Source organism: Clostridium sp. CM036, assembly GCF_055081135.1.
The window spans coordinates 3288356-3346026 of sequence record NZ_CM143652.1 but is presented as its reverse complement, the minus strand read 5'-3'; the positions used below and the strand labels follow the sequence as shown (position 1 = coordinate 3346026).

The following is a 57671-nucleotide window of genomic DNA, read 5'->3' as shown; positions in this document are numbered from 1 at the left end:
TATCACCATCTTTAAGTTTAAAGCTTTCACCTAACATGTCATCGCCTTCTTCAAGGCTTTCTTCTGCTACAATATCAGAAATTCTTGTATTAGTTTGTATTTTAAGTGTCTCTTCATATTCATCCAGTGGATGACCAGATAAATATATCCCCGTCATTTCTTTTTCCATAGCTAAAAGGTGTTTCTTTTTAAATTCTTTAATATTAGGATACTCTATTTCAAAATTATTATAAGTATTTTCAAAATCTAAAAATAAATTTATTTGCCCCTCAATATTTCTCTTCCTATCATTATTTACTCCATCTAATACTTTTTCATAGATTGCTAGTAGTTGTGACCTGTGAATTTTGAAATCATCAAATGCTCCTGCCTTTATAAGACTTTCTACTGCTCTCTTACTTACACAGGAAGTATCTATTTTATTACAAAAATCCATAAAACCGGTGAAATCACCTTTTTCTTCTCTGTTTCGTACAATGCTATCTATCACATTTACCCCTACATTTTTTAAAGCTGTAAGACCAAATCTTATAGTATCACCTTTTACAGTAAACCCCGCAAAGCTTTCATTTATACTAGGAGGCAGCACTCCAATGTTAATTTGCACTGCATATCTAGTATAGAAGGCTATTTTCTCACTACTACCCTTTACACTATTCAGCATAGCAGCTATAAATTCTGTTGGATAATAACACATTAAATATGCTGTTTCATATCCCACAACTGCATAGGCTGCCGCATGAGATTTATTAAAAGCGTATGACGCAAAATCCATCATTTGATCAAATATGCGGTTTGCTGCCAACTCTGTAATACCATTTCGAAGACAACCTTCAACTTCTATATTGCCAGCCTCGTCCACTATGCCATGGATGAAATTATATCTTTCCTCTTCCATAACTTTATGCTTCTTTTTAGACATTGCACGACGGACAAGATCAGATCTTCCCATTGAATACCCAGCAAGCTTTCTAACAATTTCCATAACTTGTTCTTGATATACCATTACGCCATATGTAACGCCTAAAATTTCTTCGAGTTGTGGAGTTTCATATTCAACCTTATCCATGCTATTTTTATTTCTTATATAACGTGGAATCTCAGCCATTGGGCCCGGCCTGTACAAACTTATACCTGCAATAATATCTTCTAAATTATCTGGCTTTAGTTCCTTCATAAAGCTAGTCATTCCTGCAGATTCAAGTTGAAATATCCCTACAGTCTTTCCTTCTCCGATCATCTTGTAGACCTTGTGGTCCTCAATGTCTAAATTGTCTATATCTATAGATACATTCCTATTTTCTTTAACGAAGTCTACACAATCCCTCATAACTGTAAGTGTACGAAGTCCTAGAAAATCCATTTTTAAAAGACCAAGTTCCTCAAGGGTTCCCATAGGAAATTGTGTTACTATCATTTCATCATTTTTCTGAAGAGGAACATAACTTACTAGAGGTTTTGACGCAATAACTACTCCTGCTGCGTGAGTGGAACTATGTCTTGGAAGTCCCTCTAATGCTTTTGCTACATCTATAAGCGCTTCAACTCGATTATCATCTTCATATAATACTCTGAGCTCTGCATTCATTTCAATAGCCTTATTTATAGTTATACCAATTACAGTTGGTATCATCTTAGCAATTCTATCTACCTCTGCATAGGAATAGCTCATAGCCCTTCCTACATCTCTTATGCATGCTCTAGGAGCCATTGTTCCAAATGTTATAATTTGTGATACGTTATCTGATCCATATTTTTGCACAACATAATCAATTACTGCTTGGCGTCCCTCATAACAGAAATCAGAATCTATATCTGGCATTGAAACTCTTTCAGGATTTAAAAATCTTTCAAAAATAAGACTATATTTAATAGGGTCTATCTTGGTTATGTCCAAGGTAAAAGCAACTATTGAACCTGCCGCAGAGCCCCTGCCAGGACCTGTCGGAATATCATGCTCTACTGCAAACTTTATAAAATCCCATACTATAAGAAAATAATCTACGTACCCCATTTGTTTTATTATATTGAGTTCATATTCAAGTCTATCTACGTACAACTTAGCGAATACATTTCCATCCGCTATTTCATTTATATATTCTATAGAAAAACCATTAATCATTACGTCACTAAATACATCATACCGCGTTACCATACCTTTGTAGCAGTTTTCTCTTAGGTATTCGTATGGTTCTACCCCAGGAGGTAATGGAAATTTTGGAAGCTTTGACACATGAAATTCATAATCAAAGTTACACTGCTCTGCAATTTTGACTGTATTGCTAAGCGCTTCTGGGACATATGCAAAGTTCTTTTTCATTTCCCCTGGAGCTTTTAAATAAAATTGATCTGAAGGGTATCTCATTCTGTTTTCTTCATCAACAGTTTTCGCTGTTTGGATGCAGAGTAGCACATCATGAGCCTTAGAATCCTCTTGCTCAATATAGTGAGTATCATTAGTACAAATTAATGGAATCCCTGTGTCTTTTGACAACTTAACTAAAAGCTCATTTACCTTAAACTGTTCCTGCATACCATGATATTGTAATTCTAAGTAGAAACCATCTTTGAATATTTCACTATATTTTAACGCTATAACCTTTGCTTTTTCATAATTATCTTTTAGAAGAAGGCTCTGAATCTCACCACCAAGACAAGCGCTACTTGCAATTAACCCTTCACTATGCTTTGATAAAAATTCAAAATCAACTCTTGGTTTATAATAAAAACCCTTAATTGATGCAGCCGATACTATCTGCATCAAATTCTCATACCCCAATAAATTCTTGACTAAAAGCACTAAATGATGAGTACTATTATCCCTATCAGCTTCTTTTATATTCATAGATTTAGCCGCTACATATATTTCGCAACCAATAATAGGCTTAATTCCCTGCTCTTTTGCCTGCTTATAAAATTCCACACATCCATACATTACTCCATGGTCTGTTATAGCGATACTCTTCATGCCAAGCTTCTTGGTTTTAGAAATAAGATCTTTAATCTTTCCCGAACCATCCAGCAGGCTATACTCTGTATGCACATGAAGATGCACGAAACTTCCTAAGTCCTCTTTTTCTTTTATAGCTAGTTCTTGGTTCACATTTTCACTTCCCTTCAACTTTAGAATTATTTACAAAATACCCTTGCAGAAATCATAGCCTTTGCCACAGGTTCCTTAAATGCATTGTACATACTAATTTCAACCTTAGAAAAGTGTCTTCCTTTATCCACAATTTGTGCATATATATCAATATCACTACCCATTTGTACAGGCTTCATAAAGTATGCCATAATACTATCTACTGAAATATTAATATTATTATTCTGTCTTAATGCCATTATACCCATTGTTGATAATAGCATATTAAGTGAACTCCAAGAAGCAGTACCAAAATGGTCTAGCATTTGAGGAATAATCTGGCCATTAAAGTGTAAATCATCGCCCTCATGTAAACATATGAAATTTCTTAAAATAAGATCTTCTATAGTTTCCGCAACTTGTGGCTGCCTTAATGCAAACTCCATCGCCTTTATAACATCTTCTATACTTAGAACTCCTACTAGTTTTTTCTTATTAAGTACAGGACAAATCTTTATACCATCCCACCCCATAATATGAGCAGCATAAGCTACAGTTGTTTTCGGTGTTACACTTATAGTATTTTTATTCATAACCTTATGTATTAGTTCATTTTCATCATCATGCCCTTGCAAATCTCTTAAAGTAACTATGCCAATAAGCTTCATATTCTCGTCCACCACGGGATATCTCTCATGATTAGTTTCAAACATTAATTTTCTCCAAGTAGCAATAGTATCGGTCCCTTTTAAATACTTAACATTAACTTCCATTACATCTTCAGCTAAGATAATTTCCTTCTTAATCATACTCTCATAAATAGCTTTATTTATCATACTTGCTACTGTAAAGGTATCATATGTTGAAGATAATACAGGAATACCTTTTTTATTTGCCAAGGCCTTTACTTTTTCACTACAATCAAACCCTCCAGTAATTAGCACCGCTGCCTCATTTTCAAGGGCAAGCTGTTGTGCTTCTTCGCGGTTTCCAACAATAAGTAAGTAACCTGGTCTTATATATTTGCTTATTGATTCAACATCCATTGCCCCTATTATAAATTTATTTAAGCTTCTATTTATTCCTTCTTTTCCGCCTAAAATCGTTGCATCAAGGATGCTTATAACTTCAGCATAAGTCAACGTTTCAATATTTTTTTTATTTACCTTTTCAACTCTTACGGTTCCAACCCTTGGCACGGTATTAACAATGCCTAAGTTTTCAGCTTCTTTTATAGCTCTATAAGCTGTACCCTCGCTAAGCCCTAATATACAACCGAGACCCCTTACTGAGATTTTAGTTCCAATAGAAAGGGAAAGAATATAGTTAATAACTTCTTCATGCTTTGACATTATATAATTTACCTTCCTTCTTTCCTTAGTTCTTCAGCAATTTTCTCTATTCTTCTTAATCTATGATTAATCCCAGATTTACCTACTGGCGGCTCAAGTATTGCGCCAAGTTCCTTTAGTGATTCATCTGGGTATTCTAGTCTTAACTCAGCAATTTCCCTTAAATTTTTAGGTAATCTTTGAAGCCCTATTTCCATTTGTATTAATTTAATACTTTCCACTTGTCTTACTGACGCATTTACTGTTTTACTAAGATTTGCCGTTTCGCAGTTCACAAGCCTATTTACATTATTTCTCATTTCCTTCATTATTCTTACATTTTCTAGAAATAATAATGAGTTATGTGCACCAATTATATTGAGGAGGTCTACAATCTGCTCACCCTCTTTAATATAAATTACGTAACTGCTTTTTCTTTGTATTATTTTTGATAATAGTCCATAGCTATTAATAAGAGTGCATAGTTCCTCTGCATAGTCATTATCATGCGTAACAAACTCTACATGGTAGTTTTTCTCTGGATTACTAATACTTCCACCACCTAGAAAAGCTCCTCTTATATATTTACGCTTGCACTCTTCAGCATCAATTAGTCTTTCAGGTATAGTATAATCTATTGAAAAAAAGTTCTCATCCTCGAGGACTGCCACTTGCTTTAATAAATCTTTAACACCCATTTCTTCAGTAATTATAACCACATAAACATTCTTTTTCTTAAGTGAATTACTTCTCTTAACTAGTAATCTAGGATGAATATTAAAATGTTCCTTTAATAATTTAAATATAAGTCTTGCTATTGCAGGATTCTCAGTAGTTATTTGGAAATTAACTTGTTTATTTGAACCAAGTCCAATAGTTCCACTAACCTTCATTATAGCAGCCAGCTCAGACACCGCTTCTTTCTTACTCATTTCTGTAAATCTACAAATTTCATTTTTAACCTTAGACGAAAATGACATTATACTACCCCTTACTGCGTTTATTTTCTTTAAGCCTTTGTGATAAATAAACATACTCTACTATTTTCTTTTTATCATTAAATAGCTTTTTCTCCATAATTGTTTCTACCAAAATGGTTGCAAGCTTATCTTCATCATGCCTTATATACCCTTTTCCAATTTTAACAAAATCACTCTTAATTACCTCTATGCCTTGCTTTGTAATTTCATCTTCATTTATCTTAACCATATTGGAATTATCGTTAAGATATTTTTGTTCTAAATCACTACCTATTTTCCCTATATTTACTAAAACGCAATCAATAACCTTGCATTTAGCATGTTGATGTATAGCATTTATATGGTCTTTCACACCAAAGTTATCACTTTCCCCTGGCTGAGTCATGATATTTGCCACATAAATTCTTAAGGCTCTCGTTTTATCTAATGCATTTCTTATTTCCCCTACTAACAGATTGGGAATAATGCTAGTATATAGGCTTCCCGGTCCGAGTATTACAGCATCCGCCTCATTTATAGCAACTAATGCTTCTTTAATTGCTTTCGCGTCTTTAGGTTCTATAAAAACCTCTTCAATAGCACTATTATTTTCAAGAACGCCTTTTGGTATATTTGATTCTCCATCAATTATCATTCCGTTCTTAAGTTTTGCTTTTAAAATCATATTGTCTAAAGTAACTGGGATAACCCTTCCAGTTACAGCCAGGACTGAACTCATTTTCTGCACAGCTTCTTCGAAATTATTTGAAATTCCATCCATCGCTGCTAAAAATAAATTACCAAAGTTTTGGTCCTTTAATCTTCCATCTTTAAATCTATAGCGCAATAATTCGTCCATTAGTGGTTCCGTATCTGCTAATGCTAATATACAATTCCTAATATCCCCCGGGGGAAGAATCCCTAAATCTTCTCTTAAAACCCCTGATCCCCCACCATCATCTGCTACTGTAACTATTGCAGTTATATTATTGGTATATTTCTTTAATCCTCGGAGCATAGTTGATAAACCAGTACCTCCTCCGATTACTACAATTTTAGGTCCTTTTATAAGTACCCTCTTTTCAAATATTAAATCCCCTAAGCCTTTTGAACTTATAGCTACATCTAACTTTCCTGTATTTACTAGTATAATAAAATATTTAACAATTTGTATTATAGCTACATATATCATCAACGACCCAATCACTATGAAAAGCATCGGAAAACTTATACTTCCCACAGAAGAATGTCCTTCATTTATAAGTTCAACAACACCAAAAACTAATAACAAGACACCCATAATCCCTAGAAAAATCCATCTTTTTAAGTTGATTCCAGGCTTCAGAAAATCACTCAACATCATAGCTTGTTGCCGCCTCTACTCACGTCTTCATTTATATCCCTGTGATCTATATTAGCGTTATAACCATCTTGTTCTAACATTTCATGGATTTTATTTGCTATAGCTACCGATCTGTGTCTTCCCCCAGTGCATCCTATAGACACTATGAGTTGTCTTTTTCCCTCTTTTTTATAATTTGGAATAAGAAATTGTAGCATATCTTGAAGCTTCTCTATAAATACTTTAGTCCCCTCGCACTGTAATACATAATCTCTAACAGGTTGGTCATTCCCTGAATACTGCTTAAGTTCTGGAATATAATATGGATTTGGCAAAAACCTAACATCAAATACTAAATCTGAATCCACAGGTATTCCATATTTAAATCCAAAAGAAAGCACAGTTATAATAATTTTAGTTTCTATCTGACCTTCCTCTGCATAAATATTATTTATTTCTTCTGTAAGCTCTCTTGCTGAAATTTTCGTAGTATTGATTATATGGTCAGCACGCTCACGTATATCCTTAAGTGTTTTCCGCTCAGAAGCAATTCCATTTAAAACCCTTCCCTCTGGTGCTAGCGGATGCTTTCTCCTTGTCTCTTTATATCTTTTAACAAGTACTTCATCTGTTGCTTCTAAAAACAAAATTTCATATTTATAATCTTGTTCTTTTAAAAAGGTTAAGCTTTCAAATAAATCATCAAAAAACTTTCCACCTCGAATATCTATAACTAAAGCAATTCTATCTATATTCCCGTTAGATTGATAACACGCCTCCGCAAATTTCGGAATCAATATAGGTGGCAAATTATCCACACAAAAAAATCCTAAATCCTCAAGATTTCGTATTGTTTGTGTTTTTCCAGCGCCTGATAACCCTGTCAATATAACAAATCTCATTTAAAAACCCCCCTATATAAAAAAAGTAATAACTACTACAATTGTTAATATTTTAATATTAATAATAAATTCGCTTTAAAGGCTCATTTACTGCATTGTACTAGCATAGTTTCACTTTTTATTATAACACATGGAGCGTTTATAGAAAGGTAAACATAAAAAAGAAAAAAAGTATATATTACTATTAGTGCATTCACTTCAATGCATTATACGTAATATATACTTTTTTTTGCGCATAAAAATATTTGTTATCTATTTATAAAATTTCTTTTAAAGCTTTTATAAATAACTCATTTTGTTTTAGTGTACCAATTGTAACCCTAAGCCATCGGGGCATACCTAATAAATGTCCTGGTCTTACAATAATACCTTTTAAAAGTAACTTATCAAAAACTTCCTTATCATCAATTTTTGTATCCACCATAAGAAAATTAGTGTTCGTTTCTATGTACTGCAGATTCATTAACTCAAATTGCTTATATAAATACTTTTTTCCAGCTATATTTGTTTCAGATACTAGTTTTAAAAACTCTTCATCCCTAAGTGCTGCCACCGCTGCTTTTTGTGCATATAAATTAACATCAAAAGGCCCAATAACTCTATTAAGATATGAGCATAATTCCTCGCTAGCTATTCCATATCCACATCTTAGAGATGCCAATCCGTAATATTTAGAAAAGGTTCTTAGAATAATCATATTAGGGTAATCATTTAAATATTCTAAAGAATTCGGGAATTCTTCTGAAGTTACATATTCATTGTAGGCCTCATCCATAATTATTAATACATGGTCTGGTATTTTGTTTATTACTCTCGCAAATTGTGCTTTAGTAAATATAGTTCCTGTAGGATTATTAGGGTTACAAAACCATATGATTCTTGTTTTCTCAGTTATTGCATCTACCATTTTTTCTATATGTATTGCATTATTATCCATAGGTATTACGATACTAGTAGCTCCCATAAGTTTTGTTGAATCCTCATACCTAGAGAATGTAACCGCCGCCGTTATAGATTCATCTCCTGGCTCTAAAAAAGTGTTTGCAATTACTCTGATCAATGAATCGGAGCCTGTACTGCACACAATCTGTTGGGGATTTACCCCTAGTTTTGCGCTTATTACATCCTTCAATTCGTGATTTGATGCATCTGGGTACATATGAGTTTCCTCTACTAATTCTCTTAATGCTTTTTTTACCTTTGGCGAACATCCTAATGCATTCTCATTGGACGCAAGCTTTACAACCTCCGCAAGCCCCAATTCTCTCTTAACTTCACTTATAGGCTTGCCTGCCTTATAACTCCTTAAACCCAAAATTTCTTTACGTACCATGTATTCCATAATTTCCCCCTATATGATTGTACTTACTCCTCCTTGGAAGCTCGTTCGTCTTCTCCCCATATCTTTACTTCAGTAGTAAGCTTTACCTCAAATTTCTCATAAACTACATGCTGCACAAGCTTTATCAAATCCAAAATATCCTTAGCACTAGCATCTTTTTTATTAATAATAAAACCAGAATGTTTCTCAGACACTTGAGCATCCCCAACGCAAGTACCCTTTAAATCGCAATCTTGTATAAGAACACTTGCATAATGACCCTCTGGTCTTTTAAATGTACTCCCCGCTGATGGGTATTCTAAAGGTTGTTTATCACTTCTTTTTTTCGCAAGGTCGTCCATCCTTGCTTTTATAATCTCCTTATCTCCTTCTTGGAGACTAAGGGTAACACTTATTACCGTATATCCGTGTTTTAGAATAGCGCTACTCCTATAAGAAAGCTCCATTTCGCCTTTTGCTAAAGTTAATAATTCTCCATTATTATCAAGGGCTAATATACTCTCCATAACCATAGACATTTCACCATTATATGCTCCTGCATTCATAGCTGCCGCACCACCAATGCTACCTGGAATTCCATTTGCAAATTCCATACCTTTAAGTCCTTCACCCAGTGCCACCATGGTAACATCATATAAACTTGCTCCACTTTGAGCGATTACTTTATTTCCTTTTACCTCAATTTTATTAAACTTACATAGCTTTATAACTACTCCACGAATTCCACCATCACGTACAAGTAAATTAGAACCATTTCCTATTAAATAATAATTCACATTATTATCTTTACAAATTCTTATTATTGACTGAGCTTCCATCACATCTTCCGGAGTCACTAAAATATCAGCTGGTCCCCCTACTTTAAAAGAAGTATGATTTTTCATAGGCTCATCTATCTTTATGTTTGATCCTCTAGTAACTTTATCTATTTGTTTAATTAGTTCCTCATATTTTTTCATATTCTACTCCTTGAAAATATTAATATATTTACATAATTCCAGAGCATAAAGCATATAATATATGCTTTATACCCTGGAATTATATAGTGCTTTTATTTTACCCTTTTTACTAAGATATTTCAACAATTTAACTAATCATTATTAATTATTAATTTTTCTGACATATTTGATTATTATTTCAATATTCTCTATTTACTCTTTTTAAAATATTCTAAAACACATTCCGAGGCCTTACTGTCCATAGAGGGAGTCTCCATTAGTTCCTTAACACTTGCACTTTTTATCTTATCGATGCTACCAAATTTCTTTAGTAGCTCGCGTCTTCTCTTTTCCCCTATATTAGGTATATTATCTAATATAGAATACAGAGTTCTTTTATCTCTTAAAGTTCTGTGATAAGTAATAGCGAATCTATGGACTTCATCTTGTATTCTAGTAATCAAGTGCATGCTTTGAGAATTGCCTCTCATAACTCGCTCTACATTATTATATATTAACCCTCTAGTTTTGTGCTTGTCATCCTTAACCATTCCACATACAGGTATATTAATATTAAGACTATTCAAAACCTCAAGGGCCACATTAACCTGCCCTTTTCCACCATCCATAAGAATTAAATCAGGAAATATACAGAACTTTCCTTTACTTAATTCTAAATTTCTTTCTTTTATTTTTTCCACTTCATCTAGTCCACGAGTAAACCTTCTCTCTAGTATTTCTCGCATGCTATCATAATCGTTAGCTCCTATTACTGATTTTATTTTAAACCTTCTATAATCACTGCTTTTAGGCTTTCCATCTTCAAAAACCACCATACTACCTACAGAATCCACGCCCATTATATTTGAGATATCATAGGATTCAATTCTTTCAGGTATTTCATCCAGTTCCAATAAGCCTGTAAGCTCCTCCAGTGCAATTTTGTGAATTTCCTTATCCTGCATATCCTTTAATTTAAATTGTTCAAGGGTTATCTTAGCATTATTTTCTACCATCTCTAATGTCTTTTTCTTTTCTCCCTTTTGAGGAACCTTAATCATAACTTTTGATTCTTTTTTGGAGCTGAGCCACTGCTCTAGAATCTCACCCTCATTTATGAACGGCACATATATTGTTTTAGGAATAAAGGCTGCCCCTCCATAAAATCGCTTTATAAATTCTTCTATAAGCTCATGTGCTACCTGGTCCGCTTCATCATTTAAAATAAAATGTTCACGTCCTACTATCTTACCATCTCGAAGAAAAAATACCTGAAGGCAAACATCTTTTTCATCAACATATAGATTAATAAAGTCTTCATTCTCGCAATTTCCTATTATAATCTTTTGCTTCTCATTTATTTTATCTATGGCCATGATTTTATCGCGAAACACCACCGCTTTTTCAAATTCTAAATCTTCCGATGCATTTTCCATTTTTCGCTTTAGCTCATCTTTTATATTCCTGTCTTTTCCTGCAAGTAACTGCATTGTACCTTTTATGATTTCCCCATAATCTTCTTTACTAATAAGCCCTGCACAAGGGCCTTTGCACAGCCCAATATGATAGTTCAAGCAAGTCCTAGTAGGGGGCAGTCCCTCTTTAATAGTTCGTCTACACGTCCTAAGTGGGTATATTTGTTTTATAAGTTCAATAATGCTATATACAGCTGCTGAATCTGTATACGGCCCAAAATATTTTCCGCCATCATTTGCAATGTTTCTAGTTACAAAAACCCGTGGAAATTCCTCATTTATAGTTATCTTTATAAAGGGATAGTGTTTATCATCCTTAAGCAAAATATTATATCTTGGGCTATATCTTTTAATAAGATTACACTCTAAAATAAGTGCCTCCATTTCCGAATCCGTTACTATATATTCAAACTCAGATATATTTTTCACCATAGCCTTTACTTTTACAGAATGATTTTTTGAACCCTTAAAATATTGCCTTACTCTATTTTTTAATATTTTAGCCTTACCCACATATATTATTTCACCAAGATGATTACTCATAAGATACACTCCTGGTGCATCTGGAAGAATCTTTAGTTGATATTCAAAATCAAACACATTAGCACCCCTTTAAAAATGTCGTTAAATTTCCTGGGCAATATACTACAAATTGCTCCATATATCATGTAGCTATCTTATTTCTAATAAGAAAGCCAGATATTATTTCAATATCTGACTTTCTTTACTATTATATGCATATATTTTTATGCTTTATTTTAAATAACTTTCAATAAGATCTCTAGTTACTTGGGCAGCTTTTTTACCACCAACTCCACCCTCTTCTACAATTACCGATATGGCAATTTCAGGATTATCATAGGGTGCAAATCCAGTAAACCAGGAATGAGCACCTCTTTGTGCACTAACATCAGCTTTATGATCTGCAGTACCCGTTTTTCCACTAACCTCGATGCCTGACACAGCTGCATTAGTTCCTGTACCTTCAGTTACAACGCCTCTCATTAAATCCTTCATAGTACTAGCATTTTCCTTTGATATCACTTCTCCTAGTTGCTTCGGTTCTATTTTTTTTAAAGATTTACCTTTGCTATCCAATATTTCTTTAACAAGCATTGGTTGCATCATAATACCATCATTAGCAACAGCGCTTACAACTAATGCCATTTGCATAGGAGTAGCTAAAACCTCCGCCTGGCCTATAGCACTTTGAGCGATATTACCTTTCTCATAGCTTTTATAGCTTGGAAATCTACTATTCTCTATAGTTAACCCTTCAGATGGGATATTCTTGTTAAAATAAAACTTTTCCGCGGTTTCCTTTAGTGCTTTATTTCCTAAATCAATACCTAAAGACCCAAAAAACGCATTACTAGAATGTTCATAAGCAGATTTAAAATTTAAACTTCCTAAAACCTCGTCATCAAAGTTTTTCAACAGTTGTGTTCCATTGACAACTAATTTACCATTATCCTGGTATCCCTTATTATAAACATTAGTGATATTTTCTAAAGCGCTTATCGCCGGAATAGTTTTAAATACAGACCCTGGTGGATATAATCCAGATGTCGCCCTATTAAGTAGTGGTGTACCTTCTTTATCTGCATTTAAATCTTTCATATCTCTTTCTAAATTATTTGGGTCATAAGACGGATTAGATACCATAGCTAAAACTTCTCCAGTTCTAGGATTTATCGCTACTATCGCACCTTTACATCCTGTATCCTTTAAAAGCTCATAAGCTTTGTTTTGAAGCTTTGAATCAAGAGTAGTTCTTAATCCATTTCCAACTTTCTCTTCAGTATCTTTACTGAAGAAAACAAACTTTGGAATTGCTGTCTCTCCAGCCCCCATAAGTTCTTTATCGTATTTTTTTTCAAGACCAGCAAGATTATATACGGTATCCATATACCCTATAGCATGTGCAAACACTGGACCCTTTAAATATTCCAGCTTTTGAGTAGTTTCACTTGTTTTCGTACTTTTTGTTAAAGCTTTCATATCTTTATCGTAAATTGTTCCCCTTAATACCTTATTTCTCTCAGCCGAAGTTCTCCTATTATATGCACTATCTAAAGTCTTTTCGCTCCTAAACATATATGAATAAGTTATGTAGGAAATTAAAGCAATAAAAAATATTAAAAACACCAACATGACTTTTTTTATATTATCCACAAAATCATTCATAACTTTGACCGTCCTCCGAAATTTTTTGAAGTATACCTAGTGCAAAGAAAGTTATTAACATAGAACTACCACCGGAACTAACTAATGGTAGTGTTATACCTGTTAGTGGAATAGCTCCAACTACCCCTCCTACTATAACCAATACTTGGGCAGCTATCATTGTGCTATAACCCACCGCAAGTAGTCTTGTAAATTTATCTTTGCTATAAACAGGTACCCTCATGCATCTATAAAACAGTAAAAAATATAAAATAAGGATAGCAAAGCCAGTAAGAAGGCCCATCTCCTCAGCAATAGCGGAAAAAATAAAATCTGTAGTGACTACAGGAACCATTCCAGGGTGCCCAAGCCCAAAACCCGTTCCAAAAAGACCACCGGAAGCTATAGAAATTAAAGATTGTACCACCTGATGGCCTTCATTGCTACCATATTTCCATGGGTCATTCCAGATCATGACCCTTACACGAACATGTCCAAAAAGTTTATAGCTTATAAATCCGCCTATAATAAAAAGTCCTAAACATACTAGAACATATTTAGAATTTGAAGTAGCAATATATAACATGGTTACTGAAATAGCAAAAAATAAAAGTGCTGATCCTAAATCCGTTTGCTTTACCATGAAACCAAGGGATATCATAACTACAATTCCAGGCTCAATTAAGCCCTTAATTTTCATAAGCTCTGACTTTCCCTTAAGATTTTCTCCATAATTCTGTAATGATGCTGCTAAATATGCTACCAAAGATAATTTAGCAAATTCTGATGGTTGAAAAGTAAATCCACCAATAGATATCCAGTTTTTAGCTCCATAAAGCGACTTCCCAAATATACTTCCCAATGACATAAGTATAATAGTGCATACCAAATAAAAATATTTGTACTTTCCAAACTTAGATAAGCTAGGAAAAAGCACTACTACTAAGATGAATATGGCAATTCCAACTGCATAAAAAATAAGTTGTTTAAGTGCAAGAGATGAGTCTAACCTATATAACATGGCCATACCTATAACCGCTAAAACATTTGAAAACAGCAAAATATATTTGTCACCATCCGGGAAAAATCTTCTTATTATAAAATGAGAATACGCAAACATTAAGCATATTATTGCGCACATTATTATTGCGCCTTTGTCAAACTCATTTTTACCAATAAGAAACATATTAATAAATAAAACTATGCATAGAAGATAAGTATACCTTAGAAGCTTCCGCTCCTCTTTTATCTTTTCCATACTATCACCTCTCTCGCACTCATAATTTACCCTATAACTTTAAAAATTGAAGTTCCTATTTTAATTTCATCGCCCTTTTTTATGATTACCTTGTCCGTTACTTTTTTGTTGTTTTTAAGGGTTCCATTAGTACTTCTCAGGTCTTGCAAAATATAATCTGTGTTTTTAAGATATATTCTTGCATGCTGAGATGACACGTATTTGTCCCCCAAAATTAAAAGATTATCTCCCTTTCTGCCTATGGTAAGCACATCGTTTAGAGGAATAACCGCACCGATTCTTAAATTAAAATTTTCTCCTCTTTCTATAACCTCAAGCCCCATAGTTTTCTTAATAACTGGTTTCTTCTTTGCACCACCTTTTATGTCCTTATACATTATTCTCAAAGCAAATATTATTATAATGTAAATAATCGCTATAATTGCATATCTCAAAAACAAGCTTATATTAGCCATAACTCACTTTCTCCTCTTTAAATCATAATCAAAGACTAGCATTAAATCATCTCCTGCGTAACTGCACATTTTAGCAGTAGATAAATTGGCGACTTCAGAAGGAGATTTACCCCTTTGTAGACCTCTAAAGGGGATACCAATTATTAATCGCTATCCCCTCACTTATAAAAATTGGGGAGTTCCTTCTGAAATATCGTTAAATTAGTATGCTAGCTTATTATGAATTATAACATTTTTTTAAGATATTGTCCTGTATATGAATTCACATTTAAGGATATTTCTTTTGGAGTACCACTGCACAAAATGCTACCTCCCTTATCTCCACCCTCCGGACCTAAGTCTATAACATAGTCCGCGCACTTTATAACATCTAAATTATGCTCAATTACGACTACTGTATTCCCTGAATCTACAAGTCTTTGAAGTATTTTGATAAGTTTACTAACATCATCAATATGAAGTCCTGTAGTAGGCTCATCTAAAATATAAAAGGTCTTGCCAGTGCTTCTCTTAGATAATTCAGAAGCAAGTTTAATTCTTTGAGCCTCGCCACCAGACAATTGTGTTGATGGTTGACCTAGCCTTACATATCCGAGTCCAACATCCATCAGTATTTTAAATTTGCTAGAAATTCTAGGAATATTTTCAAAGAACTTTACAGCTTCCTCAACAGTCATATTTAAGATTTCATCAATATTTTTCCCTTTATACTTAACCTCTAAAGTTTCTCTATTATACCTTTTCCCTTTGCAAACCTCACAAGGCACATACACATCAGATAAAAATTGCATTTCTATTTTAATTATTCCATCACCCTTGCAAGCCTCACATCTTCCGCCCTTTACATTAAAGCTAAATCTACCTGGCTTATAACCCCGCATCTTAGCTTCTGGACTCATTGAGAAAACATCTCGAATGATATCAAATACTCCTGTATATGTAGCCGGATTAGATCTTGGAGTACGCCCTATAGGACCTTGGTCAATATTTATAATTTTATCTATATTCTCATATCCTAAAATATCTTTATGAAGTCCAGGATTCTTCTTAGATTTATTCACCTTTTTATTAAGACCTTTGTATAGAATTTCATTAACTAAAGTACTCTTTCCAGAACCTGAAACACCAGTGACTGCAGTGAATACACCTAGCGGAAAGTCCGCGCTAACATTTTTAAGATTATTTTGCCTTGCATTAAGTATTTTTATACTATTTCCATTAGATACTCTCGTCACCTTCGGAACATCTATCTTCTTTTTACCACTTAAATATTGACCCGTAATTGACCTTTCACAGTTTTTTATATCCTCAATTGTTCCGGTAGCCACAATTTCTCCACCATGTTCGCCAGCCGCTGGCCCAACATCTACAATAAAATCTGCTGCCTTCATGGTATCTTCATCATGTTCTACCACAATTAATGTATTACCTATATCTCTTAAATGCTTTAATGTCTTTATAAGTTTATCATTATCCCTTTGATGAAGACCAATACTAGGCTCATCTAAAATATATAAAACTCCCATAAGGCTTGATCCTATCTGAGTAGCTAGCCTTATTCTCTGCGCTTCTCCACCAGACAATGTACCTGCCGCTCTAGCTAAATTCAAATAATCAAGTCCTACATCCCTTAAAAAATTAAGTCTATCATTTATTTCCTTAAAAATTTGATTAGATATAATCTTATTTTTCTCTGATAATTTGATATCTTTTAAAAATATAACTTCATCTACAATAGACATTTGACAAAACTCGCTTATATTCTTATCCCCAACAGTTACGGCTAGTGCCTCTGGGCTTAACCTTGCTCCCTTGCACTTAGGGCATGCATTATCACCCATATATTGTTCAATTTCTCTTTTTATATAATCTGACGAGGTTTCAAAATATCGTCTTTTTAAATTGTTTATAATTCCTTCATAAGAATGATTAAAAGTACCTGATCTAAACTCCTTAACATACTCCACCTTAACTTTTTCTCCATTAGTTCCGTACAGTAATATTTTAAGAATTTCTGGTTCATAGTCTTCTATAGGCGTATCTAAGCTAAACTTATATTTTTCACTTATTGCCCGAAGCACCGAAAAAGTCCAGGAATCCTCCTTAAGACTACCTTCCCCAAAAGACATAATGGCGCCGCCTTTAATACTCTTACTTTTATCTGGTATTATTAAATCCTCTTCAATTTCCATAAGAGTACCAAGGCCGTCGCAAGTATCACATTTACCATATGGAGAATTAAACGAAAACATCCTCGGAGCCAATTCTCCAAGACTAATGCCGCAATCAATGCAGGCAAAATGCTCACTAAAAAGAATATCTTCACCACCAGAAATGCTAGCAATTGCAGTCCCCTCTGCTAGTTTTAATGCACTCTCTAAAGATTCAGAAAGCCTCCCTCGAACTTCTTCTTTTACAGAAATTCTGTCTATTACTATCTCTATATTATGTTTCTTAGTCTTTGCGAGTTTTATTTCCTCTTCCAGAAGCTCTACAGTAGTACCATCTATCCTAGCGCGAACGAAACCATTTTTTTTAATATTTTCTATTATCTTGACATGTTCACCTTTTTTTCCCCTTATCACAGGAGATAAAATTGAAATCTTAGTTTTCTCTGGCATATCCATTATTCTATCCACCATCTGGTCTACAGTTTGCTGAGAAATCTCCTTACCACATTTAGGACAATGAGGCGTCCCTACTTTAGCATAAAGAAGTCTCAAATAATCATAAATTTCAGTTACAGTACCCACTGTGGAACGTGGATTTCTGTTAGTAGTTTTCTGATCTATAGAAATAGCAGGAGATAACCCCTCTATGTACTCAACATCTGGCTTATCCATATTACCTAAAAATTGCCTTGCATATGCAGATAATGACTCCACATACCTTCTTTGCCCCTCTGCATATAATGTATCAAAAGCAAGTGAAGATTTACCAGACCCTGAAAGTCCAGTAAACACTACAAATTTATCTCTCGGTATCTCCAAATCAACATTTTTTAAATTGTGAACCTTAGCACCCTTTATAAAAATTTTATCCCTCATATTTTCCTCCTCTGTTACAACACAATTATATATTTTTAATCTGCTTCTTGAGTTTATAAATTATATCGCGAAGCTGCGCCGCTCTTTCAAAATGTAAATCCTTAGCTGCTTGCTTCATCTCATTTTCATACTTATCCATTAACTTTTTAGTTTCATCGTAATTCGCATCCATCGCAGCTTCAAGGGTTTCATATACCTCTTTATCTTCCGCAACTGTTATAGATCCGATTACTTCCCTAATATCTTTTACAATAGTGGTTGGCTCTATATCATGTTCTTCATTATATTCCATCTGAATTCCTCTACGCCTTGTAGTTTCATCCATAGCCTTTTTCATAGATTTTGTAATTTTGTCTGCATACATTATTACCTTGCTCTCTGAATTTCTTGCAGCTCTTCCTATTGTTTGAATTAATGAGGTTTCAGAACGTAAAAACCCTTCTTTATCTGCATCGAGTATTGCAACAAGAGCTACTTCTGGAATATCTAATCCTTCTCTCAAAAGATTTATACCTACTAGCACATCAAAAGTACCTAGCCTAAGATCTTGGATAATTTTCATTCTTTCTATGGTATCAATATCCGAATGTAAATATGTAATTTTCATATCCATTTCTTTAAAGTATTTAGTCAAATCTTCTGACATTTTTTTTGTAAGGGTCGTAACTAAAACTCTAAAGCCTCTTTTTATTGTTTCCTGAATGATCGCATATAAATCATCTATTTGCCCCTTAACAGGCCTTATAACTATTTCAGGATCCAATAATCCTGTAGGTCTTATTACTTGTTCTGCCACATTCTCACTATGTTCTGCTTCATAAACGTTTGGAGTTGCACTTACAAAAATCGTTTCATTCATAGTACCCTCAAACTCCTGAAAAGTTAGCGGTCTATTATCATAGGCTGACTTAAGTCTAAATCCATAATCAATTAAATTAGTCTTTCTTGATTTATCCCCACCAAACATAGCTCTAACCTGCGGAAGAGTTACATGGCTCTCATCTATAAACATTAAGAAATCCTTAGGGAAATAATGCATCAATGTTTGAGGTGCTGTTCCAGCAGCCCTGCCATCTAAAATTCTAGAATAGTTCTCTATACCAGTACAGTAACCAACCTCTCTCATCATTTCAATATCATAGTTTGTTCTTTGCTTAAGTCTTTGTGCCTCTAAAGCTTTATCCTCTGAAGTAAGCTCCTTTAACCTCTCCTCAAGCTCCTGCTCTATTTGAGCTATGCCAAGTTCCAATTTATCCTTGGATGTAGCAAAATGGGAAGCCGGGAAAATAGATACATGTTTTAGGGTTCCAATAATTTCTCCTGTAAGAGAATCAAATGATCTAATCCTTTCTATCTCATCTCCAAAAAACTCTACCCTAATTCCTTCACTTGACGATGAAGCAGGGAATATATCTATAGTGTCACCTCTCACTCTAAAGGTTCCGCGAATAAAATTAATATCATTTCTTTCATACTGTATATCTACTAACTGTCTTATTACTTCATTTCTATCCTTTTCCATGCCAACCCTTAATGACACTGTAAGTTTTTTATACTCCTCGGGGTTACCAAGTCCATATATACATGAAACCGAAGCCACCACAATAACATCGTTACGCTCTAGTAATGCCGATGTAGCTGAATGTCTTAATTTATCAATATCATCGTTAACAGATGAATCTTTTTCTATAAATGTATCCGTCTGTGCAATATAAGCCTCTGGCTGATAATAATCATAATATGAAACAAAATACTCAACACAATTATCAGGAAAAAATTCTCTAAACTCTGAGCAAAGCTGTGCTGCTAAGATCTTATTATGAGCAAGCACCAATGTAGGCTTTTGAACTCTCTCAACAATATTAGCCATGGTAAAAGTCTTACCTGACCCCGTTACTCCTTTAAGAGTTTGAAACTTTTTACCTTCTTCAATTCCGCGCACAAGACTATCAATTGCCCGTGGTTGATCTCCAGTAGGTTTAAACTTTGAATGTAACTTAAACTCATGCATAAAATCACCGCCTTGTATTCCTTCTTCTGAACATTTGTTCGTTACTTCTATTTTAACTATAAATTTTTAATATGTCAATATATCCTATACTAATTCACAAAAACTATTCACCTACTATAAATTAAAAAAATCTAAAGATTATAATTAACACCCTTCATAGTTCTTTCAACAATATTTCTTGCTAATTTACCGTTAAAAATTTTCATTAGTTGCATTTTATTCTAAATTATAAATATAGATACTATATATATATATATATATAATCACCTATTTGCATCTAGACAAAATTAACGATTAATATTAGTTGATTCTCATTAAATAATAATATACTGCATAAAAAAAATATTTTAAATGGAGGAATTGTTGTGAGTATTATGAATTCTGTAGAAAAAGGTGTAAAATCTAAAATCATGGAGACTTTAATTAATTATCTAGAAAAGAACCCAGAAAGAAATGTTGACAAAATTTTTGATACTATAAAAAAACTAATAAAAGATGAGTCTCAACTAAAACAAATAGATTTTGTCTATAGTTATTACAAGAGTAACCCACCAACACATGAATATATACAAAATATATTAACTAATACAGACACAAAGTGTCTTAAGAAATTGGTTACTAATTTCTTTGCAAATGCAAATTGGTATGCTGGTGCAAAACGCAACAAATTCTTAACTGACGAAGATACAAAAATACCATTTGTTTTGCTAATCAGTCCATCTATGAGATGTCCTTTGCACTGCGTTGGATGCTATGCATCTAATTATAGTAAAGATACTGATATTCCACCTGTAGAAGTAGAGAGATTAATTAAAGAAGCAAGAGATTTGGGAATATACTGGATAATAATACTTGGGGGTGAACCTTTCTATAATGACTATCTGCTCGATATATATGAAAAATTTGATGACATGATGTTCTCCCCGTTTACTAGTGGCATTCTTATAACTGACGAAATTGCCAATAGGATACAAAAATGTTCAAATGTATTCCCAATGCTCTCGATTGAAGGCTTTGAAGAAGATACAGAATCAAGAAGAGGAAAGGGTACATTCGCAAAAGTTATACATGCTATGGATATGCTTAAAGAAAGAGGAGTTTTATTCGGAGTTTCAACATGTGTTACAAGAACTAACATAGATGATGTATTATCTGATAAGTTTACTGATATGCTAATTGAAAAAGGTTCTAAATTAAGTTGGTATTTCTTGTTTATGCCGGTAAGTTCACATCCACAGTTTGATATGATGCTTACACCAGAGCAGAGAATAAGACTTGGAAGAAGAACTAATGAAATAAGAACAACAAAACCATATTTTACAATTGATTTCTTTAATGATGCTCCACTAGTAGGGGGATGTATAGCCGGTAAATACTTCTTTCATATCAATTCGAAAGAGGACGCAGAACCATGTATATTTGCACACTTCTCAACAGTTAATTTAAAGGGAAGACCATTAATCGACGCTTTTAGGGATCCTTTCTTTAAAGAATTAAGACATAGACAGCCCTATAACAAAAATATGTTAAGGCCATGTATGATGATAGATAATACCAATGTAATAAGAGATGTATGTCAAAAGGTTGGCGCTAAACCAACTGATGCTGCTGGAGATGTTATGCTTAATGACAAAGAATTCCATGAAAATATTGACAAGGTTGCAAATGCTTTCACACCTTACGCCGATAAAGAGTGGAAGGAAACTTTTAATGAAAAAGGAAATGATGAATTATCAAAAGGTTAATTATGAACTTTCTCCTGCGTGGTTTGAAATAAGAGCTTGAAACGTGAAAGTTATCCACATTATTTTTCGCAAGCTATTCCTCTATAATAAAAAAGAAAAAAGTATATAATACTTATTAATGCATTATAAGTATTATATACTTTTTTTGCGCATAAAAATATTTGTTAGCACTCCTGGTAAGTTGGGATTAGCTTATGAAGGAATTTAACGACATTTCAGCTCCGCAGGAGATGAGTTAATACAAAATTTATAGAAAATACACAAAACAAACAAAATAGACATTATATTGACACCTCGTTGACACTCGCAATTGCTATGATTAAAAGATAGAATCGATAAAAATAAATTAATGAGGGAGATATTAAAATGAAAATTATATCTATAAAAACCAAAATTCTATCTGGCTCACTAACAGTTGGAATACTTTTATCATCTGCGAGTACAACTTTCGCAGCAACTTCTAACCCATTAAATATTGGTAAAAAAGCGCCTTTCACAAATGAATGTAAAAAAATAGACACTAAAATAAAACAGGGTTTAGGCGCAAATGTTGAAAACCTTGTAACTGCTAATACTATAACTCAAACTGATGCGAATAAAATTAAAGCTGTACTAAATAGATCTGAAGGTTCAGAAAAAACTAAAGCTATTACTACTCAAGGAAGTAAACTATATATGGATAGTAACAAGATAACTCATATAAATCCTCTAACATCCCTTGTAAGTAATGGGACTATAACTCAGGCTCAAGCCGATAAAATTATACTGAAGCAATTACATCTATACCACACTAGGGTGTTACATAGTTTACTTTAAAAATTCACTCAATATGAACTTTCTCCTGCGTGACTCCAAATAAGAGGTTGAAACGTGAAATTCCATTAAGGAATTCTAATCTTTTCGAATATAAAAGTCCCTGGCGCTCACATTCGGCATCCTGCCTCAGGTTCGCTAGCCTGACTTCCTGTCAGGCTCACGAGAATTTTACATTGGAAAAGAAGAATTTCTAAATGAAATTTCAATGTTTCTGCTTCTCTTATTTGGAATCAATTCCGGAGAAAGTCCATACTATTATGCATATCTATATCCACAGGTTGGATGAAATCTAAGGGCAGAAAAAAAAGTTATCCACATTATTTACCACAAACTGTTTCCTATATAATAGAAAAGGGGCTTGCCAAGGGTATTCCTAGCATGCTCCTGATTTTATATTTAAAGATTTATTTTCAATCATTAACCATATAGAAAATATAATTTCAAATAATATCATAACTATTGAAACCACCACCGCACTAAACATAATTCCGATAATAAGTGTAGTCAGAGATATAAGTACAGACATCACTAAATATGCCTTTGATTGATATAACCATCCAAAAGGCAGCAAATGTGCGCCGAAGATAATTGCCAAAACCATTACCATTTTATCTGGAACTGTTGGGTATACCCACATAGCAATTAGTATATATAGAAATTGATTACATGAAAATAAAACCCCTAATTTATTTAAAGGATTATCACTTGTTGAGAACTCTGCTTTTATTATCCTTGAAATCATATATGAAAGTGAATCTAGTTAAGTTTAATTAAATCCAGTTAAATATAGTTAAATTTAACTAACTGCTTAACAACACGTATAAATCAACTCTACAAAACAAAACATTCACTTAATTATACTATTATTACCGTAAATTGGATATAGTAAAAAGGAATGTAGTGTTTTACCCGAAACCCTCAATAACATCATAAAGACTATTTATATGTATTTTGTTAAATATTTGAAGTTAATATTGATATTCTGTATACTATAGTAAATGTCTCAATAGTATACAGAAGTTAATTACTATTAATGGCCTTTATAGGGGGAGTAAATATGAAAATATGGCAAAGACATGTATTAGGAATAGCTGTAGTTCCAATAATTTGGGGTATAATAGTTGATTTAAAATATGGTCACATTGCTTCATTTATAACAAGAGTAATAGGTGTAACTTTAATTGCACTTTTGTTAGAAACTGTATATGAAAAAGCTTCCAAATAAATTTGAACTACTTTATAAAAAGGAGATTTTATTTTGATTAATAAAAAAAACATATATTATATTATATTTTTTGCATCCTTATTTTCAGTTGGATTATTTACTTTTATAGCAGCTCATTTAGATAATATTGGATTTGGAATTATATATATAAAAATCCTAAGATCAATTGGTAACACATTTATTGTTATTATCGCAATTTTAGAATTTAATAAACATAAACTTATAAATAAAGATAAAAATATTGTAGTGTCAATTTTTATTTTATTTGTTTCAATTATTAATTTTATAATTATTTGGTTTTTATAGGAATAGTTCCTTAGAAGATATTTTTTATTTATTTATTTTAAAATTGATAAAAACCCCTGTAAAGTATGTATATAATACTTTATAGAGGTTTTTATACTTATTTTCCTTTTAAGTTGAAATCCAGAACTTTTGACAGCGAATTTATGTCTCCTTTAAATGGGAAACAAAGTAGTTTGTTTTCATTTTCAAAAACCATAAGAAATGGTGCTTCACTTTCGGGTATAATTATATAAACTTCATTTATAAGTGCGTTTAAACATTCTCTCTGTACCTTTACAGGTGGATCAAGCGGGATTTTAATTGCATAACCATCATCTGTAAGAGGGTCACTTTTAGCATAGATATTATCAACATTCTTTATAAAGTTTGCAACCATATTATGAATTTCTGGATTTAACTGAACTACTTTCACCACCTTTCCTTGCTTTGGATCAAAAATTTCAGCATATTTTAATCCTTCAGCATGAATCACTGTTGAATTCAACAGTATAATAAATAAGAACATAACTGACAGTGTTTTTTTAATCATAAACATCACCCATTTATTAATGTTCCCATAATGAATTGTAGTTATGTTACAGGGATTTATTTAATAAAAAATTTTTAAAATTTATTTATCTAAAACCACCGCTTTTGAATATTTAAGAAACCCCTCATCCATATTTAAAACTATCATTCCTGTTTCATTCAAATATTCAACATATGACCTAAGCATTCTTACTATTGTTGTATATCTATACTTGCTTTTTACATTAATATTAAAGCTTATAATAACAGCCTTTAGAATATCCTCCATTGTCATAGTACCATCTATGACATTATATATTCTTAATGCTCTATCCTTATAAAAACTTATATTGTCAGCAATAAGTCCTGTAATATCATCAAATATACCTTTGTGTGCCACGACATATTTGCTATATTTTAGATCATAAAGTTTTAATTTACTTAACAAATCCACACTCAGTATATAAGCGTAAGGCATTTTAGCCCCCCTCATGACTTCATAGCTTATGAGTGAATCTCCCAAATATGCAACATCATCAGGAGTAGTAATGCATATATGTGCAGGACTGTGCCCTGGTGTATGAATAATTTTAAATTTAACACCACACACAGTTACGCTATCTTGGTTGTCCAAAATCATAATATCTGTTTCACAAACCATATCTCCAAAATGCTCTAGAACATCGGATAATGTTTGGCTACTGTAATAGAGCTTTAGATTAACCGTTGAACTGCAAATAAGAGCTTCATAGGATGGCATAGCAATAATACAGTTATATTTTTCCTTCAAATATGCATTATTTCCTACATGGTCTATATGAGCATGACTGCAAATTATGGCGACTACCTTAAAGTTGTTTTTTAAAAGAAGTTCATCTATTCCTTTTCTTTCTCCTTGTGCCCATCCTGAATCCAACATAATAATTTCTTCATGATTAATTTTATAAAAAGGTATGTATGTCATTCCAGTATCAATACAAAATGTATTTCCCTTTATTTCTTTTATCTCCATATATTCACTTTCTTCCTTTTATACTCATTTATGTGATTACCTATTAATGGCTATGTATCTAATATATAATGTAATTGAAAACATTATAACAAAATACCTTAGATTTCTCTAAGTCATTTTGTTATTTTATAAACTATTATTTTACTAAAGTAATACGTTCCAGTGTTAAAAAACTGTATGGTGTTGTTTTATCATCATCAATATAACCAGTTTCTTCTTCTCTAATATTCCACTCCAAATAATTCAGCTCTGGGAAGAATACCTCAGCATCATATTCCTTATGCACTTTTGTTAAATGTATTTTATTACAATGGGGCAATAATAACTTATAAATCTCTCCTCCCCCTATAACAAAATATTCTTTACTGTCTTCTAAAGACTCTAATAATTCTTCCTTAGAATTTAAAACAGTAACTCGTTCATCATTTACTACAAAATTCTTATTTTGAGTAATAACTATATGGTGTCTTTGAGGAAGAATACCCGGAAGAGACTCAAATGTCTTTCTTCCCATTATAATAGTATTTCCACTTGTAATCTGTTTGAATCTTTTTAAATCTTTTGAAAAATGCCAAAGTAATTTATTATTTTTCCCTATAGCAAAATTTTCTCCAATAGCAACAATACACGTAAGCATTATACAGCCACACTCCCCATATTTATTTTCCCAAGGTGTTTATAATCTATTAGTTTAACATCTTCAGGTGTAAAGTCATAAAAGCTTTTAATTTCTGGATTAATCCAAATCTTAGGTGCTTCTAAAGCTTCTTCTTTTCTTGAAATCTGTAATTTTAAACCTTCAATATGATTTTCATATACATGTGCATTATTTATAACATGAGTAAATAATCCTGCTTTGAGTCCTGTAACATGTGCTATCATATGAACTAATGATGCATATTGACTTGTGTTAAATGGAATTCCGAGGGCCGTATCTCCAGACCTTTGTATTAACATACAATTCAGCCTTCCATCAGTTACATCCCACATAGTTAAAAAACAGCAAGGTTGAAGCGCCATTTCAGGAAGATCTTCTATATTCCATAAGTTCATCATCATTCTTCGGTCTTGAGGATTCTTTTTTAAAGCCTCAATAAGTGTATCAATTTGGTGATACTTAGCTATTTGAAAACCATACGCCTTCCCTATTGTGCCATCTTCCAAAGCCCATTCATCCCATATATGTACATTTTGTTCTTGAAGTTTTTTAACATCATTAGATTGGTCTTTGAAAATCCAAAGCAATTCTTTTACCGCAGTTTTAAATGCAACAAATTTAGTCGTTAATATTGGAAATTCTTCTTCTAAATCAAATTGCATAATTTGGTGAGGAAGTTTTAAAGTTGCAACCCCAGTACGATTTTGGTCATAATATCCTTTTTTAATAATTTTCTCTGCCATTTTAATATATTGTCTATCCATTTCATTTGACATAATTTATCATTAGTGAGAAAGTATCCATTAAGTATCCAAACCCACTAAATATTCACTTCCTTTCTATATTTCTTTTTTATTATATAGCTCAACCCTTATTTAGACTTTTTTAATATTAACGACTCTTTTTTCCCATTCCATTCTATCTTAACTAACATATCCCTATCAGTAGCTTTTGGAAGTCCTGCCGTCAGTTTCAATTTGCCAGCATGCACCTTACTATTATGATTTTTAAATTCGCCACTTTCTCCTTCATTATACGTATCTATAGAGTATTTAACATCTTTTACCAACTTACCATCTATCCCAGTGTACTTAAATGTATAATATGTGTCATGTGAGTTTTCATTACCATCGATTTTATACCCTACAGCCCAATTTGGACTCTTACCTTCATAATTAATTAAAACATCTTCAATGTCTAAACGTAAATTATTTGCAAGTCTAGAAAGTGCTTTGCAATTACTTTTGTCATTAGGATTTATAACTATATAATGTAAATAATTATATATAAGTTCCCTCTTTTCAGTAACAGCTTTCCACCTACTATTAGTTGTATTATTTTCTGATATACAGGAATTAAGTTCATTTATCGCGTTAAATAATTCATTACTATTCTCAACATTAGCATACGAAGTCGAATTTAATAAATTCAAAGCTGTATGTAGGTTAGATGCAGCCTTTATATAGTAATATTTTTTTTCATTCTCGTTTAGTTTACTGTAGTCCTGTGCAAAACAAGTTTGGGTTTGAGATAAACTGGATATAAATAATTCAGTCGCAGTTTTTTCTTGCTGCTTTAAACTAAGAAAATTATAAGCCCCAAATATCAAACTAATTATTAAAGCTATTATTAATAGATGCTTTTTCTTCATTAGAATTTCACCTTTCATACAAATTATATTTTATATTTTAGAATCTAAACAAAAATTTTTTTTTTAATATTATGATATATTAAGTTACAATTGAGTTTTAATTATAACATAAAGTATGCCTTTATATCATACATACTCTTCCCTCATCAAAACAACACACTTGTCATTTTTTTATAAATAAAAATTGTTGATTCGTGTTTTTAAATTTTATTTTAAATTGCTTTGGCTATAAAAGATATTATATGTGCTGCTGGAACTAATAAAAGCTGGGCTAAAATAGTACCCACTATCAATCCTCCAACAATAAAAATTATACATCTATCAAATTGCAATTGACTACATTCTCCTTTTAGTACATCGTCTGTCAGAATCGATATATATGGATCTACGAATATAACCATAAGTATTGCTGCCATGCCCGTTATCACACCTGATAATGTACTGCATGTACTTCTTAGTTCTGGATTTAAACATCCTGCATACAATGATGCTAAAACACCAACAGTTGCTATTGAAAAGGCTATGGTGTTAATTAAAACTATTTTCTTAGGTATCATTTTAAAACTTTTAAATTGTCCCAAATTTTCTTTTCTAGGTTTTGTAACACTACTTTTAAACTGCTCTATTCCTGATTTTGAAAACGAGTGTAATAACAATTTAGCTATAGAACGATTATAACTAAATGATTCTACAAGTTTTCCAAAAATTTTTATAAATGTTGGCATGAGTGCTGCGCCAATAATTGTTGCTATTGTTGTAGAAAATAGAATCCATCTAAATGTAGATAATAAACTTTGAGGGTCCCCGGCTTTTATAGTCTCTTCAATCCTTTTAGCTAGTAATGGTGCCTGTACTGTATTTGCAGTTCTAGAAATTAACGAAAAAATATTAAATACCGCAAAAGATACCGCTATTCTTCCCGTTCTTACACCAACAATTCTTACAGAATAGGCCAGTGTTGAAATTATGGAAATGACAACCGTAAGAATTAAAACAATTATTACTTGTTTAGACATATACTCCCCTCCGTCTTCCTTAATTTTTCTTAATATACTATTACGTCTTTGTTTCATTATATCGAATTTCAATAAACATTTCCAATATCATTATCATTAAACATATATATATTCATGATATAATATCTAAATGTGTCTTAAAATCATAAATAGGTAAGGAGATATACATTTGGAAATTATAAAGTCAGTTTTCTATTTTGTGCTAGCAGGTATATTTGAAATAGGCGGAGGATATCTTGTTTGGTTATTTTTACGCGAGGGTAAAAGTCTTTGGTATGGAGTTGTAGGCTCGATATTATTGATATTATATGGCATTATTCCTACACTACAGCCTCAAAATGCTAACTTTGGCAGAGTATATGCAACTTATGGGGGAATATTTATTGTCCTTTCAATCTTGTGGGGATGGAAAGTTGATAACGTACTCCCAGACAGATTTGATTTAATTGGCGGAGGCATTGCACTAATTGGGGTTATTATCATTATGTATGCTCCAAGAGGATAGAAAAGAAAAAAGTATATATTACTATTAATGCATTCACTTCACTAAGAACTACAATGCATTATACGTAATATATACTTTTTTTGCTCAAACATTCTGTACCCATAGGCAATTTCGTCATAAAATACCATTTTGTTAGCAGACGTCTCTATGATTTTTTATCCACTCAGATATTTTTTTCTGTTCTAATTCTCCTTTTGCTATACCTAATCCTAAATCCATTAATTCCTTTTGTGTAAACAATAATTTAATTCCATTATATTCCAATAAAATTAACATTACATATATGCCTGTTCTTTTGTTTCCATCTATAAACGTATGATTATTTATTATGCTATAGCATATATTAGAACATTTTTCCTCAATGCTTTTGTATAAATCTTCTCCACCAAATGTTGTTTTTGAGTTTTCAATTGATGATTTTAAAAGTTCCATATCTCTTATTCCATTTGAACCACCAGTAGCCAATATCAACTTTTCATGCAGTTTCAATACATATTCAATTGTTATATACTTCATTTAGCTAACTCATTAAATGCTTCTAAATTTTCAAATAATATTCTATCGGCAATTTCATCTAATTTTTCTTCCGATGATATTGACTCTTTACTAAACTCCTCAAAATCTAAAAGAATATATTTAGGTTTATTATTTTTCATTATAACTACAGATTTGTCCACATCTACTAATTTTGCTATTTTAGAAAAATTCTGATTAGCTTCTGATATCGAAACTATCTTTTGAGTGTTCACTAACATATTTATCCCTCCCATTATTTTTAGTTCTTATATACTTATTATATCATGTTTAGGATAAATTTAACCTAAATTTTGAAATTTATTATTTTATTTAAATTTTTCTTTTAAATCCTTTAAAGATATAAGTAACTCCAATACCCCCAAAAGCACCTATTGCATACCAATTAGCATTTCCTGTAATAAGTCCAATGGCTGCCCCTACCATCATACAACCAATCATTAGCCCACTACCTTCTTCATCTTCTTCCCTTTCATCATCCACACTATCAGTACACCCTGTATTTTTATCCTTCACTAGATCATCTAACGTTATTTCAAATAAATCACTCAATATTATAAGTTTGTTTATTTCCGGATACGTTTGTCAGATTCCCATTTCGATATTGACTGACGAGATACATTTAATACCTCTCCAAGTTGTTCTTGTGACAAACCTTTTTCTTTTCTTAACGTTTGTAATTTTTCTGAAAAACTCAACTTCATCACCCCACCTAAATAATACCCTAACATCAGCTAGCATACTAGCAATTTCCATTTGCTTTCTTGTCAACTTACGGTTGCAATTACTATAGCAACCTAAAAGCGACTGTTTGTTAATATAATTACTCTTCGCTAATACCGTTTTTCTCTTACTCTCTTCATGGTAATAATTACTCAAAAGTAACTGTACCCACTAAAATTAAAAATGGAAAGAGCATAATGTGGATTTTTAGACTTAATTCTTTTTCTTAGAGAATGCTAACAAAAGTATATATTGCGTAGAATGCGTTCGAACACTTAGCGACGTGAGCGCATTTCAGCAATATATACTTTTTGTTATAGCATTCTCTAAGGCTCTGAAATTTTTAAATTATTAATGTGCAATCCCTGAATCAACCTTTTGCTTTGAATTAATGTAAATACTAAGGTCTTCTATAATATATTCTCTTCCAGTGGTATGCAAAGCTTCATAGCTCGCATCAATATAATCAAAAACACGATATCTGTTAAAAAACTCTAAAGCTTCCTTGCCTTTTAAACCTTTTTCATTTTTATAATTTTCTATACAATATACTAAAAAGTCTAATTTTTGTTCCATTTTATGCCTCCTCTGGAAAAATAATTTTACCTGTTTTTATTTCTTCAACATAGAGACTATAAAGGGTAGGCACACTTAAATGCCAAACTTTCGTCTCCTCTTGCTCCAGCTTTTCATAAAGCTTTGATGAATAAAAATTATTTAATGCATCCTTATCAGAAATATTCATCTCTTTGGCAATTATTTGTACCAAGCGAGATACGATCACTTGTAAAATAGCTTGAAATTCTTTCGATTCACTCATCATATATCCTCCTCTATATCAGTATTTAACTGACCAATATAATGCAAATAGGTCAATGCCTTCTCTGTACAAAAGGTAACTTGATCATATAATTTTTTAATCTTCAATCTCTTGAGAGTTTCTTCTCTATCCAAGAGTCCTGCTTCATACAAACTGAAAACCCTATATATAGTATCATCAGCTACTGCTCCAATTATCACATCATACTGTTTTCCGCTATACATACCCTGTCTATTAGAAAAAACAAAATCCAGCCAGTCTCCATCAAGCTCGTCGAATTTTAGCACTTCAACTATATTTTTTATGTTGTCAAAATCAATCTCATACATACTAACTGCTTTAGTTTTACTATCATTTCTAAGCATTACTTTATGGGCAAAACTTATTGCCTGATTTTTATTTGTTGTTGTATAAAAACCTGTACCAAAATCCAATGTTCGTTTTGGTGTTAATAAAATAGGTCTCTCAACAATCACATTGCTACCATGGTATACAATCATACACGTCCTCCTATAACCTTTTGTATTAATCTATTTTCTTTTTTTAACTCAGCAAGTATATTTTTAATAATATATACAACTTATAATAAAATCATAACATGTTTTCTACATATTAGCCACAATATATTTTACTAATAATGGGAGTTACATACCGTAACAAAGCGAAAAATTTAATGATTCTCTTAATCATTGATTTTATTGATACCATACGCATCGGCGATAATAAAAAATATAATATTGATTTTAAAATTAGATCTTTATGTTTGTCTTTATCTCTATTCCTTATCTTTCAATATAAACAGCTCTTCAACTCTAACATCTAAATACTTTGCTAACCTCATAGCTAATTCTAATGTTGGATTATACTTATCATTTTCTATAGCTATAATTGTTTGGCGAGTAACCCCTAAATTATTAGCCAATTCCTCTTGCGTTAATTTATAACTTTTACGATGTTCTTTGATGCTATTTTTCATGATATTTCTCTTTGAAGTTGTGAAGTATTATCCCTTTAGTTATGTTATAAATAATGAATACCACTCCAATTATTATAAGAGGTAATCCTAATTTTCCACTAATGAAAATGTCAATAACAGCCCATATGATAAGAAATATATTAATATAAAGAAAAGTTACACTGATAGCTTTATCTGATACTTTCCGCTCCCTTTCATCCATAAATCTGAATCCAGCAGTTCCACTAATTAATGATTCCCTCTTTCCTCCAAAACGCTTATTGAATATTGCTTGATCAGCAAACATAAACAAAATTTGTGTATTCACTATAAAGGCTATAAGTGGATCAAGTGAAATTGAAACATAAATAGAAGAGTTAAATAAATATAAAGGTGGCAGCAATATTAAATTCTTATACATAATTGATAGAATACATAAAACCGATATGCCCAGTATTTCAAAAAAATAAGTATAGCGAACTGCAATGCGTTTAGAATTTTGTACACGCTCATTTTCTCTTAAAATCATTTCTAAATCCCTCCTAAATGTTAATACATCTTTACATTTATTACCTTTAACAACATTTCATAAGGAAAGTCTCCCACTGCTATAATATATTCTAATCCTGCATATGTGTCATTAATTGCAGTGGAATTGAGAATTTTTAAATATTAGAAATTCTTTTTTTTAAAGTGTTTGGAGGTATGGAAAACAGTTCTAATAATATAGAATTTGTTTTATTTAAGTCTCTTTAATTAAACGGAAGTACTGCTTGAACTTGCAAATTAAAAAAAAGCCTATTTTAAAGGCCTTTCAAAAAATTCTCCTTTAAAATAAAGCTTAACTTAGTACCACCAACAAAATATAGATATTCATTTTATCTATAAATCACCATATAGATAATCAAAGATAAAGTTGGTAAAAGTAAAAGTATATTTATTATATTAAAAATATAATCTTTTTTATTTTCATATTCTGCATTTTTAAAAAATTTATTTTTTAGTAACGAATACACAACTACGAATACAACAATTAAAGAAGTATGGTTATATTGAAATTGTTGCCAGGTGGAAAATAAAATTAACAACAAACATACTATTGTGCTGATTTTTTCAAAATAATATTTTTTTTTCATAGTCACCTCACTAAAATTAGTATCTATTAACGCTTATAGACACCTAAATTAATTTAATTTTAACTAATTTTAACATATTTAATGTATTTATTCAATATCACTCTTTTGAGATCATTTTTATCATTCAGGCTTTACTAAGAGATAAAATAACAAGTATGAAATTCTTCTTTTGCGAACATAAAATTCTTGTAAGCTTGCACAGGAAGTGCAAGCTAGCGAACCTGAGGCAAGACGCCGAATATGAGCGTTAAAGAATTTTATATAAGCAAAAGATTAGAATTTCTTAATGTAATTTCTAGTTTTTAGTTCGTTTGCAAGGCACGTAGGAGAAACTTCATACTTTTTCTATTTCTTATCCTTTTCTTTATTTCTCATTTTGTTCATCACATCTTTAAAGGTTTCATTATCCACCTTTACTATAGCAGTATCTTTTGGTAACTCCCTTGGTACAATAACTACTCCTAGTCTTTTGTCTCCAGCCATACTGCTATAACTAGTATCTTTTAGTTCTCCGGAAGGTTTTTTAATTTTAAGATTTATTGAATTAAATTTCCCTTTAACTATGTTAATAAGTTCTTCTTCATTCTCTATTTTACTCTTGTTCATCTGCACTATTAAATCTCCACTTTGAATCCCCATTTCAAAAGCAGGAGACTTAGGCGCTACTTCCAGTACCATAATTCCCTCTTCACTACTCATAAATTTTGGTTTTAAAGTGAGCTCCATGTACTTTTCTAGTCGTAGCATTGCCTCATGCAATATAGCTGCAAATATCAAAATAAATATTTGAAAGACTGACCCTGATACTGGTAATTGTGATACAGCTGTTAGCGCTATACCATAAGTAAGTACTAATGCTCCCGAAGTAAGCGCCTTCCTTTTCTTAAGCTTTGTAAATGTAATGCTGCTATATCCAATAACTCCATACAGTGCCATAGATGCTATAACCGAATTTTTTACAATCCGATTGACTATATCCCCTTTTATTAAACCCTTCCAATCAGTCATCATGAAGTTCTGCCCAACCGCTAATTCTGATGAAGACGCACTTAAAAGTATAAGTAAAGCAATTGGTAGTGCCCAATATCTTTTTAAGGCGAACCCGCCTATAATTTTTTGATCTCTATTAGTAAACACAGGAATAGCTCCTCTTGAGCCATCTATCATTACTAAGATCCCCTCTATAATATGTAATATTCCAACCAGTGACATTAAGGTCAGAATATCTATGTTTATAATATTCAATTGTGGCATATGTAATGTACTGGATGCATATTTAAACACTAGGCTCATCATTCCCAGAACTGCACCAGAATAAGAAAAACTAATATATCTAGGCTTAACTGCCATAAAAAATAACGACACCATAAACAATAAATAAATATTTGAATTTTCATCAAAAACTAACCCTGAAAATGTAAATAATAGACTTGCCACAGCACCGGCAAAAATTCCTATTACAATTTGAGATATAGTTAGTTCAAAAGGTGAATCTAAACTTTCTCCCATTATCATTTTCTGCATAGCTGCAGTCTTCTTATTTTTATTATAAAAAATTATTGCAATTATTATTAAAATAAACGAATTTGAAGGGTCAACAATTGCAAACGCAACTGCTCTTAAAGTATGTATTGCAATTTCCATTGATTAAAATTCTCCTTTCATATCACTATGAAACACGTAATATTATAAGCTATTAAAATGTCGTCAAATCATCACCTGCGGTGCTCAATATTAACGACTCCAGAAGGTGATTTATATTCCCACTGAACTTCTATTTGTTATATTATATAACTTACGATTATAGAAGTAGGAGACTTCCCTTCTGAAATGTCGTTAAAAACCAAGTATCTACCAAATTCATTGGTAGATACTTAAATTATACTTTTATTTTATTATTTGATTTTATCTTTAGCTATCTCTAAAGCTTTTTTAAACTGCGGATCCAAAGTTCTATCATATGGTTTCTCTTTAAGTGCTTGTGGATACACAACTGGCACTTCCGGTTTTATTCCAATATGATGTATATTCTCACCACTCGGAGTATAATATTTTGATATAGTAATTTTTAATGCTGTACCATCATCAAAACCATCAACGCTTCTGTAAAACATCCTTTGAACTATGCCTTTACCAAAGGTTTTTTCTCCCACTAAAGTACCAACTTTGTAGTCCCTTATAGCACCTGCAAAAATTTCTGAGGCACTTGCTGAACCTTCATCTGTTAATACTGTTAATGGCATGCCTAATGCTAGGCCTCCCTTAGATTTATCTTCAGTTTTTCTCTTATTCTTATCTATAGTAGATACAATAACCTTTCCTTTAGGTACAAAGTTAGATGTTAAATCTACAACCTGATCTAAAAGTCCGCCAGGATTTCCTCTTACATCTACTATTAGACTCTTCATACCCTTATCTTGTAATTCTGACAATTTCTTTTCAAAATTCTTAGCAGTATTCTCATCAAACATTGTAAGCTGAATATACCCAACCGTGCCTTCTAGCATTTCGCCTTTAACTGTTATCAAATCGATCTTAGCACGTTTCATACTAATGTCAAAACTACCTTTTTCTTTTCGATTAATAGTTAAGGTAACTGACTCATTTGCCTTGCCCTTCATCATTGTAACAGCTTTTTCTAGTTCTTTTCCAGAGACTTCTGTTGAATTAACCTTTTCTATAACATCTCCAGAAATTAATCCTGCTTTTTTAGCTGGTGATCCATCAAAGGGTGCAATTACAACTATCTTATCGTCTTTAACTCCTACTTGTAATCCAAGGCCAGTATAAGCTCCTTGTGTTTGAGAATTAAAATCTGAAAACTCTTTTTTGTTCATAAAAGTTGTATAAGGATCCTTTAGAGAATCAGTCATGCCCTTTATAGCTCCTTCAACTAAAACATCATCACTAATTTTGCCATCATAGTACTCATACAATTTATTTCTGACTAAAAATAGTTTTTGAAACTTTAATACCTGGTCATAAGCTTCTCTTCCAATAGCTACTTTTCCATTTGGAATACCTAATGAAATTTGAGTGGAGACAAATAAAGTTATGGTATTAGTAATAAGTACTAAAACTATAATCCATATAACACACTTCATTTTCTTTGCTTTAGGTTTTCCACTACCATTTTCTAAAACTCTAAATTTTTCAGGCTTATTTTCATCGCCCATTTTATACACCTCTTTATTATTCTCTATATATTATTCTCTATATATTATCTATATATTCTCTATATATTATTTATGTAAATATAATAAATTTATAACACTAATAAGAAAATAAATAAATTTAACGACATTTCAGAAGGATAGTTCTCCCTTTCTATAAGTATATGTTACATACTACAACAAATACAGAAATTCAGCGAAAGCATAGATCTCCTTTTGAAGTCGTAAAAGCATCTTCTGCGAAGCTGTGCAGATTCGCAGAAGATGCTTTTATACTATACAACCAAGAATTTTCTTATCGATATAGAACTTCCTATGGCTCCAATAACTAAGCCACCCAACATAAATTGCCATAAAGTAGTACTTAATATCATATGAGGGTTTATAAGGGTAGCTCCTAATAATCCATTAGTAATCTTTAAGAAAGCCATTTTATAAGCATAATATAGTAATCCAGTAGAAATAAGTGCTCCTGCTAAACCTAAAATCATGCCTTCGATAATAAATGGCCATCTTATAAACCAATCCGTAGCACCAACAAATTTCATAATACCTATTTCTTTTTTTCTAGAGTAAACTGTAAGTTTAATTGTGTTTCCTATTAAGAATAAAGAAACAGTTATTAAAACTGCAAATAATGCAATTCCTATTATTTTAAGAGTATTTGTTATCTTTACAATTTTATCAACATATTGTCTGACATCTTTAATTTCCTCTATGCCTTTTAATCCTGTAGCATTCTTAACCACATCATTTATTACTTCAGGTTTGGTAACACTTACAACGTATGCAGTCGGAAAAGGATTTACCCCTTTACCTTCAAATCCTTTTACTAAAGCTTGGCTATCTTTGCCAAATTGTTTCTTTACTTTTGCTAGTGCATCGTTCTTATCCTCAAATCTAACATCTGTTACTCCCGGTGTTTTGCTTAAAGCATTTTCAACAGCTGATTTATCTGCTACTGTTATATCATCCTTAAGATAAATTCCCACCTCTAATTTAGCTCCTAGTTCTTGAATTCCTGCGTTAACATTAAAAACAATTAATAAAAACACCCCTAGAATAAATAGAGTAGCAGCCACCGTAGCCACTGACGCTATACTAACGGTTTTATTTCTTTTTAAGCTTTTTAAAGCATCCATAACAAAATTTTTAATTGTACTAATCTTCATAACCGTATCTTCCCCTTTGCTCATCTCTAACTATAACACCCTTTTCTATAGCTATTACCCTCTTTTTCATAGAGTCTACTATATTTTTTGCATGTGTTGCCATAACTACTGTGGTACCAGACTTGTTAATATCTTTTAAAATATCCATAATACCTAATGCAGTTTCAGGATCTAAGTTTCCTGTTGGTTCATCTGCTATTAGCAAAGTAGGATTATTTACTATAGCTCTCGCAAGAGAAACTCTTTGTCTCTCTCCACCTGAAATCTCATGAGGGAAAGCCATATATTTCTTTGATAATCCAACTAAATCTAAAACATAAGGTACTTTTTTCTTAATATCCTTTGCAGAACATTCTGTAGCCCTTAGTGCAAACGCCACATTTTCATAAATATTTAAAGACTCAATTAATCTAAAATCTTGGAAAACCACTCCAATTTTTCTTCTATGATAAGGCACCTTTTTTCTAGGTAATTTCGTTATATCCGTATCATTTATAATAACACTTCCCGTAGTTGGTTCTACCTCTTTTAAAAGTATCTTAACAAAAGTAGATTTTCCTGCTCCACTAGGACCTACAATGAATATAAATTCCCCTTTTTTAATAGTTATGTCAATATTCGACAAAGCCGTTACATTATTGTCATAAATCTTAGTTACTTTTTTAAATTGTATCATATTAAACTCTCCTTACCATACTTATGTAATTTGTTTCATTAAATTCATCAATAACATTATAACATACTGATTAAGCCTGTAATAATTTATAATATAAAATTTCCGTGAATATTATAAATATTATAAATAAATCGCTCGTTATGATTTCCTAAAAAACAAAGTTTATTATAGTTAAACAATATTATCCTATAAATTATTTAGAGACTTTTATACATACGTGCATAAAAGTCTCTAAAATTATTTTAAGGAAAGACCCTTTTTGAGAGCTTTAACTATTTCATCTGTAGTTAATCCATATGCTTTTAAAAGTTCTTCTGGCTTACCACTCTCACCAAAGGTATCTTTAACTCCAACTCTCATAACTGGTACTGGATGATTAGTCGTAACAACCTCAGCTACTGCCGATCCAAGTCCGCCTATAATGCTATGTTCTTCAGCGGTAACAATTAATCCAGTTTCGCGAGCTGCAACAATAATTGCCTCTTCATCAATAGGTTTAATAGTGTGTATATTAAGCACCCTAACCTTTATTCCTTCCTCAGCCAATATGTTATAAGCTTCCAAAGCAGCATCTACCATAATACCTGTAGCTATTATAGTTGCATCATGTCCTTTTCTAAGCGTTACAGCTTTCCCCAATTCGAATTTGTACTCAGGATCATCATTTACTGTGCAAACACCTGATCTTCCAAGCCTTACATAGCAAGGTCCGTGGTACTTTATAATAGCCTTTATAGCAGCTTCCGTTTCAACATCATCACTAGGGCTTATAACTACCATATTTGGTATACTTCTCATTAAAGCTATGTCTTCTATTGCTTGATGAGATGCTCCATCTTCTCCTACTGTGAGTCCTGCATGCGTTGCGCAAATTTTAACATTTAATTTTGGATAACAAATAGAGTTTCTTATTTGTTCAAAAGCTCTTCCTGCTGCAAATATAGCAAAAGTACTTGCAAAAGGAATTTTGCCACAAGAAGCAAGTCCTGCAGCTACGGACATCATATTTCCTTCGGCGATACCCATATTAATAAATCTTTCTGGAGCCACTTTTTTAAAGTCTGCAGTTTTAGTGGATTTAGATAAATCCGCATCTAAAACAACTATATTTTCATTTTCTAATCCTAATTTGGCTAAGGCTTTACCATAAGCTTCTCTTGTTGCAACTTTACCCATTATACAGTACCTCCAATTTCGTCTATTGCTTCTTGGCATTGTTCTTTATTTGGAGCGCTTCCGTGCCAACTAGCTTCATTTTCCATGAAGGATACACCTTTACCCTTTACAGTTTCGCAAATTATAACTGTTGGTTTTCCTTTTGTTTTTTTAGCTTCTTCTATAGCACTTTTAATTTGTACAAGATCATGTCCATCTATAGAAATAACGTTCCATCCAAAAGCTGCAAATTTAGCATCTACTGGATCAGAACCCATAACTTCCGAAACCTTACCATCTATTTGTAGTCTATTATGATCTACAAAAGCGGTTAGATTATCAAGCTTATAGTGTGCAGCTGACATAGTTGCTTCCCAAACTTGACCTTCTGCAAGTTCACCATCTCCAAGCAGTGAATACACTCTGTATCCTTTTTTATCTAGTTTTCCAGCTAATGCCATTCCTACTGCAGCAGAAATCCCTTGGCCTAAAGAACCTGTAGACATATCTACCCCTGGAATAGTATTCATATTAGGATGTCCTTGAAGCATTGATCCAAGTTTTCTTAGTCCCATTAATTCACTTTTATCAAAGTATCCCTTTCTAGCAAGCACGCTATATAATGCTGGTGCCGCATGCCCCTTTGAAAGTACAAATCTATCTCTGTCTGGATCATTCTTATTTTCTGGACCCGCATTCATCTCATTAAAATATAAAGTAGTTATGATTTCCACAGCAGATAACGATCCACCTGGGTGCCCAGACGCTGACTTTGTAACCATAGTTACGATATCTTTCCTAACTTCTTTAGTAATTGCTTTTAATTGTTCTAATGTTTTCTCCATATGTCTCCCCCTAATATTGCTTTGGTGTAGATAAGAACCAATAATTGTTATCTACCTGCATTCCTATTTATCTTATTTAATTATTATAACATAATTTTTAAACCTTTTATAAAATACAATAAAAAAGAAAAAGTATATATTACTATTAATGCATTCGCTTCCCTAAGAACTACTAATTTTATTTAAAATTAATCTGCTAAAAAACATAGCCTCGCTATCTCGCTCAACCATATGTTTTTCTTAACGCATCTTAATTAAAAATAAAATAAGAAGTTCTAAATCTCGCTTCAATGCATTATACGTAATATATACTTTTTTTGCGTATAAAACTATTTATTATTTATTTTATAACCCTACACTAATTAAAAGCGCAGTATCTACTTTTTTCATATCTCCATCAGTCATATGACCAATTTTTTCTTTTAATCTTTTTTTATCTAATGTTCTTATTTGTTCTAGCAAAACTACAGAATCTTTATTTAATCCATACTCTTCTGAAGAAATTTCAACATGAGTAGGGAGTTTCGCCTTATTTATCTGGGAAGTAATAGCTGCAATAATAATAGTGGGACTGTACTTGTTACCAATATCATTTTGAAGTATAATTACAGGTCTAATCCCGCCTTGTTCCGAGCCTACAACCGGGCTCAAATCAGCATAAAATATATCTCCTCTTTTTACTATTGTTGTCATTTGACAAATCACTCTCCGAAAGCTTAACTTCGTATTCTTTAAAATCTTTAATATCAATTTCAAAACCCATATTAGCCATTTCTAAATTTAACTCAGCCATTTCTAAATATCCTTGTTTCATTTCATCTATATATTTAAGATTTTTCTTTCCCTCGATATATAGTATTATAGCTTCCCGAATAAATTCACTTCTTTTTTTACAATCTTTCGAAAGTATCTTATTAAATTCACTGTAAAGTTTTTTTGAGAGGTTTATTACTAATTTCTTTGAAGTTGACATAGAAAATTTAATACCTCCTAATAAGTAAAGCAACAATATGTATGAATATATTATAATTCAACCTACGTCAATCTGTCAAAGAAATTATTCGCGTTTTCGTTTTTTTTCGACAAGTAATTTTATGTTTAAATGGTTCATTCTACATATAATGCATGAATATTATACATATGTTTTTATCTTTACAACTCTACCTTCACTAACATAAACTCTTGGAACTCTTTTTCCAATCATGCAGATTACTTCGTAGTTTATCGTCCCTATTAATTCTGCTACTGTGTCTGCTGTAAATTTATTATTTTCATCCTCACCTATTAATATTACCTCATCGCCAATTTTGGCTCCATCAATTTCAGTAACATCAATCATGCACTGATCCATACAAATTTTACCTATTACTGGAGCGAATTTCCCTCTCAATATAACCTTTCCCTTTTGAAATAAGAGCCTTGTATACCCATCAGCATATCCAATTGGAAGTGTAGCTATAATACTTTCCTTCTCTGTTTTATACTTTCTTCCGTAACTCACATATTCTCCAGCAGGTAGTGTTTTTATGTGCACTACATTTGTTTTTAATGTCATTACAGGTTTTAAACTTATGTTTTCCTTATTTACCTCGCCTGACGGATAATAGCCATATACTATTATCCCTGGCCGCACTGCCTCATAATGAGTTTCTGGCAAATCTATAATAGCAGCACTATTAGCAATATGCCTCATTTTTATGTACACTTTTTTCTCTTTTAACTTTTCATAAAAAGCGTCGTATTTTTTTACTTGATCATAAGTATAGGTCTTATCTTTTTCATCCGCTGTAGAAAAATGACAAAATAACCCTTCTATGATTATGTTAGGTAGCTTGCTGATATTATATACCTCTTCAGCGCTTTCCTCATTTGGTAGATACCCTATCCTCCCCATACCGGTGTCTACCGCTATGTGAATTCTAGCTACCTTATTTTTCTTTTGAGCCATCCTTGACAGCTTGCTTGCAAATTTATAAGAGAATACTGTTTGTTCAATATCATATTTCAATAAATTATCAATTAAATTTGGTGGTGTAAACCCCAAAATCATTATTGGGCATTCTATACCTGATCGCCTAAGTTCCACCGCTTCACTTTGCTCTGCTACAGCTAATCTATTGGCACCATTTTTAATGAGTACCGGTGCTACGTCTACAGCTCCATGCCCATAGGCATCTGCTTTTACAACCGCTATAATATTCTCACTTCTAGCTACCCGCCTAATTTCTCTCATATTATGAGCTAACTTATCTAAATCAATCTCTGCCCACACGGGTCTTAAGTGTTTAAACATGCCTTCACCTCATTTGTTATTTATAGCTAACGCTACCGAACTGAAAGCTCTGATTGTTCAATTTTTACGTTAGGAAGAAAATCCGTATATTTTATCTCAATTTTTTCTTTATCATTGATATCATAAATAACCATTCTAGCCGGCAACATACTTTTAGTATTAACATAAAGCAACGCATTATTAATATTTTTATTATTACCAGGAATAAATAAGTTAATTACTGTGTATTCAATACCATTAATGGTTTTGATATCATATTCTATTTTCTCATTAGTATATAATAATCCTATGTATTCGCCGATAAAACTTAATTTAAGGACTTCATCAAAATCTTTGCTCTGTACATACTTTGTTCCATTGTTTTTGTCACTAATATAAATTTTATCATCAGCTTTAAAAATAAATACTCTGTTTTTGTTTAGCTCTAGCTTGTATCCGCCTCCCCTTAAATAGGTTTGTCTTGCCTTATAATTAATTGTCTGTTTATCATTCTTTACATCCATATTCATTTGTGCAGTATAACTTTCCATGTTTTTTAAAAATGTTGTAATATCATTAGTATCCTTTGGTTTCTTATAGCATGAAGTTAATAATAGCGAGCTTAAAATCAGCAAAAAGCTTAAAATTAATAGTGAATTTCTTTTCATTGTTATCCTCCTAGCGTTTCTCTAAAGATGCAAAAGAATTTTCAATTGTTAGATATCTAACGAAATATTCTACTACTAATCTATTACTAATAGTTGCATACTATTACTAAAATAACTAATTCCAATGAATAATGCCCGTCTCTACTTACAAACTTCTTCAATCTTTTTTGTAGCTTCCACTATAGCATAAGCCACAGCACTGTCTTCTCCATGAGATATACTAAGGTGAATATTGTATTCCCCTTCTTTTTTGGCTATTAACTTTGCCTTCCCCTTTAAGCTCACTACAGGCTTTCCAAGGGTTGTCCTGTCAATTTCAATATCTTTGAAATCAAATCCTCTAAATCCTGTCCCTAAAGCTTTTGCTACTGCTTCTTTAGCAGCAAACCTTCCGGCCACATATTCTGCCCTTAAATTTCTGCTTTTAAGATATTCTAATTCAACTGCTGTGAAGATTTTCTCTAAAAACTTCTCATTGCTCTCCATAGCCTTTTTTATCCTTCGTATTTCAACAATATCAGTACCGACACCAAGAATCATAACCATCACTCCCACTCATTGATCTATATTTATAAGTTTAGTTTTTGTATTTCGTAAAATACAGCTGTTAATTTTATCATTAGATATCTATATATAATACTCCTACTACCACAATAATATAATACAATTTTGATCATTTATTGTACTAATTGATCTATTATTTTATTTTTACAATAATTATAATATTGTCATCATTAAAAAATTGTTATACTAAGAATATATAGTTTTCAGCTGCATTGTTCTTTTGGAGTAATTTTATAACAGTCTCATAACTTTCCATTGTAAACCAAAAAGAGGAGCATTCTCCTCAGGAAGAGGTTCAGTTTCCTCATATGTTAGACTAATTAAATATTAGCAAGTAGCTATATTTTTTAAAATCTCATCAAAGTCACTAGTATATTCATCAATATAATCACCCAATATGTCAATCATGTGAATAGGTGATACCGTATTGTCATATAGCATTTTTAAAAGATTCTTAACTTTATGTCTTTGTGGGCTTATGTTTTCTACGCAATCTCTTTGTATACCTACCACTGATCCATCAACTATGTCTTGTCTTTCTATTTCAATACCATAAGCTTGTATTTCAGTAAGTTCACCATACATTGAAACGGAAATTTGACTTTTTACTAACCTATAAAAATAATTATGGTTTACATCACCATCTGTTACTTTTCTTAATAAATTCTCTATAACTACCATATATGTTTTCCCCCTATACTTATGTTATGAGAATACATTAACATTACTTTTCAAAATAATCTGTCACTTTATGAAACGCATTTCACATATATTATCTCTTTAAAATGACAACTTAAACCTTTTCCACCCATAATGCCACGATTAATAAAGAATAGTAAACCATCCACATATATATGAGCTAGATTATTTTGTCGAAATTATAATAAATATAACTAAAAGTTTTTAATATAAAATCGAATATTTTTTAGCAAATTAGAACTATTCTTTATAATCACCTTCATTATTATGAAAATTATGATTATAATGTAAACATTTGTCATGATAATCAGGTATTCTATTTACTATTTTCTCTATTCTTTAATTTCATTACGTTATTTGTATTTTTTTCCTTTATTCTCTTAACCATTTTATATCTATAAGCTCCAATTCATTTTCATAAATATTCCAATATCGATAATGCTGTAATAACTACAGTACACTCATCTTTACTATAATCCTCAATAAAAATAAATAACCCCTTACCAATAGGTAAGCTACCTAAGGGTAAGGGATCATAATTTACAGCATCTTTAAAAACGCTGGGAATGCTACAGATAATCCTGTAATAATAAGTCCACATAGGAAAGATCCTACAACAGCACACATGACAGATCTTTTAAAATCCAACTTTAAAAAAGCAGCTATCGCAGTCCCTGTCCAAACTCCTGTGGTAGGAAGAGGTATCGCTATAAAAGTTATAAGCGCTATTTCTTCAAACTTTTGAAATTTAGATTTGTTCTTGCTTATTTTTTTATCAATTAGGTTATATATACCACTAGTTAACTTATATTTACCTAACAATTCAAATATTTTATTAAAGCATATCAATACAAAGGGAACCGGAAGCAAACTTCCAACGAAAGTCAATAGAAATACTGTTATAGGACTCATATTGTACACATTTATTCCAAGAGGTATAGAAAATTTCTGTTCCATAAGAGGAACTGCCGCTAGCAATAATACTTTTAACCAATTCATATAAACTCTCCTTATTTATAAATTATCTTCGTAATTATTTTTCAAAATTTTAAATATCTATTACGTGATGTTGTCTGCTCTCACCGATGAAAAACACTGCCAGAGCCCCTGGGCCACTAAATCTTCCAACTACTGGTCCGATATAATGAATAATTACTTCTTTAACCACAACCTTTGCGAGTATTTCCTCTTTAAGTCTTACAGCTTCATCATAACAATCTGCATGACAGATAGCTATAGTTTGAGTTTCAGGATTTTTAATCTTCTCCTTCACTATTTCTGCAAGCTTAGTTAGAGATTTTTTACGCCCTCGAACCTTGAGTACCGGCATTACACGTCCGACCTGGTTAATAGTAAGTATAGGCTTTATATGTAGTACTAGCCCTAGAGTAGCCGCTACATTAGATATCCTTCCACCTCTTTTTAAAAAATTTAAATCCTGCACAGTGATGTAAGTATTTAAATTTTGTATGTTTTCTTCTATTTGGCATACAATCTTCTCCAAAGTGTAGCCTTCATTTTTCATTTCCACGGCTTTTTTAACCATAAGACCTTGACCCAGTGATGCTGTTAACACGTCAATGATATATATACACGAATTAGGGAACTCTTCTAATATAGCAGTTTTACCAATATTAGCACTGTTATAGGTGCCACTAAGGCCTGAAGACACTCCAATATAAATTACATCCTTACCATTTTCTACAGCTGATTTGAAAATTTTATAGAAGCTTTCAGAATTTGCTTGAGAGGTATTAGGTAATGCTCCCTCCCGAAGGTCATCAAAAAATTGTTTGTGACTTAGGCTTTGTCCTAAATCATCTGAGTACTCTCTACCATTGTAACTAAATGGCAACATAGCAAAAGGGATATTATTACCGTAAATGTATTCCTTGGGCAAATCACAGCAAGAATCTGTCATAATAACAAAATCTCTCATTTGCATTCCTCCTACGTTTTATATTAATCATATTGTGGCAACCTTTAAGAAGGAAAATACATCTTTTTCACATAAAAAAATGTTTTGCCATTTTTCTTTATAATTCTTCAAATTTGTTACACAATCATTTAAAAACTATAGCATAAAAAGCGTTTACTGTAAAATAAAATTGCTCTAAATTGGTAAATTGTTATTGCTTTCTAAATATTCCTATACTATACTTTATAGCAATAACTATTATTTTCGAATAGTTATTAAAGGAGCGATATAAATGAATGCATTAGAAGTGACAAAGGATATTTACTGGGTAGGTGCACTAGACCCTAATCTTAGAATTTTTGATATAATTATGTATACCCCTTTTGGTACTACTTATAACTCTTATGTAGTAAAAGGTAGTGAAAAAACTGCAGTATTTGAAACGGTAAAAGAGAAATTTTTTGATGAATATCTAGAAAGATTAAAATCTTTAGACATTAATATAGAAAACATTGATTATATAGTAGTAGATCATACTGAGCCAGACCATGCAGGCTCAGTAGGAAAACTTTTAGAAATTGCTAAAAATGCTAAAGTAGTAGGATCACCTGCAGCAATTGGATTTCTTAAAGAAATCATAAATAGAGATTTTGAATATATAACTGTAGGAGACGGGGATAGTCTAAGTCTTGGAAATAAAACCTTATCTTTTATTTCAGCACCTTTTCTTCACTGGCCAGATTCAATTTATACCTATGTTGCACAAAACAAGCTACTTATCACTTGTGATTCCTTTGGAAGTCACTACGCAAGTGATGCGATGTATAATGATTTAAACCGAAACCAAGAAGATTATTGCGAAGCCTTAAAATATTACTTTGACTCTATTATGGGACCCTTTAAACCTTATGTGTTAAAAGCTATAGATAAAATAAAGGACCTGCCAATAGATATAATATGCCCAGGTCATGGTCCTATTTTAAGAGAAGATCCCTTAAGTGTCGTAAATCAATACAAACAGTGGAGCCTTCCTGAAAAATCACCCCAAGACGAAACACAGGTTACCTTATGCTACGTTTCAGCTTATGGCTATACTGAAACTGTAGCTAAAAAAATAGAAGAAGGTATAAAATCCAATAGTAATTTCAAAGTTAACATGTATGATGTTATCTATCATGATATGAATGATATTTTAAAAAGCATAGATAAGTCTGAAGGAATAATTTTTGGTTCTCCTACCATAAATGGAGACGCTCTAAAACCTATATGGGATATTCTAGTAAATTTAAATCCTATAGTTCATGGTGGAAAAGTAGCCTCCGCATTTGGTTCTTATGGTTGGAGTGGTGAAGCTGTTCCAAATATAGAGGATAGATTAAAACAAATTAATCTAGATTTATATCCTTCTATGAAATTTAAATTTAAACCTTCTGAAAAAGATTTAAACTTTGCCTTTAAATTTGGAGAAAGTTTTGCGGAGAAAATAGCTGAAAAAATTAAAATAAAAAACAGTCCCGCTAAACCTTCTACGGAGAAACGATGGAAATGCATCGTTTGCGGCGAAGAATTTGATGGAGAGAAACCACCTGAAATATGCCCTGCTTGTGGTGCAAGTGCTGATCAATTTATTCAAGTATCAGAAGATGTAATTACCTTTAGTTCTGATAAAAAAGAAAAATTCTTAATTATTGGTAACGGCGCTGCTGGATATTATGCTGCTGATGCCATAAGAAAAAGAAACAAACAATGCGTTATAGAAATGATATCTAATGAATCACAATTAACCTATTACAGGCCTTCAATTTCCGATGGCATAAGTGAAGACCTTAAAGATGATACTTTCTACCTCTCTCCAAAAGAGTGGTATGTGGATAACAATATAAAGCTTACCTTAGGAGTGCAAGTTCAAAGCTTAAACCCTGAAGAAAAGCAAATATTACTTGAGGGTGGTACCGCTATAAGTTACGATAAACTAATATTAGCAAATGGGAGTAAAAACCATATGATTCCTGTAGAAGGAGTAGATAAACAAGGAGTATTCACACTGCGAAGTCTAAAGGATTTAGAATCCATTAAGAATAAGATGAAGACCTCCAAAAGCGTAGTTATTGTAGGTGGTGGACTTTTAGGTCTTGAAGCTGCATATGAAATAAAAAAGGCTGGCCTCAAAGTTTCAGTAGTTGAATTTAGTGATTCCCTACTTGTTAAGCAATTAGATAGTGAAGGTAGCCTTATACTTAAAACTGCAGTTGAAAACGAAAATATTGAAATTATATTGGGAGATTCAGTAAATCTTATAAACGGTGAAAACGGTGTTACATCAGTTACACTCAAAAGTGGAAAAACAATAGATGCAGACTTAGTACTATTTTCAACAGGTATTGCACCAAACAAAAACATAGCTGATAACACTAATATAAAAACTAACAGAGGCATACTAGTCAATGAAAATATGGAAACTAATATTAGTGGCATATATGCCTGCGGTGACATTGCAGAATTTGAAGGCACCGTATATGGAAATTGGCCTGCCGCTGTAGACATGGGTAAGATTGCAGGTATAAACGCAGTAGGAGATAATAAATCCTATGTGCACGCACTTGGTGTTATATCCTTTAACGCCATGGGCCTAGAACTATTATCTGTAGGTGAGATTTCAAAGAATCAATTTAAAGCTATTAGCTCGAAAGATAGTGAAAACAACCTATACAAAAAATTATTCTTTAATAAAGACATCATAACCGGTGGAATTATAATTGGAGACAACAAATCCTCCGCCAAACTAATAAGTGACATTGAGGAGTCAAAATCACTTGAAGAAGTAATGAAGGAATCTTTGATCTAATAAGACAAAAAGGCACATAGGACTTTACGGTCTTATGTGCCTTTTTTATTTTATTAATTATACTTTTACTTTAGTGCCTTATCAATACCCTCTGCCAATGCCCTCGCTATCTTATCTTGGTAAGAGTCACTTGCAAGCAATTTATCCTCAGAAGCATTAGATTGAAAACCCATTTCCACTAAAATAACAGGTACCTTAGACCAATTAAATCCTGTCATATCATTTCTTTCCACAACGCCTCTATCCTTCATACCAACCTTATTAATTAAACTACTAAAAACTATCTCTCCATATTTTTTACTTGTCTTATATATGGCATTTGTATTTTTAGTATCTGCAGGTACAAGCATTGATGCTCCTTTAACAGATGAATTATCATCTCCATCCGCATGGATTCTTATAACTAAATCCGCCTGATTATCGTTGCCGAACTCGGCCCTTGCTTTACTTCCCATAACTATGTTATTTTGCGTTTTAGTCATTTTTACAGTATATCCTTTTTCCTGTAGTACACTTTTGAGTTTAACTGCTACCGCCATATTAACCACGTATTCAGGAGTTCTTGTATTAACACCCTGAGCACCACCCGGTTCAATTACTTTCATTGTACTTGAACCTGGATCTTGTTGCTCTTTTTTGCTACTAGTAACACTGCCATGTCCTGGATCTATAACAACAACTTTTTGAGAACTTCCAATTGAGCTTTTCTTATCTTCATCAGTTTTAATCTGTGATTTTATCTCTATCAAAGCTTTTGCTTTTGCTTCTTCTTCTTTTTTCGCCTTAGCTAATGCTTCTTCTTTCACTTTTAGCGCTGCTTCTTCTTTCGCTAATTTTTCTTCTTTAGCTTTAGTTAATGCTTCTTCTTTAATCTTCATAGTTTGTACAGATCTTTCATGTTTTTTTACGGCATAGTTTGTACTATATAATGCACCACCCAAAATAGCTAAACACATGAACGCTAATATTATTTTTTTCTTTTTTAACATTTTAAATCCCCCAGCCTTTCTCTGCATACAACAAAAAATATTATTGCTTATTTCCCCATTTATTTATTAACATAACCATAATTATATCAGATTAGCAGCTAAAATAAAAAAGCATATGTTCACTGTTATGTTTTGTACATTATATTCCAAAAATTTCATAGTATTACGACGAGCTAAAAAGCCTAAGATAATAACATTAGTAATCAAATTTTAAAAAGGAGGAATTTTAATGCCACACAAAGACGATATATATTACGATGAAGACCGTGATAAAATAGAAAAAGCTAATAAAATAGAGGATCTCCAGAACTTAGAAAAAGTCCTACTAGAACCGAGCGATGCCTTAACTAGCACTATAATATTGCATCATTAGAATAGGTCAGTAAATCAAGAGAAAAAACTGAAATATCTATACAAAAAAAATAAAAAGCTAGCAAAATTAAATTTTGCTAGCTTTTTTATATTTGTTTAAATAAAGGGATTGGGTTCTAGCATTAACTTAGTCTCTTCCTTGGGGGGATAAAGATTATTAGTACTATATGTATTAGAAGTTTCTATAGTTTTATTGTATATTAATTTTGCCTATTTGTCAATAATTATTATTATTTAATATCTTTTATATCGCGAATTCTTCTTCGCCATTTAAAATGAACTTATAAATAATATGTGCAACCCCATCTTGCTCGTTAGTTTTAGTTATAAAATTTGCAGCTCTTTTAACTTCTGGGAATGCATTCCCCATAGCAACTCCTAAGCCGGCATATTTAATCATATGAATATCATTACCTGCATCTCCTATGCATATAACCTCTTCTTGTTTAATATTTAGCTCCTTCGCTAGAGCCGCTACCCCTGTACCTTTATTAACTGATTTATGAAGAAACTCTAAATAGAAAGGTGCACTTCTAACTATTGTGTACTTATCACTTACTTCTTCAGGAATTCTTTGCATTACTTCATCTATAATGTCTGGCTCGTCCACAAACATAACCTTAACTATAGTAGTACCTTCTTCTACATCCTCAACAGCTATTACCTCATTAGAAATATGATTCATTTCTGCTTCATTTCTAGTGTATTTAGTATCCTTAGGCGAAATTACCGTATTCTCTGTTAATGCATGTATATTCACCTTTAGCTCTTTGCTTAATTCATACAAATATTTATAATCTTCAATAGTTAATGTTGTTTTAGCTATCGTTCTGTTACCTTCAGTATTTTGAACTAAAGCTCCATTAAATGCTACTGCATAATTATCTTCTGAAATTAAGTTAAGTTCTTCTAAATATCTTTTAAACCCAACTAAAGGTCTTCCTGATGCTAGTACAACTTTTATTCCATTTTTTTTTGCTTGTTGTATTGCGTCAAAATTCACTTGTGAAATTTGTTTTTTATCATTTAATAATGTTCCATCCATATCTAGTGCTATTAATTTATACATTCAATTACCTCCGTGTTAAAAACATTTCTTAGACCAGTTTAAGTATAACATATAATTTTATAAGTAATGGATTTCATTCTCTATAAATTCTCCGGTAATTTTACATTCAAAATAACTAAATTCATATATTTATTATGAATTAAAGCATATCATACCGTTAAGTTCCACATAAAATAATGTCATTTTTACTATACTTAGGTAATATACTGACTATAATATGTAAAATAGCACACTTACACTTATAAGGAGGTTATATATATGATGCTAAAAAAAGAAAAACCACTGATTATTACTCTATCTATCCTTATTTTAGCAGCATTATTATATGTCGTTTTCTCCTTAAATAAATTGGCTACGCCCAATGCATCTTCAAATATTCCTTCACAAAAAGGAGTACTTGAACTTTCAAATTGGGATTTTCATAAAGATGGATATACTTCCCTTGACGGGCAATGGCAATTTTACTGTCAGCAATTACTATCGCCAAAAGATTTTACTAATAATTCTCCCCTTCCCTCTTATATAGAAATGCCAATGCCTTGGAATAAATATAATAAAAATTATGATTCTAATGGTTATGCTACATATAGTTTAACAATAAATTTAAATTCAAAATATAAAGATACACTTTTAGGCATAAGTCTTCCTCCCATGTTATCTTCATATAAATTATGGATTAATGGACAGCTCTTTTCATCTAATGGTATTGTTGGCAAAAGTAGTTCTTCCGAGCTTCCTAAATCTCTTCCAATTACCAGCTATTTTATGAATAATAATGACAAAATACATTTAGTACTTCAAATTTCAAATCATAACTTTAGAGAAGGAGGTACCCGTGGCAATATTTATCTAGGATTGCAGTCCCAAATGGCGAATAAAAGAGACGCATCAATTGCACTTGGATTTTTTTACTTTGGTATACTGCTTATAATGGGCTTATATCACTTATGGTTATATGCTTTTAGAATAGATGATACTTCTAATCTTTATTTTGGTATTTTTTGCATAATTGCATCTTTAAGGGCCTTAACTGTTGGTAACAATTATTTTTTAACCTTATATGATAACGTAAGCTATAGCCTAGCTCTTAAACTGGACTACTTAACTTTCTATGCAGCAGTTTATTTTATACTTATTTACACATGCGTAGTTTTTAAACTAAATTACTCAAAAAAAATTATAATAATCTATAACTTTTTTTCCCTATTCTTTATAGTTACTACTGTTTTTATTTCCCCACTAATTGCTTCAAAACTCCTTAGGATATTTCAAATATTCAATAATTTAAATGACTATTCTTTATTAGGATTCTTCATTATCGTACTTTTAAATACTTTTATATTGGCAATGAATCATTCTAAAGCATATAAAAAAATCGAAACTTTATCTAAGGAAAATGAAGAGTGTCTTTTAAGAGAGAAGCTTAGAGAATCTACCTTTCTTCTAAATTCATCCTTGAATTTAGAAGAAGTTCTAGATAAATTATTGAAAAATTTAAAACAATTAGTGCCTTATGACAGCGCATCATTTTTCATGGAAGAAAACAACCATTTCAATATTATGGCGGGAACTGGTTTCAAAAACATAAATGAGGTATACAAAATTCACATAAGTAAAAAAGATGATAAGCTATTTAAAGAAATATATGAAACTAATACTACTTTATTAGTTTCGAACGTTAAACAAGATCCACGTTTTACGCATTATATAGGTCTACCCAATATTGAAAGTTGGATGGGCATCCCTATAATCTTTAAAAATAAAATCATTGGAATCTTAACATTAGATTCAGTTCAAAAAAACATTTATACTAAGAATCACTGTGATATAGCCTTATCCTTTTCCCACCATGCAGGAATGGCTATAGAAAATGCTACCTTGCATGGCAAAGCTAAAAAGCTAGCTTGCATTGACTCTCTAACTAATTTGTACAACAGACGAAGTTTTTTTGAACTTGCAAATATAAGCTTTGATAAGGCTAAATTATTGCTACAACCTATTTCATTCATTATGATTGACATTGACGATTTCAAAAAAATTAACGATAGCCTAGGCCACCATACTGGAGACTTAGTTTTAAAACGTCTATCGAAAATTTGCTTAGAAAATCTAAGTGAAAATCATGTTTTAGGTCGTTTTGGGGGTGAAGAATTTATTATATTATTACCTAACACCTCCTTTGAAGGTGCTGAAATAATCGGAGAAAATCTGCGCAGTGCTATAGAAAATAATCCTTTAATTATTAGAACATCAGATTCAATACCTATCACCTCAAGCCTTGGAGTTGCTACACTTACTCCTACTGTTCAAGATTTGAATTATTTATGCATAGCAGCGGATAAAGCCATGTACCGAGCAAAGGCTCTTGGTAAAAATAAAGTTGTATCAATAAATTTGGACTCTAAGAGTAATTTATACACCGCTGAGTGAATTAGAAAAAAGTTATCCACATTGTTTTCCGCAAGTTGTTCCTATATCAGCTCAACAGACTCTTCATCTAACCCATTCATAGGTTCATTAAATAATCAAGATTTTTTATAAAGTTCATAACATTTTATCTACTGCTATACCAATTAATTATTTAACCATCAAACTTTTCTCCGTTTTTTTAGTAACAAATATCATACGTCCTTCATATTATGCATAATAGTGGTTTAACGATTAATAGTTGTTACCTACAACTAACTCACTACAAGGAGGGTTAAAATGTACGGAAATCCATATATTACGTATGATCCAAATTTATTATCAAACTCCTTAGAAGGTATTAGAGCAGCAGTTCAAGGTGAAAAAGAAGATGAATTGTTCTATGACTACTTAATAAGCGTTGCTCCTACAGACGATGAAAAAAAAATTATTGCCTCTATAAGAGATGATGAACGTGGACATAATAAAATGTTTAGACAAATATATAATAACATCACTGGAATAGATGTACTACTTAAAGACGATGAGGAATTTGTGAAACCTATTTCTTACCTTGATGGTATTAAAAAAGCATTATTTGGTGAACTGGGTGCTGTGGAAAGATATCGAGAAATCAGAAGAGGACTTCCATGTACAATGTATAGAGATATACTTTTCAACATTATAACTGATGAAATAAAGCATAGTGTAAAATACAATTATTTATTTACCTTAAACAAAAAATAACATTTACATGCTATCCCGCGCCCTTTGTCCCAATGTAAGGATTATTACTGAGAATAAAATTAATATGCATCCAATTACAATAGTAAAGGACAGCTTTTCACTTAGAATTATAACTCCAAGTATAATGCTTACTATAGGCTCTAAAGTGCTTAATATCGCAGCACTCGAAGGGCCTATTATTTTTATGCCCTTTAAAAACATCGTAAGAGCTAAAACTGTAGATACTAGAGCGATGCTACCGGAAGCTAAAAAACTATATGGCTTTATATTAAAATCTAATTGTCCATTAATCATGCCCATTATGAAAATTGACAGCGCAGCTATAAACGCTAAATAGAAAGTTAGTACAAACGTATCGATTTTGTTAACTTCACTATGTGCAACTCCAACAATATAATACGCATAGAAAAAACCTGAAAAAGCTGTTACTATCACAGGGTAAACGAAATGTAGAATAGTAGCGAGTCCCACAGATATATAATTATATGATAAAAACAGCGCATAAGATGTGCCTGTATATCCTATAATCGATAAAAAAATAATGTGCATTAGCTGTGACTTGTTTAATTTAAAATCTTTTTTTGTAACAACTATGTAAAGTAATATTATTAAAGTAGCTATAAAGAACCTAAGAAATAACACTGTTGTTGCATTTGCTCCCCCAGTATAAGCTATTTTTGCGAGAATTGGCATAACTCCAAAAGCCGCTGAAGATACTACTGTATATATTATTCCATCTATCTTTTTCATTTGTTCACATCCCTTTCTTTATGTCTACGTATCATTCTATCACAAACAAAAAAAATAAAACTACCAAAATACCTCTAATGTATTTTGGTAGTTAAGTCTCTAGCTGCGAATATGTTGCAGCCTCCCAGAAGATTATTTAATTAGTAACTTCATCAATTATACTATTAATATAATTTAGTACTTCTTTCTTTTGTTCTATAGATTTACCTTTTACTTCTTCTATTGTACTCAGAATGTTGTTTGCTTGTTCTTTTTGCGTTTCATTCATATATTTAGTGGCACTTTGTATTTTTTGTTTTGCCGCTACTAATTCCTTATCTATATCTTCGTCGCTTGTCGTGTCAAGACCTTCAGATTGAGTTTTTGTTTCCTTAAATCCAACCGTTCCTATTATTTTATGATTTCTAATTACAAAGCTCTTTATCTTAATAGGAAGTATATCTGTTTTAATTTTTATTAGATTATCCTCAACATAAAAGACATCATTACTCTGCTTGGCAATTTGAGACATTATAAGTTCTTTAGGTAATGTTAGCTTTCCAACTTTAAAATTATCAGCAACGTATGTAATTTCACCATTAGAAACATCTAGCTTTCCCGTGGACGATAATAATAAATTAATATTCTTATAACTGAATGGAGCCTCAATCAAAATTTTATCATTTCCTATTTTTGTGTTAATTTCCTTAATAGTTATGTCTCCCTTACTTATAGGCTTTTTAAAATACAGATTAATCAACGCATTCATATTCTCTTGATTTATTGCAAATTGCCCACTTTTTAACAGTATGTCTTTTTCAAGTTCCTGTATAACATTTGTAGAAGCCGTTTTTTCAACTATTACTTCACCATTATATAATATCGAGCATGCAAAAATTGCCAGTGCCACGAGTAAAATAATTGGCACCCATATTAGTTTGCTTCTCTTTGATTTATTATTTCTAGCCATATTCCCCTCCTTAATCCCCTTTTACTTATATATGTTACCACAATTTCTATAATTCGGCACTTTAAATTAAATAATTAACAAATATTCTCTATTTAATTCTTAACCCTTTTCTTAAATATCTTTATGAAAAAGCATACTCTAAAAAAATAAAACTACCAAAATATCTCTAATGTATTTTGATAGTTCTCTATTTATTTATTCCTCATAGTCCAGAAGCTTTTCTTAATTGTTCAGAATTGCCCCGATTTATATTCCTAAATGATGCATTCTTAACTCTATCCTTAGATTGAATCTTAGGTATTACCTTTTTCTCTTTTGTTAATGAATCACGCTTAATTTCTTTTTGCTTCCCAGATCCTTTTTTCTCTTTCTCACTACTTGAAGATTTATTTTTAAATTCATTCACAGTATTGTTATTATCATTTATTACTTTTTTCTTTTCTTCTATATGTTTACCATGCGCTCCATCTATGGTATTTAGAGGC

The 57671-nt window shown here is 31.8% G+C and carries 56 protein-coding genes and 1 pseudogene (2 of these 57 running past the window's edge); 9 read left to right on the top strand and 48 right to left on the bottom strand.

Translation table 11 applies throughout. The features are described from left to right. The 13 genes from ACWJKE_RS15860 to uvrB all read right to left on the bottom strand — a co-directional run. Positions 1-3103 carry the 5' portion of a DNA polymerase III subunit alpha gene (locus ACWJKE_RS15860; protein WP_366509998.1) on the bottom strand. Its footprint begins 479 nt before the window's first position, so 3103 of the gene's 3582 nt are visible here — the first part of the coding sequence; it begins with the start codon at positions 3101-3103; its stop codon lies off the left edge, out of view. 26 nt (positions 3104-3129) lie between these two features. Further along, on the bottom strand, positions 3130-4434 hold the full coding sequence (locus tag ACWJKE_RS15855) for a DRTGG domain-containing protein (RefSeq protein WP_216302645.1): 1305 nt from the start codon (positions 4432-4434) through the stop codon (positions 3130-3132). An 8-nt stretch (positions 4435-4442) separates the two neighbouring features. Next, positions 4443-5393, bottom strand: coding sequence for a DNA-binding protein WhiA (whiA, locus tag ACWJKE_RS15850; protein ID WP_165412424.1), 951 nt, complete (start codon positions 5391-5393; stop codon positions 4443-4445). 4 nt (positions 5394-5397) lie between these two features. Beyond that, entirely contained in the window at positions 5398-6735 is a 1338-nt protein-coding gene (locus ACWJKE_RS15845; RefSeq protein ID WP_216302644.1) for a gluconeogenesis factor YvcK family protein, read from the bottom strand. Next, positions 6732-7616: an RNase adapter RapZ gene (gene rapZ, locus ACWJKE_RS15840; RefSeq protein WP_165412422.1), complete on the bottom strand. Its 885-nt coding sequence runs from the start codon at positions 7614-7616 to the stop codon at positions 6732-6734. Before rapZ ends, ACWJKE_RS15845 begins: the two co-directional genes overlap by 4 nt. Before the next feature lie 256 nt (positions 7617-7872). Next, positions 7873-8958 carry a histidinol-phosphate transaminase gene (gene hisC, locus ACWJKE_RS15835; RefSeq protein ID WP_216302643.1) on the bottom strand — a complete coding sequence of 362 codons (1086 nt, stop codon included), beginning with the start codon at positions 8956-8958 and terminating at the stop codon, positions 7873-7875. A 23-nt stretch (positions 8959-8981) separates the two neighbouring features. Next, positions 8982-9917 (bottom strand): UDP-N-acetylmuramate dehydrogenase, encoded by a 936-nt coding sequence (murB, locus tag ACWJKE_RS15830; RefSeq protein WP_462958987.1) that lies wholly within the window; start codon positions 9915-9917, stop codon positions 8982-8984. Between the two features lie 188 nt (positions 9918-10105). Then, entirely contained in the window at positions 10106-11971 is a 1866-nt protein-coding gene (uvrC, locus tag ACWJKE_RS15825; protein WP_462952757.1) for an excinuclease ABC subunit UvrC, read from the bottom strand. A gap of 153 nt (positions 11972-12124) precedes the next feature. After that, positions 12125-13558 (bottom strand): peptidoglycan D,D-transpeptidase FtsI family protein, encoded by a 1434-nt coding sequence (locus tag ACWJKE_RS15820; RefSeq protein WP_216302640.1) that lies wholly within the window; start codon positions 13556-13558, stop codon positions 12125-12127. Beyond that, complete coding sequence (locus ACWJKE_RS15815) at positions 13551-14795, bottom strand: FtsW/RodA/SpoVE family cell cycle protein (protein ID WP_216302639.1); 1245 nt, start codon at positions 14793-14795, stop codon at positions 13551-13553. The genes ACWJKE_RS15820 and ACWJKE_RS15815 overlap by 8 nt, the downstream gene beginning before the upstream one ends. A 26-nt stretch (positions 14796-14821) precedes the next feature. Further along, positions 14822-15250 carry an FHA domain-containing protein gene (locus ACWJKE_RS15810; protein WP_216302638.1) on the bottom strand — a complete coding sequence of 143 codons (429 nt, stop codon included), beginning with the start codon at positions 15248-15250 and terminating at the stop codon, positions 14822-14824. Positions 15251-15474: 224 nt separating this feature from the next. Beyond that, the gene (uvrA, locus tag ACWJKE_RS15805) at positions 15475-18297 is read right to left on the bottom strand and encodes an excinuclease ABC subunit UvrA (protein ID WP_462958986.1); all 2823 of its coding nucleotides are present in this window, start codon (positions 18295-18297) and stop codon (positions 15475-15477) included. A gap of 25 nt (positions 18298-18322) precedes the next feature. Continuing rightward, on the bottom strand, positions 18323-20308 hold the full coding sequence (gene uvrB / locus ACWJKE_RS15800; protein WP_462958985.1) for an excinuclease ABC subunit UvrB: 1986 nt from the start codon (positions 20306-20308) through the stop codon (positions 18323-18325). A gap of 365 nt (positions 20309-20673) precedes the next feature. Between uvrB and ACWJKE_RS15795 the strand changes: the two genes are divergently transcribed. Together ACWJKE_RS15795 and ACWJKE_RS15790 are read left to right on the top strand one after the other, a co-directional pair. Further along, complete coding sequence (locus ACWJKE_RS15795) at positions 20674-22053, top strand: radical SAM protein (RefSeq protein ID WP_216302635.1); 1380 nt, start codon at positions 20674-20676, stop codon at positions 22051-22053. Between the two features lie 366 nt (positions 22054-22419). Further along, complete coding sequence (locus tag ACWJKE_RS15790; protein WP_462958984.1) at positions 22420-22869, top strand: hypothetical protein; 450 nt, start codon at positions 22420-22422, stop codon at positions 22867-22869. Between the two features lie 373 nt (positions 22870-23242). Here ACWJKE_RS15790 and ACWJKE_RS15785 read toward each other — a convergent pair whose 3' ends face one another. Beyond that, entirely contained in the window at positions 23243-23611 is a 369-nt protein-coding gene (locus tag ACWJKE_RS15785; RefSeq protein WP_220286151.1) for a DUF7010 family protein, read from the bottom strand. 315 nt (positions 23612-23926) lie between these two features. Here ACWJKE_RS15785 and ACWJKE_RS15780 point away from each other — a divergent pair, with 315 nt between their 5' ends. Both ACWJKE_RS15780 and ACWJKE_RS15775 read left to right on the top strand, forming a co-directional pair. After that, positions 23927-24094: a hypothetical protein gene (locus tag ACWJKE_RS15780; protein ID WP_220286152.1), complete on the top strand. Its 168-nt coding sequence runs from the start codon at positions 23927-23929 to the stop codon at positions 24092-24094. A 33-nt stretch (positions 24095-24127) separates the two neighbouring features. After that, positions 24128-24400, top strand: coding sequence for a hypothetical protein (locus ACWJKE_RS15775; RefSeq protein ID WP_216302631.1), 273 nt, complete (start codon positions 24128-24130; stop codon positions 24398-24400). A gap of 97 nt (positions 24401-24497) precedes the next feature. Here ACWJKE_RS15775 and ACWJKE_RS15770 read toward each other — a convergent pair whose 3' ends face one another. The 6 genes from ACWJKE_RS15770 to ACWJKE_RS15745 form a co-directional block, all read right to left on the bottom strand. After that, positions 24498-24929 (bottom strand): hypothetical protein, encoded by a 432-nt coding sequence (locus ACWJKE_RS15770; protein ID WP_220286153.1) that lies wholly within the window; start codon positions 24927-24929, stop codon positions 24498-24500. 81 nt (positions 24930-25010) lie between these two features. Then, positions 25011-25919 (bottom strand): MBL fold metallo-hydrolase, encoded by a 909-nt coding sequence (locus ACWJKE_RS15765; RefSeq protein ID WP_462958983.1) that lies wholly within the window; start codon positions 25917-25919, stop codon positions 25011-25013. Positions 25920-26055: 136 nt separating this feature from the next. Continuing rightward, entirely contained in the window at positions 26056-26556 is a 501-nt protein-coding gene (locus tag ACWJKE_RS15760; RefSeq protein WP_216302628.1) for a dihydrofolate reductase, read from the bottom strand. Further along, positions 26556-27341: a thymidylate synthase gene (locus ACWJKE_RS15755; RefSeq protein WP_375294772.1), complete on the bottom strand. Its 786-nt coding sequence runs from the start codon at positions 27339-27341 to the stop codon at positions 26556-26558. The genes ACWJKE_RS15760 and ACWJKE_RS15755 overlap by 1 nt, the downstream gene beginning before the upstream one ends. 107 nt (positions 27342-27448) lie before the next feature. Continuing rightward, positions 27449-28228 (bottom strand): hypothetical protein, encoded by a 780-nt coding sequence (locus ACWJKE_RS15750; RefSeq protein WP_462958982.1) that lies wholly within the window; start codon positions 28226-28228, stop codon positions 27449-27451. Between the two features lie 212 nt (positions 28229-28440). Continuing rightward, positions 28441-29244, bottom strand: coding sequence for a lipid II flippase Amj family protein (locus ACWJKE_RS15745; RefSeq protein WP_462958981.1), 804 nt, complete (start codon positions 29242-29244; stop codon positions 28441-28443). A gap of 169 nt (positions 29245-29413) precedes the next feature. Here ACWJKE_RS15745 and ACWJKE_RS15740 point away from each other — a divergent pair, with 169 nt between their 5' ends. Beyond that, complete coding sequence (locus ACWJKE_RS15740) at positions 29414-29749, top strand: YnfA family protein (protein ID WP_220286159.1); 336 nt, start codon at positions 29414-29416, stop codon at positions 29747-29749. A 132-nt stretch (positions 29750-29881) separates the two neighbouring features. Here the strand turns inward: ACWJKE_RS15740 and ACWJKE_RS15735 are convergent, their stop codons facing one another. From ACWJKE_RS15735 to ACWJKE_RS15625, 23 genes and pseudogenes are all read right to left on the bottom strand, one after another. Beyond that, on the bottom strand, positions 29882-30265 hold the full coding sequence (locus ACWJKE_RS15735; RefSeq protein WP_220286160.1) for a type II toxin-antitoxin system death-on-curing family toxin: 384 nt from the start codon (positions 30263-30265) through the stop codon (positions 29882-29884). Continuing rightward, positions 30262-30504, bottom strand: coding sequence for a type II toxin-antitoxin system Phd/YefM family antitoxin (locus tag ACWJKE_RS15730; RefSeq protein WP_220286161.1), 243 nt, complete (start codon positions 30502-30504; stop codon positions 30262-30264). Before ACWJKE_RS15730 ends, ACWJKE_RS15735 begins: the two co-directional genes overlap by 4 nt. Before the next feature lie 91 nt (positions 30505-30595). Next, positions 30596-30981, bottom strand: a pseudogene (locus ACWJKE_RS15725) (helix-turn-helix domain-containing protein). Between the two features lie 376 nt (positions 30982-31357). Continuing rightward, on the bottom strand, positions 31358-31582 hold the full coding sequence (locus ACWJKE_RS15720; RefSeq protein ID WP_216302624.1) for a DUF3791 domain-containing protein: 225 nt from the start codon (positions 31580-31582) through the stop codon (positions 31358-31360). Between the two features lies 1 nt (position 31583). Continuing rightward, positions 31584-31826: a hypothetical protein gene (locus ACWJKE_RS15715; RefSeq protein ID WP_216302623.1), complete on the bottom strand. Its 243-nt coding sequence runs from the start codon at positions 31824-31826 to the stop codon at positions 31584-31586. Continuing rightward, a complete protein-coding gene (locus ACWJKE_RS15710) occupies positions 31826-32326 on the bottom strand; it encodes a DUF3990 domain-containing protein (RefSeq protein ID WP_220286162.1) in 501 nt (166 codons plus the stop codon). Before ACWJKE_RS15710 ends, ACWJKE_RS15715 begins: the two co-directional genes overlap by 1 nt. A gap of 275 nt (positions 32327-32601) precedes the next feature. After that, the gene (locus tag ACWJKE_RS15705) at positions 32602-32802 is read right to left on the bottom strand and encodes a helix-turn-helix transcriptional regulator (protein WP_165412532.1); all 201 of its coding nucleotides are present in this window, start codon (positions 32800-32802) and stop codon (positions 32602-32604) included. Continuing rightward, complete coding sequence (locus ACWJKE_RS15700) at positions 32792-33310, bottom strand: hypothetical protein (RefSeq protein WP_462952752.1); 519 nt, start codon at positions 33308-33310, stop codon at positions 32792-32794. The genes ACWJKE_RS15705 and ACWJKE_RS15700 overlap by 11 nt, the downstream gene beginning before the upstream one ends. Before the next feature lie 349 nt (positions 33311-33659). Next, on the bottom strand, positions 33660-33917 hold the full coding sequence (locus ACWJKE_RS15695; protein ID WP_462958980.1) for a hypothetical protein: 258 nt from the start codon (positions 33915-33917) through the stop codon (positions 33660-33662). Positions 33918-34262: 345 nt separating this feature from the next. Continuing rightward, a complete protein-coding gene (locus ACWJKE_RS15690) occupies positions 34263-35561 on the bottom strand; it encodes a PDZ domain-containing protein (RefSeq protein WP_462958979.1) in 1299 nt (432 codons plus the stop codon). 251 nt (positions 35562-35812) lie between these two features. Continuing rightward, positions 35813-37021, bottom strand: a complete 1209-nt coding sequence (locus tag ACWJKE_RS15685; RefSeq protein ID WP_220286208.1) for a S41 family peptidase — start codon at positions 37019-37021, stop codon at positions 35813-35815. Positions 37022-37365: 344 nt separating this feature from the next. Continuing rightward, positions 37366-38262: a permease-like cell division protein FtsX gene (gene ftsX, locus ACWJKE_RS15680; RefSeq protein WP_216302618.1), complete on the bottom strand. Its 897-nt coding sequence runs from the start codon at positions 38260-38262 to the stop codon at positions 37366-37368. Continuing rightward, positions 38252-38938 (bottom strand): cell division ATP-binding protein FtsE, encoded by a 687-nt coding sequence (gene ftsE / locus ACWJKE_RS15675; RefSeq protein WP_165412528.1) that lies wholly within the window; start codon positions 38936-38938, stop codon positions 38252-38254. Before ftsE ends, ftsX begins: the two co-directional genes overlap by 11 nt. Positions 38939-39175: 237 nt before the next feature. Continuing rightward, the gene (locus tag ACWJKE_RS15670; RefSeq protein WP_216302617.1) at positions 39176-40114 is read right to left on the bottom strand and encodes a transketolase family protein; all 939 of its coding nucleotides are present in this window, start codon (positions 40112-40114) and stop codon (positions 39176-39178) included. After that, positions 40114-40938 (bottom strand): transketolase, encoded by an 825-nt coding sequence (locus ACWJKE_RS15665; RefSeq protein WP_216302616.1) that lies wholly within the window; start codon positions 40936-40938, stop codon positions 40114-40116. The genes ACWJKE_RS15670 and ACWJKE_RS15665 overlap by 1 nt, the downstream gene beginning before the upstream one ends. A gap of 345 nt (positions 40939-41283) precedes the next feature. After that, on the bottom strand, positions 41284-41631 hold the full coding sequence (locus tag ACWJKE_RS15660) for a type II toxin-antitoxin system PemK/MazF family toxin (RefSeq protein WP_071614469.1): 348 nt from the start codon (positions 41629-41631) through the stop codon (positions 41284-41286). Beyond that, complete coding sequence (locus tag ACWJKE_RS15655) at positions 41591-41911, bottom strand: CopG family ribbon-helix-helix protein (protein ID WP_165412526.1); 321 nt, start codon at positions 41909-41911, stop codon at positions 41591-41593. Before ACWJKE_RS15655 ends, ACWJKE_RS15660 begins: the two co-directional genes overlap by 41 nt. Before the next feature lie 159 nt (positions 41912-42070). Continuing rightward, positions 42071-43231, bottom strand: coding sequence for an alanine racemase (gene alr / locus ACWJKE_RS15650; RefSeq protein WP_216302615.1), 1161 nt, complete (start codon positions 43229-43231; stop codon positions 42071-42073). A gap of 32 nt (positions 43232-43263) precedes the next feature. Next, positions 43264-43878 (bottom strand): germination lipoprotein GerS-related protein, encoded by a 615-nt coding sequence (locus ACWJKE_RS15645; RefSeq protein ID WP_216302614.1) that lies wholly within the window; start codon positions 43876-43878, stop codon positions 43264-43266. 141 nt (positions 43879-44019) lie between these two features. Continuing rightward, a complete protein-coding gene (gene acpS / locus ACWJKE_RS15640; protein WP_165412523.1) occupies positions 44020-44418 on the bottom strand; it encodes a holo-ACP synthase in 399 nt (132 codons plus the stop codon). A gap of 351 nt (positions 44419-44769) precedes the next feature. Continuing rightward, on the bottom strand, positions 44770-45123 hold the full coding sequence (locus ACWJKE_RS15635; protein WP_165412522.1) for a DUF6514 family protein: 354 nt from the start codon (positions 45121-45123) through the stop codon (positions 44770-44772). 558 nt (positions 45124-45681) lie between these two features. After that, the gene (locus ACWJKE_RS15630) at positions 45682-46140 is read right to left on the bottom strand and encodes a COG2426 family protein (RefSeq protein WP_216302613.1); all 459 of its coding nucleotides are present in this window, start codon (positions 46138-46140) and stop codon (positions 45682-45684) included. 49 nt (positions 46141-46189) lie between these two features. After that, on the bottom strand, positions 46190-47080 hold the full coding sequence (locus tag ACWJKE_RS15625) for a DegV family protein (RefSeq protein WP_216302612.1): 891 nt from the start codon (positions 47078-47080) through the stop codon (positions 46190-46192). Between the two features lie 271 nt (positions 47081-47351). On the opposite strand from ACWJKE_RS15625, the gene ACWJKE_RS15620 reads away from it, so the two are divergent. Continuing rightward, positions 47352-49904 (top strand): FAD-dependent oxidoreductase, encoded by a 2553-nt coding sequence (locus ACWJKE_RS15620; protein ID WP_462958978.1) that lies wholly within the window; start codon positions 47352-47354, stop codon positions 49902-49904. A 65-nt stretch (positions 49905-49969) separates the two neighbouring features. Here ACWJKE_RS15620 and ACWJKE_RS15615 read toward each other — a convergent pair whose 3' ends face one another. Next, a complete protein-coding gene (locus ACWJKE_RS15615) occupies positions 49970-50893 on the bottom strand; it encodes an N-acetylmuramoyl-L-alanine amidase family protein (RefSeq protein ID WP_462958977.1) in 924 nt (307 codons plus the stop codon). A 229-nt stretch (positions 50894-51122) separates the two neighbouring features. On the opposite strand from ACWJKE_RS15615, the gene ACWJKE_RS15610 reads away from it, so the two are divergent. Beyond that, positions 51123-51266, top strand: a complete 144-nt coding sequence (locus tag ACWJKE_RS15610) for a hypothetical protein (protein WP_216302609.1) — start codon at positions 51123-51125, stop codon at positions 51264-51266. A gap of 243 nt (positions 51267-51509) precedes the next feature. On the opposite strand, the gene yidA is transcribed toward ACWJKE_RS15610, so the two are convergent. Beyond that, positions 51510-52334: a sugar-phosphatase gene (yidA, locus tag ACWJKE_RS15605; RefSeq protein WP_462958976.1), complete on the bottom strand. Its 825-nt coding sequence runs from the start codon at positions 52332-52334 to the stop codon at positions 51510-51512. 258 nt (positions 52335-52592) lie between these two features. Between yidA and ACWJKE_RS15600 the strand changes: the two genes are divergently transcribed. Continuing rightward, positions 52593-54764 carry a diguanylate cyclase gene (locus ACWJKE_RS15600; protein ID WP_462958975.1) on the top strand — a complete coding sequence of 724 codons (2172 nt, stop codon included), beginning with the start codon at positions 52593-52595 and terminating at the stop codon, positions 54762-54764. A 276-nt stretch (positions 54765-55040) separates the two neighbouring features. Next, positions 55041-55487, top strand: a complete 447-nt coding sequence (locus tag ACWJKE_RS15595; RefSeq protein WP_216302605.1) for a ferritin-like domain-containing protein — start codon at positions 55041-55043, stop codon at positions 55485-55487. Positions 55488-55490: 3 nt separating this feature from the next. On the opposite strand, the gene ACWJKE_RS15590 is transcribed toward ACWJKE_RS15595, so the two are convergent. From ACWJKE_RS15590 to ACWJKE_RS15580, 3 genes are all read right to left on the bottom strand, one after another. Continuing rightward, on the bottom strand, positions 55491-56237 hold the full coding sequence (locus ACWJKE_RS15590) for a DMT family transporter (RefSeq protein ID WP_462958974.1): 747 nt from the start codon (positions 56235-56237) through the stop codon (positions 55491-55493). A gap of 136 nt (positions 56238-56373) precedes the next feature. Further along, complete coding sequence (locus tag ACWJKE_RS15585) at positions 56374-57186, bottom strand: hypothetical protein (protein ID WP_462958973.1); 813 nt, start codon at positions 57184-57186, stop codon at positions 56374-56376. Positions 57187-57388: 202 nt separating this feature from the next. Continuing rightward, positions 57389-57671 carry the end of a hypothetical protein gene (locus tag ACWJKE_RS15580; protein ID WP_462958972.1) on the bottom strand. The gene runs 653 nt beyond the window's last position, so only the last 283 of its 936 coding nucleotides appear in the window; its start codon lies off the right edge, out of view — the gene reads right to left on this strand; it ends in the stop codon at positions 57389-57391.

Coding starts and splice junctions, on each gene's coding strand:
- ACWJKE_RS15660 (WP_071614469.1), bottom strand. CDS start 41,631: ATGACAACAATAGTAAAAAGAGGAGATATATTTTATGCTGATTTGAGC.
- ACWJKE_RS15770 (WP_220286153.1), bottom strand. CDS start 24,929: ATGATTAAAAAAACACTGTCAGTTATGTTCTTATTTATTATACTGTTG.
- ACWJKE_RS15610 (WP_216302609.1), top strand. CDS start 51,123: ATGCCACACAAAGACGATATATATTACGATGAAGACCGTGATAAAATA.
- ACWJKE_RS15635 (WP_165412522.1), bottom strand. CDS start 45,123: ATGGTAGTTATAGAGAATTTATTAAGAAAAGTAACAGATGGTGATGTA.
- ACWJKE_RS15735 (WP_220286160.1), bottom strand. CDS start 30,265: ATGAAGTATATAACAATTGAATATGTATTGAAACTGCATGAAAAGTTG.
- yidA (WP_462958976.1), bottom strand. CDS start 52,334: ATGTATAAATTAATAGCACTAGATATGGATGGAACATTATTAAATGAT.
- ACWJKE_RS15690 (WP_462958979.1), bottom strand. CDS start 35,561: ATGGAAATTGCAATACATACTTTAAGAGCAGTTGCGTTTGCAATTGTT.
- ACWJKE_RS15630 (WP_216302613.1), bottom strand. CDS start 46,140: ATGAATTGGTTAAAAGTATTATTGCTAGCGGCAGTTCCTCTTATGGAA.
- ACWJKE_RS15810 (WP_216302638.1), bottom strand. CDS start 15,250: ATGGCTAATATAAGCTTGTTTTTGAGATATGCAATTATAGCGATTATT.
- ACWJKE_RS15815 (WP_216302639.1), bottom strand. CDS start 14,795: ATGGAAAAGATAAAAGAGGAGCGGAAGCTTCTAAGGTATACTTATCTT.
- ACWJKE_RS15625 (WP_216302612.1), bottom strand. CDS start 47,080: ATGAGAGATTTTGTTATTATGACAGATTCTTGCTGTGATTTGCCCAAG.
- ftsX (WP_216302618.1), bottom strand. CDS start 38,262: ATGAAGATTAGTACAATTAAAAATTTTGTTATGGATGCTTTAAAAAGC.
- rapZ (WP_165412422.1), bottom strand. CDS start 7,616: ATGAGATTTGTTATATTGACAGGGTTATCAGGCGCTGGAAAAACACAA.
- whiA (WP_165412424.1), bottom strand. CDS start 5,393: ATGTCATTTTCGTCTAAGGTTAAAAATGAAATTTGTAGATTTACAGAA.
- ACWJKE_RS15855 (WP_216302645.1), bottom strand. CDS start 4,434: ATGTCAAAGCATGAAGAAGTTATTAACTATATTCTTTCCCTTTCTATT.
- ACWJKE_RS15615 (WP_462958977.1), bottom strand. CDS start 50,893: ATGTTAAAAAAGAAAAAAATAATATTAGCGTTCATGTGTTTAGCTATT.
- ACWJKE_RS15595 (WP_216302605.1), top strand. CDS start 55,041: ATGTACGGAAATCCATATATTACGTATGATCCAAATTTATTATCAAAC.
- uvrB (WP_462958985.1), bottom strand. CDS start 20,308: ATGCATGAGTTTAAGTTACATTCAAAGTTTAAACCTACTGGAGATCAA.
- ftsE (WP_165412528.1), bottom strand. CDS start 38,938: ATGATACAATTTAAAAAAGTAACTAAGATTTATGACAATAATGTAACG.
- ACWJKE_RS15655 (WP_165412526.1), bottom strand. CDS start 41,911: ATGTCAACTTCAAAGAAATTAGTAATAAACCTCTCAAAAAAACTTTAC.
- ACWJKE_RS15695 (WP_462958980.1), bottom strand. CDS start 33,917: ATGAAAAAAAAATATTATTTTGAAAAAATCAGCACAATAGTATGTTTG.
- ACWJKE_RS15785 (WP_220286151.1), bottom strand. CDS start 23,611: ATGATTTCAAGGATAATAAAAGCAGAGTTCTCAACAAGTGATAATCCT.
- ACWJKE_RS15620 (WP_462958978.1), top strand. CDS start 47,352: ATGAATGCATTAGAAGTGACAAAGGATATTTACTGGGTAGGTGCACTA.
- ACWJKE_RS15585 (WP_462958973.1), bottom strand. CDS start 57,186: ATGGCTAGAAATAATAAATCAAAGAGAAGCAAACTAATATGGGTGCCA.
- ACWJKE_RS15645 (WP_216302614.1), bottom strand. CDS start 43,878: ATGAAAAGAAATTCACTATTAATTTTAAGCTTTTTGCTGATTTTAAGC.
- acpS (WP_165412523.1), bottom strand. CDS start 44,418: ATGATTCTTGGTGTCGGTACTGATATTGTTGAAATACGAAGGATAAAA.
- ACWJKE_RS15590 (WP_462958974.1), bottom strand. CDS start 56,237: ATGAAAAAGATAGATGGAATAATATATACAGTAGTATCTTCAGCGGCT.
- murB (WP_462958987.1), bottom strand. CDS start 9,917: ATGAAAAAATATGAGGAACTAATTAAACAAATAGATAAAGTTACTAGA.
- uvrA (WP_462958986.1), bottom strand. CDS start 18,297: ATGAGGGATAAAATTTTTATAAAGGGTGCTAAGGTTCACAATTTAAAA.
- ACWJKE_RS15765 (WP_462958983.1), bottom strand. CDS start 25,919: ATGGAGATAAAAGAAATAAAGGGAAATACATTTTGTATTGATACTGGA.
- ACWJKE_RS15710 (WP_220286162.1), bottom strand. CDS start 32,326: ATGATTGTATACCATGGTAGCAATGTGATTGTTGAGAGACCTATTTTA.
- ACWJKE_RS15665 (WP_216302616.1), bottom strand. CDS start 40,938: ATGGAGAAAACATTAGAACAATTAAAAGCAATTACTAAAGAAGTTAGG.
- ACWJKE_RS15790 (WP_462958984.1), top strand. CDS start 22,420: ATGAAAATTATATCTATAAAAACCAAAATTCTATCTGGCTCACTAACA.
- ACWJKE_RS15745 (WP_462958981.1), bottom strand. CDS start 29,244: ATGTCTAAACAAGTAATAATTGTTTTAATTCTTACGGTTGTCATTTCC.
- ACWJKE_RS15820 (WP_216302640.1), bottom strand. CDS start 13,558: ATGAATGATTTTGTGGATAATATAAAAAAAGTCATGTTGGTGTTTTTA.
- ACWJKE_RS15755 (WP_375294772.1), bottom strand. CDS start 27,341: ATGGATAGACAATATATTAAAATGGCAGAGAAAATTATTAAAAAAGGA.
- ACWJKE_RS15845 (WP_216302644.1), bottom strand. CDS start 6,735: ATGATGTTGAGTGATTTTCTGAAGCCTGGAATCAACTTAAAAAGATGG.
- ACWJKE_RS15685 (WP_220286208.1), bottom strand. CDS start 37,021: ATGAAGTGTGTTATATGGATTATAGTTTTAGTACTTATTACTAATACC.
- ACWJKE_RS15720 (WP_216302624.1), bottom strand. CDS start 31,582: ATGGAACAAAAATTAGACTTTTTAGTATATTGTATAGAAAATTATAAA.
- ACWJKE_RS15670 (WP_216302617.1), bottom strand. CDS start 40,114: ATGGGTAAAGTTGCAACAAGAGAAGCTTATGGTAAAGCCTTAGCCAAA.
- alr (WP_216302615.1), bottom strand. CDS start 43,231: ATGTTTAAACACTTAAGACCCGTGTGGGCAGAGATTGATTTAGATAAG.
- ACWJKE_RS15705 (WP_165412532.1), bottom strand. CDS start 32,802: ATGAAAAATAGCATCAAAGAACATCGTAAAAGTTATAAATTAACGCAA.
- ACWJKE_RS15730 (WP_220286161.1), bottom strand. CDS start 30,504: ATGTTAGTGAACACTCAAAAGATAGTTTCGATATCAGAAGCTAATCAG.
- ACWJKE_RS15600 (WP_462958975.1), top strand. CDS start 52,593: ATGATGCTAAAAAAAGAAAAACCACTGATTATTACTCTATCTATCCTT.
- hisC (WP_216302643.1), bottom strand. CDS start 8,958: ATGGAATACATGGTACGTAAAGAAATTTTGGGTTTAAGGAGTTATAAG.
- ACWJKE_RS15715 (WP_216302623.1), bottom strand. CDS start 31,826: ATGAGTGAATCGAAAGAATTTCAAGCTATTTTACAAGTGATCGTATCT.
- ACWJKE_RS15700 (WP_462952752.1), bottom strand. CDS start 33,310: ATGATTTTAAGAGAAAATGAGCGTGTACAAAATTCTAAACGCATTGCA.
- ACWJKE_RS15780 (WP_220286152.1), top strand. CDS start 23,927: ATGAAAATATGGCAAAGACATGTATTAGGAATAGCTGTAGTTCCAATA.
- ACWJKE_RS15750 (WP_462958982.1), bottom strand. CDS start 28,228: ATGAAGAAAAAGCATCTATTAATAATAGCTTTAATAATTAGTTTGATA.
- ACWJKE_RS15760 (WP_216302628.1), bottom strand. CDS start 26,556: ATGCTTACGTGTATTGTTGCTATTGGAGAAAATTTTGCTATAGGGAAA.